The 49,062-nt window shown below is 27.5% G+C and carries 49 protein-coding genes and 2 pseudogenes; 40 read left to right on the top strand and 11 right to left on the bottom strand.

Annotated elements, in window-relative coordinates; all coding sequences use genetic code 11:
• The first annotated feature begins 209 nt into the window (after positions 1–209).
• From GBG18_RS07425 to GBG18_RS07490, 14 genes are all read left to right on the top strand, one after another.
• A complete protein-coding gene (locus GBG18_RS07425; protein WP_152189823.1) occupies positions 210–671 on the top strand; it encodes a Spy/CpxP family protein refolding chaperone in 462 nt (153 codons plus the stop codon).
• Positions 672–684: 13 nt separating this feature from the next.
• Positions 685–1,365: a response regulator transcription factor gene (locus GBG18_RS07430; RefSeq protein WP_152189825.1), complete on the top strand. Its 681-nt coding sequence runs from the start codon at positions 685–687 to the stop codon at positions 1,363–1,365.
• The gene (locus tag GBG18_RS07435) at positions 1,358–2,611 is read left to right on the top strand and encodes an ArsS family sensor histidine kinase (RefSeq protein WP_193311093.1); all 1,254 of its coding nucleotides are present in this window, start codon (positions 1,358–1,360) and stop codon (positions 2,609–2,611) included. The genes GBG18_RS07430 and GBG18_RS07435 overlap by 8 nt, the downstream gene beginning before the upstream one ends.
• A gap of 29 nt (positions 2,612–2,640) precedes the next feature.
• Positions 2,641–3,738, top strand: a complete 1,098-nt coding sequence (locus tag GBG18_RS07440; RefSeq protein WP_152189827.1) for an aminoacetone oxidase family FAD-binding enzyme — start codon at positions 2,641–2,643, stop codon at positions 3,736–3,738.
• Positions 3,739–3,750: 12 nt separating this feature from the next.
• A complete protein-coding gene (locus GBG18_RS07445) occupies positions 3,751–5,205 on the top strand; it encodes a YdgA family protein (RefSeq protein ID WP_152189829.1) in 1,455 nt (484 codons plus the stop codon).
• A 101-nt stretch (positions 5,206–5,306) separates the two neighbouring features.
• On the top strand, positions 5,307–6,134 hold the full coding sequence (locus GBG18_RS07450) for a TIGR00282 family metallophosphoesterase (protein ID WP_152189831.1): 828 nt from the start codon (positions 5,307–5,309) through the stop codon (positions 6,132–6,134).
• Positions 6,127–6,768, top strand: coding sequence for a 3-methyladenine DNA glycosylase (locus tag GBG18_RS07455; protein WP_152189832.1), 642 nt, complete (start codon positions 6,127–6,129; stop codon positions 6,766–6,768). Before GBG18_RS07450 ends, GBG18_RS07455 begins: the two co-directional genes overlap by 8 nt.
• Before the next feature lie 5 nt (positions 6,769–6,773).
• Positions 6,774–7,565: a P-loop NTPase family protein gene (locus tag GBG18_RS07460; RefSeq protein WP_152189834.1), complete on the top strand. Its 792-nt coding sequence runs from the start codon at positions 6,774–6,776 to the stop codon at positions 7,563–7,565.
• A gap of 5 nt (positions 7,566–7,570) precedes the next feature.
• The gene (locus GBG18_RS07465; RefSeq protein WP_226898694.1) at positions 7,571–7,831 is read left to right on the top strand and encodes a hypothetical protein; all 261 of its coding nucleotides are present in this window, start codon (positions 7,571–7,573) and stop codon (positions 7,829–7,831) included.
• A gap of 24 nt (positions 7,832–7,855) precedes the next feature.
• Positions 7,856–8,566 (top strand): bifunctional demethylmenaquinone methyltransferase/2-methoxy-6-polyprenyl-1,4-benzoquinol methylase UbiE, encoded by a 711-nt coding sequence (gene ubiE, locus GBG18_RS07470; RefSeq protein WP_152189837.1) that lies wholly within the window; start codon positions 7,856–7,858, stop codon positions 8,564–8,566.
• Between the two features lie 16 nt (positions 8,567–8,582).
• A complete protein-coding gene (xseA, locus tag GBG18_RS07475; protein WP_152189839.1) occupies positions 8,583–9,836 on the top strand; it encodes an exodeoxyribonuclease VII large subunit in 1,254 nt (417 codons plus the stop codon).
• Between the two features lie 70 nt (positions 9,837–9,906).
• Positions 9,907–10,383: a chemotaxis protein CheW gene (locus GBG18_RS07480; protein WP_152189841.1), complete on the top strand. Its 477-nt coding sequence runs from the start codon at positions 9,907–9,909 to the stop codon at positions 10,381–10,383.
• Positions 10,384–10,399: 16 nt separating this feature from the next.
• Positions 10,400–10,789 (top strand): response regulator, encoded by a 390-nt coding sequence (locus tag GBG18_RS07485; RefSeq protein WP_152189842.1) that lies wholly within the window; start codon positions 10,400–10,402, stop codon positions 10,787–10,789.
• 3 nt (positions 10,790–10,792) lie between these two features.
• Positions 10,793–12,148 (top strand): response regulator, encoded by a 1,356-nt coding sequence (locus GBG18_RS07490; protein WP_152189844.1) that lies wholly within the window; start codon positions 10,793–10,795, stop codon positions 12,146–12,148.
• A 21-nt stretch (positions 12,149–12,169) separates the two neighbouring features.
• Here the strand turns inward: GBG18_RS07490 and GBG18_RS07495 are convergent, their stop codons facing one another.
• Entirely contained in the window at positions 12,170–12,700 is a 531-nt protein-coding gene (locus GBG18_RS07495) for a peptidylprolyl isomerase (RefSeq protein WP_152189846.1), read from the bottom strand.
• 148 nt (positions 12,701–12,848) lie between these two features.
• On the opposite strand from GBG18_RS07495, the gene GBG18_RS07500 reads away from it, so the two are divergent.
• The 6 genes from GBG18_RS07500 to groL all read left to right on the top strand — a co-directional run bounded on the left by GBG18_RS07500 (position 12,849) and on the right by groL (position 16,841).
• Positions 12,849–13,211, top strand: coding sequence for a (2Fe-2S) ferredoxin domain-containing protein (locus GBG18_RS07500; RefSeq protein ID WP_152189848.1), 363 nt, complete (start codon positions 12,849–12,851; stop codon positions 13,209–13,211).
• Positions 13,212–13,226: 15 nt separating this feature from the next.
• Positions 13,227–13,610 carry an aspartate 1-decarboxylase gene (gene panD, locus GBG18_RS07505; RefSeq protein ID WP_152189850.1) on the top strand — a complete coding sequence of 128 codons (384 nt, stop codon included), beginning with the start codon at positions 13,227–13,229 and terminating at the stop codon, positions 13,608–13,610.
• Positions 13,603–13,923: a YbaB/EbfC family nucleoid-associated protein gene (locus GBG18_RS07510; RefSeq protein ID WP_152189852.1), complete on the top strand. Its 321-nt coding sequence runs from the start codon at positions 13,603–13,605 to the stop codon at positions 13,921–13,923. Before panD ends, GBG18_RS07510 begins: the two co-directional genes overlap by 8 nt.
• 4 nt (positions 13,924–13,927) lie before the next feature.
• Positions 13,928–14,788 carry a polyprenyl synthetase family protein gene (locus GBG18_RS07515; RefSeq protein ID WP_152189854.1) on the top strand — a complete coding sequence of 287 codons (861 nt, stop codon included), beginning with the start codon at positions 13,928–13,930 and terminating at the stop codon, positions 14,786–14,788.
• Between the two features lie 153 nt (positions 14,789–14,941).
• A complete protein-coding gene (groES, locus tag GBG18_RS07520; RefSeq protein ID WP_152189856.1) occupies positions 14,942–15,199 on the top strand; it encodes a co-chaperone GroES in 258 nt (85 codons plus the stop codon).
• A gap of 1 nt (position 15,200) precedes the next feature.
• Entirely contained in the window at positions 15,201–16,841 is a 1,641-nt protein-coding gene (groL, locus tag GBG18_RS07525) for a chaperonin GroEL (protein ID WP_152189858.1), read from the top strand.
• Between the two features lie 60 nt (positions 16,842–16,901).
• Here groL and GBG18_RS07530 read toward each other — a convergent pair whose 3' ends face one another.
• The 3 genes and pseudogenes from GBG18_RS07530 to GBG18_RS15860 form a co-directional block, all read right to left on the bottom strand.
• A complete protein-coding gene (locus GBG18_RS07530; RefSeq protein WP_152189860.1) occupies positions 16,902–17,474 on the bottom strand; it encodes a hypothetical protein in 573 nt (190 codons plus the stop codon).
• A gap of 46 nt (positions 17,475–17,520) precedes the next feature.
• Positions 17,521–18,165 (bottom strand): annotated as a pseudogene (locus tag GBG18_RS15825) (HD-GYP domain-containing protein); the annotation flags it as partial.
• A gap of 249 nt (positions 18,166–18,414) precedes the next feature.
• Positions 18,415–18,750: pseudogene (locus tag GBG18_RS15860) on the bottom strand (hypothetical protein); the annotation flags it as partial.
• A 214-nt stretch (positions 18,751–18,964) separates the two neighbouring features.
• Here GBG18_RS15860 and GBG18_RS07540 point away from each other — a divergent pair.
• From GBG18_RS07540 to GBG18_RS07635, 20 genes are all read left to right on the top strand, one after another.
• Positions 18,965–19,738: an inositol monophosphatase family protein gene (locus GBG18_RS07540; RefSeq protein ID WP_152189861.1), complete on the top strand. Its 774-nt coding sequence runs from the start codon at positions 18,965–18,967 to the stop codon at positions 19,736–19,738.
• A 93-nt stretch (positions 19,739–19,831) separates the two neighbouring features.
• A complete protein-coding gene (glmS, locus tag GBG18_RS07545; RefSeq protein ID WP_152189863.1) occupies positions 19,832–21,634 on the top strand; it encodes a glutamine--fructose-6-phosphate transaminase (isomerizing) in 1,803 nt (600 codons plus the stop codon).
• 96 nt (positions 21,635–21,730) lie between these two features.
• Positions 21,731–22,939 (top strand): methionine adenosyltransferase, encoded by a 1,209-nt coding sequence (gene metK, locus GBG18_RS07550; RefSeq protein ID WP_226896425.1) that lies wholly within the window; start codon positions 21,731–21,733, stop codon positions 22,937–22,939.
• A 21-nt stretch (positions 22,940–22,960) separates the two neighbouring features.
• Positions 22,961–23,830, top strand: a complete 870-nt coding sequence (accD, locus tag GBG18_RS07555) for an acetyl-CoA carboxylase, carboxyltransferase subunit beta (RefSeq protein WP_152189866.1) — start codon at positions 22,961–22,963, stop codon at positions 23,828–23,830.
• Positions 23,831–24,463 carry a thiamine phosphate synthase gene (locus GBG18_RS07560; protein WP_152189868.1) on the top strand — a complete coding sequence of 211 codons (633 nt, stop codon included), beginning with the start codon at positions 23,831–23,833 and terminating at the stop codon, positions 24,461–24,463. It begins immediately after the preceding gene.
• Positions 24,450–24,908 (top strand): 23S rRNA (pseudouridine(1915)-N(3))-methyltransferase RlmH, encoded by a 459-nt coding sequence (locus GBG18_RS07565; RefSeq protein WP_152189870.1) that lies wholly within the window; start codon positions 24,450–24,452, stop codon positions 24,906–24,908. The genes GBG18_RS07560 and GBG18_RS07565 overlap by 14 nt, the downstream gene beginning before the upstream one ends.
• Positions 24,909–24,958: 50 nt before the next feature.
• Positions 24,959–25,312, top strand: a complete 354-nt coding sequence (gene dksA, locus GBG18_RS07570; protein ID WP_152189872.1) for an RNA polymerase-binding protein DksA — start codon at positions 24,959–24,961, stop codon at positions 25,310–25,312.
• A gap of 17 nt (positions 25,313–25,329) precedes the next feature.
• Complete coding sequence (locus tag GBG18_RS07575) at positions 25,330–26,343, top strand: hypothetical protein (RefSeq protein ID WP_152189874.1); 1,014 nt, start codon at positions 25,330–25,332, stop codon at positions 26,341–26,343.
• Positions 26,343–27,281: a tRNA dihydrouridine synthase gene (locus GBG18_RS07580; protein WP_152189876.1), complete on the top strand. Its 939-nt coding sequence runs from the start codon at positions 26,343–26,345 to the stop codon at positions 27,279–27,281. The genes GBG18_RS07575 and GBG18_RS07580 overlap by 1 nt, the downstream gene beginning before the upstream one ends.
• A 94-nt stretch (positions 27,282–27,375) precedes the next feature.
• Positions 27,376–28,197, top strand: coding sequence for a 50S ribosomal protein L11 methyltransferase (locus GBG18_RS07585; protein ID WP_152189878.1), 822 nt, complete (start codon positions 27,376–27,378; stop codon positions 28,195–28,197).
• 3 nt (positions 28,198–28,200) lie between these two features.
• Entirely contained in the window at positions 28,201–30,249 is a 2,049-nt protein-coding gene (ftsH, locus tag GBG18_RS07590; RefSeq protein ID WP_152189880.1) for an ATP-dependent zinc metalloprotease FtsH, read from the top strand.
• Between the two features lie 118 nt (positions 30,250–30,367).
• Positions 30,368–31,258, top strand: a complete 891-nt coding sequence (locus tag GBG18_RS07595; protein WP_152189882.1) for a PhnD/SsuA/transferrin family substrate-binding protein — start codon at positions 30,368–30,370, stop codon at positions 31,256–31,258.
• Complete coding sequence (locus GBG18_RS07600) at positions 31,258–32,865, top strand: ATP-binding protein (protein WP_152189884.1); 1,608 nt, start codon at positions 31,258–31,260, stop codon at positions 32,863–32,865. The genes GBG18_RS07595 and GBG18_RS07600 overlap by 1 nt, the downstream gene beginning before the upstream one ends.
• Positions 32,866–32,963: 98 nt before the next feature.
• Positions 32,964–34,250 carry a diguanylate cyclase gene (locus GBG18_RS07605; protein ID WP_152189886.1) on the top strand — a complete coding sequence of 429 codons (1,287 nt, stop codon included), beginning with the start codon at positions 32,964–32,966 and terminating at the stop codon, positions 34,248–34,250.
• 238 nt (positions 34,251–34,488) lie between these two features.
• Complete coding sequence (locus GBG18_RS07610; protein ID WP_152189887.1) at positions 34,489–36,042, top strand: 2-isopropylmalate synthase; 1,554 nt, start codon at positions 34,489–34,491, stop codon at positions 36,040–36,042.
• Between the two features lie 137 nt (positions 36,043–36,179).
• A complete protein-coding gene (locus GBG18_RS07615; RefSeq protein ID WP_152189889.1) occupies positions 36,180–38,204 on the top strand; it encodes a DUF1538 domain-containing protein in 2,025 nt (674 codons plus the stop codon).
• Positions 38,167–38,496 carry a thioredoxin family protein gene (locus tag GBG18_RS07620; RefSeq protein WP_152189891.1) on the top strand — a complete coding sequence of 110 codons (330 nt, stop codon included), beginning with the start codon at positions 38,167–38,169 and terminating at the stop codon, positions 38,494–38,496. Before GBG18_RS07615 ends, GBG18_RS07620 begins: the two co-directional genes overlap by 38 nt.
• An 8-nt stretch (positions 38,497–38,504) precedes the next feature.
• A complete protein-coding gene (locus GBG18_RS07625; RefSeq protein ID WP_152189893.1) occupies positions 38,505–38,924 on the top strand; it encodes a heme-binding domain-containing protein in 420 nt (139 codons plus the stop codon).
• A gap of 1 nt (position 38,925) precedes the next feature.
• On the top strand, positions 38,926–41,886 hold the full coding sequence (locus tag GBG18_RS07630; RefSeq protein ID WP_152189895.1) for a MutS-related protein: 2,961 nt from the start codon (positions 38,926–38,928) through the stop codon (positions 41,884–41,886).
• Positions 41,873–42,526, top strand: a complete 654-nt coding sequence (locus tag GBG18_RS07635; RefSeq protein ID WP_193311094.1) for a DUF429 domain-containing protein — start codon at positions 41,873–41,875, stop codon at positions 42,524–42,526. Before GBG18_RS07630 ends, GBG18_RS07635 begins: the two co-directional genes overlap by 14 nt.
• Positions 42,527–42,539: 13 nt before the next feature.
• Here the strand turns inward: GBG18_RS07635 and GBG18_RS07640 are convergent, their stop codons facing one another.
• The 7 genes from GBG18_RS07640 to GBG18_RS07665 all read right to left on the bottom strand — a co-directional run.
• Entirely contained in the window at positions 42,540–43,856 is a 1,317-nt protein-coding gene (locus GBG18_RS07640; protein WP_152189898.1) for an MFS transporter, read from the bottom strand.
• A gap of 1 nt (position 43,857) precedes the next feature.
• A complete protein-coding gene (locus tag GBG18_RS15315) occupies positions 43,858–44,007 on the bottom strand; it encodes a hypothetical protein (protein WP_193311095.1) in 150 nt (49 codons plus the stop codon).
• A 9-nt stretch (positions 44,008–44,016) separates the two neighbouring features.
• Positions 44,017–44,730, bottom strand: a complete 714-nt coding sequence (gene hisA, locus GBG18_RS07645) for a 1-(5-phosphoribosyl)-5-[(5-phosphoribosylamino)methylideneamino]imidazole-4-carboxamide isomerase (RefSeq protein WP_152189900.1) — start codon at positions 44,728–44,730, stop codon at positions 44,017–44,019.
• A gap of 14 nt (positions 44,731–44,744) precedes the next feature.
• Positions 44,745–45,359 carry an imidazole glycerol phosphate synthase subunit HisH gene (gene hisH, locus GBG18_RS07650; protein WP_152189902.1) on the bottom strand — a complete coding sequence of 205 codons (615 nt, stop codon included), beginning with the start codon at positions 45,357–45,359 and terminating at the stop codon, positions 44,745–44,747.
• Between the two features lie 30 nt (positions 45,360–45,389).
• The gene (locus GBG18_RS07655) at positions 45,390–45,962 is read right to left on the bottom strand and encodes a phosphoribosyltransferase family protein (RefSeq protein ID WP_152189904.1); all 573 of its coding nucleotides are present in this window, start codon (positions 45,960–45,962) and stop codon (positions 45,390–45,392) included.
• Between the two features lie 47 nt (positions 45,963–46,009).
• On the bottom strand, positions 46,010–47,797 hold the full coding sequence (gene lepA / locus GBG18_RS07660; RefSeq protein WP_152189906.1) for a translation elongation factor 4: 1,788 nt from the start codon (positions 47,795–47,797) through the stop codon (positions 46,010–46,012).
• A gap of 138 nt (positions 47,798–47,935) precedes the next feature.
• The coding region (locus tag GBG18_RS07665) for an OmpA family protein (RefSeq protein ID WP_152189907.1) at positions 47,936–49,062 on the bottom strand (1,127 nt) is incomplete at its 5' end.

Consider the following 49,062-nt stretch of genomic DNA (forward strand, 5'->3'; position numbering starts at 1 on the left):
TTTCAACTCTCAGTTGTTCAAGCTAAGCTTTTTTTTTAGCCTTTTTTTTACTCTTTACTTTTATTCATACTTACTCTACTTCTCTTTTTATTCTATTTCTTTTTATTTCACAATTATTATACGTATTGTTATATTTCGTTAATATTAAATTTACATATCATTAAACTACTAATGTCATAATTCTTTATCAACAAATTAAAGGATTTAAAATGAAAAGAGCAAATAAAATATTAACAGGTTTAGTTTTAACAGGATTATTAAGTACCTCAGTATATGCAAGTTGTGGAATGAATAAACATAAAAATAGTGAAATGAATTCTAAAAACAATTGCAAACAGCATATGATGAAGTCTTCAAAGAAAATGAAAAAAGGTATGCCAATTTTCAAAGTATTAAAAGATTTAAATTTATCAGATGATCAAAGAGCACAAGTTAAAGAAATTATGATGAATAGTAAAAAAAATCGTAAATCTATGAACACATTATTTACAAAAGATAGTTTTAATAAAGATGAATTTATTAAAAGAATGAGTGAAAAAAGAGAGAATATGATAAAATCTAAAGCAGAAATGATTGCGAAAGTTTATTCAGTTTTAGATACAAAGCAAAAAGAACAGTTTAAAGTTTTAATAGATATAGAAGCTGAAAAAATGGGAAAAAGATTTAAATAAAAAAAGGATTAATTTGATTAAGATTGCAATGATAGAAGATGATGTTGAATTAGCAATTGTCTTAACAGAATATTTAAAGCAATTTAATATTGAAGTAACTAATTATGAAGAGCCATTTCTGGCTCTTTCCTCTTTAAAACTAACTAATTATGATTTAATTATACTTGATTTAACACTTCCTGGAATGGATGGATTAGATGTTTGTAAAGCTATTGTAAAAGATTTTGATATTCCTATAATAATTTCAAGTGCTAGAAGTGATATAACTGATAAAGTTACTGCTTTGCAATTAGGAGCAGATGATTATTTACCAAAACCATATGACCCTAGAGAATTAGAAATTAGAATAAAAACAATTTTACGAAGATTTAATCACTCAAATGTTCAAGATGAAATAAAAAATAAAGCTTTTCTTTTAGATTGTGAGAAAAAAGAGATTACAAAAAATAGTAAATATGTTAAACTTACAGCAGCAGAATTTGAAGTTTTATCACTGCTTATTAAAAGAGATGGTTTTGTAATATCACGTGAAGATATTTTTGATAATTCAGATTTATTAAATCAAGATTATGAAGGTTCTGGTTCTTTAGCTGTGATTATAAACAGAATTAGACAAAAGATTGAAGATAATCCAAAAGAACCTAAATATCTTCATACAATCAGAGGAATGGGGTATAAGTTTCATAATGAATAGACAATCAATATTTTTTACTATTACTGTAAGTTTTATAATATCAATTATTTTAGTAATTGCTAGTTTTGGTATTCTAATGACTGAAAATTATAAGGTAAAAGAAGCAGAATTATTTCAAAAATATATACCTATTATAAAATTAGTTCTACGTAAACACCATAAAGGTGGTTTAAATATTGAATTTGCTAAAAGTTTAGAAAACTCAAACTATAGTTTATTTATGGATATGAAAAAAATAAATGCAATTACTTATAATCCTCAAACAAAAGTTCTAATTGAAAGAAAAGATCCTCGAGCAAAAATTCTATTTAGAGTTTTAGAATTAGCTGATAATAACTACTTATATATGAAGAAAAAAGGTAAAACTATACTTGTTAAAGATAATTCAAGTACTCAAAATAATACTAATATTTATATAATACTAGTTTTTGCAATAGTAATTATTACTATAATATTAATGTATTATATTACTATTAGAAAGCTAATGCCTTTAAAAATATTAAAAGATAAAGTAAAAACTTTAGGTGATGAAAATTTTGATTTTGAATGTTGTAATAGTGATTCAAAAGATGAAGTTTCATTATTAGGAATGGAGTTTAAAAAAGCTGCTTTAAAACTAAAAAGTTTAAAAGAAGCTAGAAATGTATTTATTAGAAATATAATGCATGAACTTAAAACTCCAATTGCAAAAGGGAATTTTTTAACTCAATTAGAACAAAATAAAGAAAATAATGAAAAATTAAAATCAGTTTTTTCTAGACTTGAACTTTTAATTAATGAATTTGCATCAATTGAAGAGTTAATCTCTTCAAGTAAAAATATAGAAAAAAAGTTTTATTTTTTAGATGATGTAATTGATAATGCAAAAGATATATTAATGCTTGAAGATGAAATTGTACTAGGCTCTTATGATAATAAAAAGATAAATGTTAATTTTAAATTATTTTCAATTGCAACAAAAAATTTAATTGATAATGCTATTAAATACTCAAACGACAAAAGAGTTACAGTAAAAACTGATAATGAAGATATTATATTTGAGAATAATGGAAAAAAATTAGAATATGATTTAGAAAAGTATTTTGAACCATTTTTTGCAAATGAAGATAAAGCTAAAGACTCTTTTGGTTTAGGTTTATATATTGTGTACAATATATTAAAAGCAAACAACTATTCATTAGAGTATGAATATGAAGATGGAATTAATAGATTTATATGTAAAAAGGATGATACATCTACGATATAGCAATAGTAGGAGCGGGTGCTAGTGCTTTAATGTTAGCCTCAAAGTTAGATAAAAGAAAATATAAGAATATTTGTTTAATTGATTCAAATGGAAAAGTTGGTTCTAAAATAAAAGTTTCAGGTGGAGCTAAATGTAATATTACAAATGAACTAGTTACATCAAAAAACTATCTTGGTGATAGAGATTTTGTAAAAGAAATATTGTGTAAATATTCAAAAGATGATTTATTAAAATTTCTAAATTCAAATGGAGTAAATCCAAAAATAAATCCTAAAATAGTTAAGGGAACTTATTTTTGTAATTCATCTCAAGATGTGATTGATATGTTTTTAAAACTAACCACACATATAAAAAAATATCTTGATACAAAAGTATTAGATATTGAGTTTGATAAAACTTATAAAATAAAAACTTCTAGAAATGTTATTGAATCAAAAAAAGTTGTAATTGCAAGTGGTGGTTTATCATATCCAGTATTAGGAGCTACTTCAATTGCTTTTGATACTGCTTTAAAGTTTGGACATACAATTGAAAAACTTGAACCTGCACTTGTAGGTTTTACTGTTCAAAAAGATCAGTTTTGGTTTAAGAACTTATCTGGAGTTTCAACATATGTAAATACTTTTGTTGATGGAAAGAAGTTTGAGGGCTCATTTTTATTTGCACATAAAGGATGTTCAGGTCCTGTGATTCTTACTTCTTCTTTATATTGGAAGAAAGGAAAAATGGCAATTGATTTTCTACCTAAGAATAAAATGGAAGATTTTTTTAAAAGTAATAAAAAAATATCTTCAGCCTTACCTTTTGCAAAAAGATTTACAGAAGAGTTTTTAAAATCAATAGATTTAGAAGATAAGGCAATTTCTTCTTTAAAAAAAGATGAAAAAGAGAAATTATCTATTTTAAAATATTATGAATTTTCACCTGCTGGTAATTTTGGATATACAAAGGCAGAAGTTACACGTGGTGGAATAAATACAGATGAAATTAATCATGAAACCTTTGAGAGTCTAAAACAAAAAGGTTTATACTTTATTGGAGAGTGCTTAAATATTACAGGTGAATTAGGTGGCTTTAATTTTCAAATAGCATTTGCTCAAGCAAATATTTGTGCAAAGAATATTTAACAAAGGAATAAAATGAGTAAAAAAGCTATTTTAGGAATAATTGTTTTAATTGCATTTATCCTAGCTCCACTTGGAATTAGAAATATAGTTGATACAACAATCAAATCACAGAAGTTAGAATTAAATGATAAAGGAATACTTTTATCTATAGATAATACTCAAGGGTATTTAAATAGTGTAAGAGACTTTACCCTTACTATTACAAATGAAGTAAAATTTAAAGAATATTTAACAGATATTTTACTTGAAAAATATCCTGTATATGAAGTGTTTATTAACAATTTTAGAAAAAGTGACAGTAAAAAATTTGATGAATTTTTAAAAGGTATTGTTTTTAAAGGAAATATTAAAAGTTCAAATATTAATCCCTCTTCTGATATTGAAGTTTACACTTATTTAGATAAGTTTTCTGATGAGATTATGTCTAAAATTAAAGAGGATAAAGAGTCTTCAAAATTTATTCTGTCATTTTTAGAGGAAGAATCCTTAGCTCTTACTATCTTATTTGATAATGAAGTTAAGGTAAAAACTTTATCATTAAAAGATATTGATGAAAATATAAAAACTACATCAAAATCTGGTAAAGAAGTTAAGGGTAAATTTGAAATTTTAGGACATAAACTTATTAATAATTCAAATGATAAAGCAATTATTGCTGATTTAAAACTTGATAAGATTAATATTTCTATTAATGCTAAAAACAATGTAGTTTTTTTAATTAAGGATATAGAATATAATATGAATTATGAAAATCAATTTATTAATAATGGTGAATTGGGAATAAAAAATATTAATATAAAAATTAATGATAATAGAAGTTTACAATTAAAAGAAACAAAATTACTCTCCTCAGGATTAGTTTCTAATGAGGTTTATTCTGTAAACTCTAGAATTTCTACTTCAGATTTCAAATTATCTGACTTTAAATTGAAAAATAAAAGTATAGAGACATCCTTAGATAATCTAGATATTGATGTATATTTAAATAATTTAGACTATGAAAATATTGAAAGACTTAATAATGCTTATCAGGTTTTTTATGCTACTAGTATTAATACAAGAACTTCTAAAGATGCAAGAACACAAATGGATGCTACAAATAAACAGATAGTAAGTGAATTAACTACATTAGTTAATAATGGTTTATCTCTAAGAATTGATACAAGTTTACGTGGTTTAAAGAATAAAAAAATAGATCTAAATTCTTTAGATTTAAAAGTTGATGCAAAGCTAGATAAAAATGATTTAAGTATTAATACATTTAATAAATTTTCAATTTTAAATTTGTTAAATCTAAAAGCTAAATTGGAAATATTAGAAGATGATTACAAAAACTTTTCTTCTATTATTCATCCTAATATGGCACAAATAGTTTCTTTATATGCTCTTGAAAAAAATGATAAAGTAGTATTTGAACTTGATATAAAAAAAGGGAAAATTGAAGTTAATGGGAAAAAAGTAAATTAATCTTTGAGAAAAAAAATTAAAGGTATGACTTAAACTGAAGTTATACCTAAACTTACACTTGCTACAATCACAAAAATATATTTACAACTTGAAGGATACATTTGAGAATTGCATTTATTGGTGATATTGTAGGTCGTCCAGGACGAAAGATAATAAAAGAAAACTTATTAAAAATAAGAGAAGAACATAATATTGATTTTGTAATTGCAAATGGTGAAAATGCAAGTCATGGTTTTGGATTAACTACAAAAAATTGTGATGAACTGCTTAAAATGGGTATTGATTTAATTACAGGAGGAAATCACTCTTTTGATAAAAAAAGAGATATGATGGTTTTACTTGAAACTAAACCAGTTTTAAGACCTGATAATTATCCCCCTGGTTTAATAGGAAGTGGATTAAAAGTTTGTGATATTCAAACAGCTGATGGTATTGAAAAGCTAGCAGTTATTAATTTAATGGGACAATATACAATGCCAACAGTTGAAAATCCTTTTAACTGGGCAAGAAAACTTGTAAATCAACTTCTTGAAGATGGAATAAAAAGTATTTTTATTGATTTTCACGCTGAAGTTACGAGTGAAAAAAGAATTATGCTTATGATGCTTCAAAATGAAGTAAGTATGATATGTGGAACTCATACTCACGTTGGAACTGATGATTTACAAATTTTTAATAATACTGCTTATTTAACTGATATTGGATTAACTGGATGTAGAGATAATGTAATTGGAATGGATAAGAAAGTTCCAATTCAAAAAGTTACTACTGGTCTTGGAGGACATTTTGAAGTTCCTAGTTCTTGTAAAACAATTCTTCAAATAATGGTTACTGATATAAATAAAGAGGGAAAAGCAACGAATAGTTTTAAAATTAAAAAACTATGTAATAATCCTGAACATATTATAACAAAGGCTATGATTGACTAGTATTGATTCTTCTTATGATTTATTATGTTTTTTAAAAGAACAAAATTTAATTGATGAGAAAAATGAGTTTTGGTGGCCAAATGATAATAGCTTTGAAATATTATTAGGTTCTATATTAACTCAAAATACTAAATGGACAAATGTAGAAAAATCTTTAGAAAACTTAAAAAAATTGAATATTAACTCACTTGAAAAGTTATCAAAAATTAATTTAGAAGAGCTTATTATTGCAATTACTCCAAGTGGTTTTAAAAATCAAAAATCAGTAAGATTAATTGCTTTAGCTAAAAATATAATAGAAGAGTTTGATAGCTTTGAAAACTTTTGTTTAAAAGTAGATAGAACTTGGCTTTTAAAACAAAAAGGAATTGGCCCTGAAACTGCAGATGCAATTCTTTGTTATTCTTGCAAGCAAGACTATATGGTTGTTGATTCTTATACTAATAGATTATTAAAAAGATTTGGATATGAGTTTGAAACTTATGAAGAATTACAAGCATGGTGTGAATATGGAATTAATGAAAATTACGATAAAATTGCCAAATTATATAATTATGAAATCTCACTAAATAAAATTTATGCTAGATTTCATGGAAAAATTATCGAGTTTATGAAACGTAATCCAAAAGGTTAATTGATATGATTATTATTCCACAAACAAAAGGTGGCGTAGGGAAGTCTACGGTTGCTATGCAAGTTATAGCTCCTTATCTTTATAAAAAACATGGCAAAAAAATCACTTATATTGAAATTGATGATGAAAATAATGACTCTAAGTCATTTACTAGAACAGAAATTGTAAATAAAAGAATGTTAGGTACTAATAAGTTAACTGAGTTAGATGAGTTAATTTTAATGGATGATAATCATGAGGTTATTATAGATGTTGGTGGAAATAAAACATCATCACTTGTTTTAGATGAGATAAAAAAAGTTGGAACTTTTAATAATATTAAATGGATTATACCTTTAGGTGATGGTGAGCTTGATGGTAAAAATGCAATTGCAACTATGAAGAAAATAAAAAAGATTGAAGATAATCCATCTGAAAATATAATGTTTGCATTAAATAGAGCAATTTCAATGCAACCTGATTATATTGAAGAGCAATTTATCAACTTTTTTGGTCATAAGTATATTGATTCAAATTCAGTAATTTGTGATTTTGTAAAAGATCCAAGATATTTTCCTGTTAAGAATGATAAAGTAATTACAATGAGTAGATATTTAGGTTCAACAGTATGGGAAATGGCTTATAACAATACAGATTTTGCACAAAAAGCAATTAAAGCAAAAGAGTTAGGTGATATTGAAAGCGCAAGAAAATATCTATTTTTTAGAAGAATTCAAACAGATGCAAAAGATTATGTAATTACAGTTTTAAATAAAATCTTCTGTGATCTAGATACTTGGATTGATATTAAAAAATGAGTGAGATGAGTTTTAAACAAGCAAAAGAGCTTGTTGAAAGAATGGAATTTTCAGAAATTGCACTTAAAAATGCAACAAAAGTTTTAGATGACTCATATAAAACTTTTGGAAAAGCTAGTGAAAATTTTGATAAAACTTTGAATAAACAAGAAGAAATTCTAGAAAAACTACCCCAATTAGATAAAAAAATGTCATATATGTTTTTAGCAGTTGCTATTAACATTGGTTTTATTTTAGGTCTTTTAATTGGGAAATATATATTATAAAATTTTAAAATAGGATTATTAATAATGGGTAAACAAGAAAAAATTGTATCAATGTTTAATGATATTGCAGGAACTTATGATGTTGCAAATAGAGTTCTTTCAATGGGAATTGATAAGTCATGGAGAAATAAAGCTTGTAATTTAACTTTTGATTTTTATGGAAAAGAAAAAATCGAAAAAATAGTTGATGTTGCTTGTGGAACTGGGGATATGATTCAACATTGGAAAAAAATAGCAGCAGAAAATAGTATTGAGATTGAAAATATAATTGGTATTGATCCTAGTGTTGGGATGATGGCTGAAGGGAAAAAGAAACTTCCTGAAGTTGAATTTATTGAAGCTGGAGCTGCTTGTATGCCTCTTGAAAATGATAGTACTGATATTATTTCTATTTCTTATGGAATTAGAAACGTAGTTCAAAGACAAGAAGCTTTTCATGAGTTTGCAAGAGTTTTAAAAAAAGATGGATTAGTTGCAATTTCAGAATTTACAAAAAATGAGAAAACAAATCCTTTAGACTATTTAACTGATTTTTATATGAATAAAATTTTACCTGTATTAGGTGGATTAATATCAAAAAATAAAGAAGCTTATACATATTTACCTGATTCAATAGATGAGTTTTTAACAACAGATAATTTATGTAAAGAGTTAAAACTTGCTGGATTAGAACCAATTCATGTAAAAGCATTTTCTATGAATATTTCTACACTAATTATTGCAAGAAAAATATAAATAATAAAGAGATTTTATGAATACACCAATTAGCGTATCAACTTTAAACTCACAAATAAAATCTCTTTTAGAAACTACATTTATACAAGTTTATGTTGAGGGTGAAGTTTCAAATTTAACTTATCATAACTCTGGACATATATATTTTTCAGTAAAAGATCAAAACTCTACAATATCCTGTGTAATGTTTAGAGGAAATACTAAATATTTAAAGTTTCAACTAGAAGTTGGTCAAAAGATTGTAATTACTGGAAATATAACAGTATATGCTCCAAGAGGTAATTATCAACTTTTATGTAATAAAATACAACCCGCAGGTCAAGGTGCTTTAGCCCTTGCATATGAGCAATTAAAAGCTAAATTAGAACAAAAGGGATACTTTAATCCTGATATAAAAAAAACACTTCCTAAATATCCAAAGAAAATCGCATTAGTTACATCTGCAACAGGTGCTGCTATTGAAGATATGAAAAAAGTTGCATTACATCGTTGGCCTTTAGTAGAGTTTATTTTAATCCCTACTTTAGTTCAAGGAGAGGGTGCTGCTTACGATATTTCAAATTCTATAAAATATGCAGATAGTTTATCTTGTGATATTATTATTGCTGGACGTGGTGGTGGAAGTATAGAGGATTTGTGGGCTTTTAATGAAGAGATTGTAGCAAATGCAATATATGAAGCAAGAACTCCTATTATTTCTGCAGTTGGACATGAAGTTGATTATTTAATTTCTGATTTTGTAGCTGATATTAGAGCTGCAACTCCATCAAATGCTATAGAAATTGCACTACCTGATATCAATGAACATAGAATGTATTTAGATTCTTTATCAAATGAGTTTAATAACTTATTAAAACAAATTTTATTTAATAAAGAACAAAATATATTAAATTTAAAGAAGCTATTTAAACAAAACTCAATTGAAACAAAGTTTGAATTTATTGAGTCAGAAATAAAACTTTTAAAATCATCTTTTAAATCAACTTTAGCTCAAAAAGCATCAAATTCTCAAAATGAATTAGAGATGTTAAAAAGAACTTTTGAAAATAATTATTCTCAGTATTTAAATAAACTACAAAATAATATTGATTTATTAAAAAGTAATTATGAGCTTAACCATCCTGATAAAAAAGATAAAAATGGATTTGTTCAAATATCAAAAGAAAATAAAATAACTTCTTTAAATAATTTAGAAGTGGGAGATATAGTATCTTTACAAAGTCCGAAGTATATTGCTATGTGTACAATAAATAATTTAAAAAAACAATAAGCTTTAAGTTTAGAATTGATAAAATAAAACAAGTTTCTATTTAAAAAGAAGTTAAGGAAAAGGAATATTTATGGATAATGAAGAAAAAGTAATTGATTATGTTAATACTAGCGAGTTTATGACGTTTGAGCTAGGGGCTATGAAGTATGCAATTGAGTTACCAAAAATTAGAGAAATATTAACCTATCCAGATAATATTACACCTTTGCCAAACACATCTGATTGGGTAAAGGGTCTTATTAACTTAAGAGGTGAAGTTGTTCCAATTTTAGATATTAGATTAAAGTTTAATACAAGTGAGGGCACTTACGATGAGAATACATCTGTAATTGCTGTTATTACTGAAGATAAAAGAATGGTTGGGATTATTGTTGATTTAGTTGATGATGTTCAAAGATTAGATACTAGTACACTAGCTCCTGTTTCTGAAATGGGTTCTGCAATACCATCTAAATATTTAAAAGGTTATGTAAGATTAGATAATAATGAAATGTTAGTTATTATGGATATTGAAAGAGTTGTAGATAAAGAAGAGTTAAAAGACTAAATTTATTGGAAAAATTATGCATGAAAAAATAGAAAAATTAAGAGGTTTAAAACTTCTTTTTGTTGAAGATGAAAAAGACCTACTTTCTATAATTAGTGATGCCTTAACAAAATTACAGGCTAATTTTTTCACTGCAAATAATGGATTAGAAGCCTTAGATATACTAAAAAACAATCCTGATATCGATGCTATTATTACAGATATAAATATGCCATTAATGAATGGCTTAGATATGATAGAAAATATAAGAGAACAAAACATCCAAATTCCTATCATAATAATGTCTGCACATACTGAAAGTGAATATATTACTAGAGCTAGTAATCATGGCGTTAGTGAATATTTATTAAAACCTTTTGATTTTATAAAATTTATTGATCTTATTACAAGTATGGAAATAAAATAGAAAATGCCAATAGATAAAAAACTACTAAAACGATTACGTATATTATATGTTGAAGATGATGCTGTTATTAGAACAGAACTATCGCAACTTTTATCAAACTTTTTTGAAAAAGTTTATACTGCTGAAGATGGAAAAGAAGGTTTAGAAATTTATCTTCATAATCAAGATAATATAGATATTATTCTTTCTGATATTAATATGCCTAAATTAAGTGGAATTGATATGGTAAAAGCCATAAGAGGTGTTGATCCAAAGGTTCTAATAATATTTGCAACTGCACATTCTGATAATGAATTTTTAGCTGAAGCTATTAAATTAAAAATTCACGAATATATTATCAAACCTATTGATATAAGACAACTTTTATCTTTGATGAATGATATTGCTGCCGTTTTATATCAAGACTTCTTAATAGAACAAAAAAATAAAGAGTTATCAAAATATAAAGAAGTTACTGATTTAAATAATATTGTTATTGAAACAAATATTCATATGAAAATCACAAAAGTAAATGACTTATGTTGTAAAATCTCCGGATATACAAAAGAAGAATTAATAGGACAAGATTTCAAGTTTTTAAAACATCCTGAATCTTCAAATGACTTATATATAAAAATGTATGCTGATGTTTTAAATAACAAATCTTGGCATGGAACTTTAAAAAATAGTACAAAAGAAAAAGGTACTTTTACTACTGATTGTTCAATGATTACAATTTTAAATGATGCTGGTGAAATTGAAGATGCTATATCTATTCAAAAAGATATTACAGAAGAGTTAGCTAAAAAAAGAGAAATGCAACGAGCTTTAATGAAAGATAAAAGTGAGATTTTTATCAGAAGTAAAGAAGGGAATGCAGAACAGCATACCATAATAAATGATCTAAAAATGAAACTAGAAGATGCTAATGAAGAATATTTTAAAGCTCAAAGAGATACGGACAAATATATTTATATAGCTGAGAAATACTCTTTAGAAAATAGAAATCTAAAAAGTGAATTAGCTTCTTATAGAAGAAATGCAGATAAACATAGTACCTCATTAAAATTAATAAAAGAAAATAGTGATTTACGCTTAGATATTAAACGTTTAAAAATTAAAATAGAAGATATGAAAACTAAATTTGAGAAAGAGAAAAAACAGATTGAAGTAAACTCTCAAATAGAACTTGATGAACTTAATGAAAAGTTCGTAAAATTAACTCAAAAATATGAATCTATTGAAACAGATGATGTTTTAGTACAAAAACTAGAGTATTGGAAAGAGAAAGCTAATAATGAATCAAATAGAGTGGAAACTTTAGAAAAACAAATTATGACTTATGCAACAAAAGAGACAATGAATAAAATTTTTGGATAAATAAATCAAGTTTAACTTGATTTATTTAATTGTGATACTTAATATTTTTTGCTCACTTAATGGCTTATCTCCACCACTTCTTCCAGATGTTGGTACATTTTCGATTTTTTTAACTACATCCATACCATTAGTAACATAACCAAAGATTGAGTGCTTACCATTTAACCAATATGTTGGAACAGTAGTAATGAAAAACTGACTACCATTTGTATTTCTACCTCTATTAGCCATTGCTAAAATACCTGGTTTATCAAATAACGCTTTTGATGAAAATTCATCTTCAAAGTCTTTCTTCCAGATTGATTCTCCAGCTCTTCCAGTACCTGTTGGATCTCCACTTTGTAACATGAATCCTCTAATAACTCTATGGAAAATTAATCCATTATAATAACCATTTTTTGAATGAGTTACAAAGTTTTCAACAGCTTTAGGAGCTAAATCTGGTCTTAGCTCAATTACGATTTCTCCTTGCGTTGTTTTAAAAACAGCAATTGGATTTGATGCTTCTAAAAGTAACATGAATGAACAAAGAATGAAAAGTATTTTTTTCATATATAGCCTTTAATTTTGAGATTTTAAGAAAATAGTATATTATTTTAGATTTAAAAAAAAATAAAATAGCAATTTTTATGAGGTTTTAATAAAAAAGTGTTAAAATTCACTAAAATTATACAAATTTTATTTATAAAAGGACTAGACAATGGCAATGCCTTCAATCCCGCAACCAACGTTTTATGTATTTAAGTGTGAACAAGCATCCCCTCCAGGTATGCCAAAGCCATCATGTGTAACGCCAGATACAAGAGATTTATTTAATCATGCTGCACAATCTTTAATGAAAAAGGGATTAATGGGACCTGTACAAGTTATTAGAACTTCTTGTTTAGGTAGATGTCAAATGGGACCAGTTATGTTAATTGAGCCTGGACATCATATGTATTGTCAGTTATCTAAGGAAAAAATAGATAAAATTATTGAAGAACATATATTAGGTGGAAACCCTGTTGCTGAGTATTTAATGCCTGAGCAGTACTGGGGTGACGCTGTAAAATTACAAAGTTAAAGAGGACTAAATTATATGACATTTGATATGCTATATAGTAAAATTCATAGAGCTACTGTTACAGATGCTAATTTAAACTACATTGGATCAATCACAATTGATGAAGACTTGATGAAAGCTTCAAGTTTAAGAGTTGGTCAAAAAGTTGAAATTGTTAATGTAAATAATGGTGAAAGATTTGCTACTTATGTTATTAAAGGTAAAGCTGGAAGTAAAGACATGTGTCTTAATGGAGCAGCTGCACGAAAAGTAGAAATTGGTGATAAAATTATTGTAATTTCTTATGCCTCATATTCAGAAGCTGAGTTAGAAAATTATAAGCCAATTGTTGTAATTGTTGATGATGAGAATAATATTGATATGGTTACAAATGAATTAGTAGGAAGTGATCATGTTTGAAGGAATTGATTTAAAAAATCTAAACTTAAATGATATGATGGGTCAATTTCAAGATATGGCTGCTAATGCTAAAGAAGAGAATGCTTCAAAAATATTCACATCAAAAGCTGGTGGTGGTATGGTTGAAATTTCTGTAAATGGGAACTCAGAAGTAATTGATTTGAAACTTGATGATTCTTTACTTGAAGATAAAGACTCTTTACAAATTTTATTAATTTCATGTATGAATGATATTATTAAACAAACTGAAGCAAATCAAAAAGCAATGGCTATGAATATGATGGGTGGACTAGGTTCTTTTGGACAAAAATAGTCAAATGAAAAACTTACTAAATGAATTTGAGGATTATTTATTAAATAATCTTCCAAGTTTAAAAACTTTTCATCCCTTTTTTGAAGATGCTTTAGGGGATATGTTAAAAGCTGGAGGAAAAAGATTTCGTCCAATGCTTTTACTTTCAGTAATTAAATCAAATAAAAGCTTACTTATAAAAAATTCAATGCCAGTTGCTCTAGGCCTTGAAATGCTTCATACTTATTCACTAATACATGATGATTTACCCTCAATGGATAATGCAGATTTAAGACGTGGATTTGAAACTTTACATAAGAAATATGATGAAGTTACAGCTATTTTAGTTGGTGATGCTTTAAATACAGAAGCTTTTAATCAAATATCAAATGCATCTTTATCAAATGATGTAAAAATTGAGTTAATTAAGTGTTTATCTTCTAATGGTGGAATTAATGGAATGATAATTGGTCAAGCAATTGATTGTTATTTTGAAAATCAAAAACTTGAACTTTCTCAATTAGAGTATTTGCATATACATAAAACTGCAAAATTAATAGCAGCATCACTTAAAATGGGTGCAATTATTTCTGAATATGATTTAGAAACTCAAGAAAAACTATTTAACTTTGGTATTGACTTAGGTCTGTTATTTCAAATTCAAGATGATATTATTGATGAAACTCAAAGTGAAGAAGAAGCAGGTAAAACTACACAAAATGATGAAGCTAAAAATTCATTTGTAAATTTATTAGGGTTAAATGGAGCTATTAAAGCTGCTGATGAATTATCATTAAAATGTGAAGAGACTTTAAATACACTTGATAAAAAACTAAAACTATCACTAGAAGAGTTACTTTTAAAGTATATAAATAGACATAAATAGTAAAATCTTTTATATAAAAACAAACTCTTAGTCAAATTAACTCAAACTACTTGACAATTAAACAAAAATTATATAAAATTTAGCACTCAAAAATTTAGAGTGCTAAATTTAAAATTATAAAAAAATATTATAAAACTTAATAAAAGGATTAACATGAATTTCAAACCATTAGGAAAAAGAGTTCTAGTACAAAGAACTGAAGTAGAGAGTAAAACTGCAAGTGGAATTATTTTAGTTGATTCAGCTAAAGAAAAACCAAATACAGCAGAAGTAAAAGCAATCGGTGGAGAAGTTACAGAAATTAATGTAGGTGATACAATTGTTTTTGAACAATTTAGAGGAACAGAGTTTACACTTGATGGTGTAGATTATTTAGTGTTAGAACAAGAAAATATTATAGGAGTTATGTAAGATGGCAAAAGAAGTTAGATTTAGTGATGATGCAAGAAATAGATTATTTACAGGTGTAGAAAAATTAGCAGATGCTGTAAAAGTTACAATGGGTCCTAGAGGACGAAATGTATTATTACAAAAAGCTTTTGGAGCTCCTACAATTACAAAAGATGGTGTTTCTGTAGCACGTGAGATTGAATTAGAAGATACATTAGAAAATATGGGAGCACAACTTGTAAAAGAAGTTGCTTCTAAAACTGCTGATGAAGCTGGTGATGGAACTACAACTGCAACAGTTTTAGCTCATTCAGTATTCAAAGAAGGTTTAAGAAACGTAACTGCAGGAGCAAATCCAATTATCTTAAAAAGAGGTATGGATAAAGCAACTGAAGCTATTTTAGTTGAACTTAAAGCCTCTTCAAAAGTTGTTGCTGATAAAAAAGAGATTGAACAAGTTGCAACAATTTCAGCTAACTCTGATACTGCAATTGGAGCGATGATTGCAGAAGCTATGGATAAAGTTGGAAAAGATGGTGTTATCACTGTTGAAGAAGCTAAAGGTATTTCAGATGAGTTAGATGTAGTTGAGGGTATGCAATTTGATAGAGGATATTTATCTCCATATTTTGTAACAAATACTGAAAAAATGACTACTGAAATGGAAAATCCATTTATTCTTTTATGTGAGAAAAAGATTTCAAACTTAAAAGAAATGTTACCAATTTTAGAAGCAGTTAATCAAACAGGAAGACCTTTATTAATTATCTCTGAAGATGTTGAAGGTGAAGCACTTTCTACATTAGTTGTAAATAGATTAAGAGGTTCTTTAAATATTGCAGCTGTTAAAGCTCCAGGTTTTGGTGATAGAAGAAAAGCTATGTTAGAAGATATTGCTGTTTTAACTTCTGGAACAGTTGTTTCTGAAGAAATGGGAATGAAGCTAGAATCAACTGGTATGGAAGTTCTAGGAACTGCAGCTAGAGTTGTAATTGATAAAGATAATACTACTATTGTAAATGGTGCTGGTGAAGCTGATGCTGTTCAAGGTAGAGTTAATCAAATCAAAGCTGAAATGGAAAGTACTACTTCAGAATATGATAAAGAAAAATTACAAGAAAGATTAGCAAAACTTTCAGGTGGTGTTGCAGTTATTAAAGTTGGAGCTGCTTCAGAAACTGAAATGAAAGAGAAAAAAGATAGAGTTGATGATGCATTATCAGCTACTCGTGCTGCTGTTGAAGAAGGTATTGTAATTGGTGGTGGTGCTGCATTAATTAGAGCTGCTGCAAAAGTTACATTAGAACTTGAAGGTGATGAAGCTATTGGAGCTGCTATCGTTTTAAGAGCTATTAAAGCACCTTTAAAACAAATTGCAATTAATGCTGGTTATGATGCTGGTGTTGTAGCAAACGAAGTTGAAAAATCTGAAAATGAAAACTTAGGATTTAATGCTGCAACTGGAAAATATGTTGATATGTTCGAAGCTGGAATTGTTGATCCTGCAAAAGTTGAAAGAGTTGCTATGCAAAATGCTGTTTCAGTTGCTTCACTTTTATTAACAACGGAAGCTACGGTAACAGATGTAAAAGCTGATTCTGCTTCTGCTCCTGCTATGCCTGATATGGGTGGAATGGGCGGTATGCCTGGTATGGGAATGTAATTTACATTCTCTTTTGAACACCTCTTTTTTTAAGGGGTGTTTATCTTTTATTTAAAAATATTAATTTATAAGTATATCATCATTTTCAATAACATATTTAATCTTATTAATATTTAGTAAATCAATAATTGATATTAACTCTTTTGTATTACTAGCATCAGTGATTAATTGTATTTTTGATTCTTCTTTATTATATGAATAATGAATAAATTGTTTAAGTACATCTTCTAATATATCAAATATATTGCTTATAGCAAGTGAATAATGGCAAGAAAGTTTGTCATAATTTTGGATATAGTTAACTAAATCCTTTGCATTCAGTGGTTTTAATAAAAGTTTTCTATTGTGATTTAAAGAACAGTTTTGACATGATAATCCACTATTATAAGTAAGTTTATCGCTAATTACTAAAATATTGTATTTTTTATTTATTTTTGTAGCTTCCTCAAAAATATAATCCCCCACAGGTGTATTTACATCAATAATTAATAAGTTATATTTATTTTCCTTAAGTTCTTTTAAAAACATATTCTTATCATTTGTTTTATAAATATAAATATTATTAAGATAATTTGAAACTATATCAAATATGTCATTTTCATGAGTTTTTAAATCAAATATTAATACTTTCATAAGTTATTATCTCCAAAAAAATTAAAAAGAATAATTAAAAGGTTTTTTACACGTCTTTAAATATATCTCTAATTTTATTTATTTCTGAAATATTTTCAAAAAATAGTTCAATTATTACTGGATCAAAGTGCTTCCCTTTTTCTTCTTTGAATAGTTTAAAAATCTTTTCATCATTCCAAGCTTTTTTATAAACTCTATGACTTCCTAATGCATCAAATACATCTGCAACAGCTGTAATTCTTGCAAAGATATGAATATCCTTATCTTTAAGTCCTCTAGGATATCCTGTTCCATCATATTTTTCATGATGTTCTCTAGATACAATTGCTGCAGCTTGTAAAATTGGTTTCTTTGAGTGTCTTAACATTTCAAATCCAAGTTTGGCATGAGTTTTCATTATTTCAAACTCTTCGTAAGTTAATTTCCTAGGTTTATTTAAAATATTATCAGGGATTCCAACTTTTCCAATATCATGCATAGGAGAAGCTAGTTTTAAAATACTTGCTTCTTCTTCAGATAGTCCAAATTTAATTGCAAGTAAATAGGAATATTCTGCAACTCTTTTTACATGGTTTCCTGTCTCTTTACTTCTAGTTTCAGCAATTTCACCCATTGTATAAATGATTTCTTTTTGAGTATTAGTTATTTCACCATGCAACTGTTCAATCTGCTCTATTCCCTCTTTTATAGATTTAGACATATCTTTAATAGCAAAAGATATTTCACCTAGTTCATCTGGTCTATTGATTGTTTGAGTATTATATTTACCAGATTTTACTATATTGATATTCTCAATTATTTTTTTTGTATCATTTTTTAGAATATTTCCAAAAGTTACTGCTAAAACAATAGCTATAAAAATCATTAAAGCACCAATATACATCATATCAATCGTAACTTGAGTCCCAATAATACCCTCAGTGTTATATCTTAAGATTATAAGTAATAAAGTAGTAATTGGTGCAATTGTAAAGATTAAAAAAGTTTCAATTATTCTTCTTGATATTTTTTTATTAAAAAAAGTATAGTTTGTATTATTAGAGATTTTTTTATATCTTATTTCAAATAAAATATATTCAAGCTGAGCTAAAACTGCAGCTCCAAGTATTAGGTAACTTAAAAATATTCGTAAATGACTAGCAACTGGAAAGTCAGGATATAAAAAAAAGTGTAATAAAAAAGCACAAACTCCTGCAAATATCCAAGATATAATACTTAAAAAATAATATTGTAAATAAAGATGATATATAAAGTAAAGTTCTTGTTTTTGAATCAATTAAATCTTTTATTGTGAGTTCTTTTTTCATTATTATTCTTTTAAAAAGTTAAAAAGTAACTTTTTAATATCCTTTATAAGTTTTAACATGGCTTATTATATCTTTAATATACTTATGTTTGATAATAAAAATCTAAACAAATAATTTTTATTTTTGCTTAGTTAAAGCTAATATAAATATCCTTTGCTAAAATAAAACAAAAATGGATTTTAGATGAAAGAAAAATTAATAGAGATTATAAAAGAAGCAGGGGAGATATTAAAAGATGGATATTTTTCTAAAAAAGATGTAACTTTTAAAGCAAAAAAAGATTTAGTAACAAAATATGATGTCGCAGTTGAAAACTTTTTAAAAGAGAGTTTTGCCAAAGAGTTTAGTGATTTTAATGTAATTGCAGAAGAATCAGATAATACAAATAAAACATTTTCAAACTCAATAATAGTAGATCCAATAGATGGAACAACTAACTTTGTAAATAAATTACCTCACACAGCAATTTCAGTTGGGGTATATGTAAATAAAAAACCTTATATTGGAATTGTTTATAATCCAATTTTAGATGAACTTTACACAGCAGTTGTAGGAGAGGGTGCATATTGTAATGGAGAAAAAATAGAAACTTCAGATGAAAAAGATTTTCAAAAAGCACTACTTTCAACTGGTTTCCCTTATAGCTCTGGGACTTGCGAAGATGACTTGAATGATGTGATTAAAAAAATAAAATACATTTTACCAAGATGCCAAGATATTAGACGTTTAGGAGCAGCTTCTCTTGATTTATGTTTAGTAGCACGTGGTGTTTATGAGGGATACTATGAAATGAATTTAAAAGCATGGGATGTTAGTGCTGGGTTAATCATTTTACAAGAAGCTGGAGGAAAAGTATCTAATCTTGATGGAAATGAATATGTACTATTTGAAAATAAATATATTGTAGCAAGTAATGGATTTATTCATGAAGAGTTAATCAAAAATTTAAATATCTAAAATAAAGAAAATAATATTTTTATAAACAAAGCAATTATTTAGTAAGACTTAAGTATAATCCTTGATTAAAATTTTACTAAAAGGTGTTACTATATGTGTGGAATAGTTGGTTATATAGGTAAAAACGATACTACAAAGATTTTATTAGATGGTTTAAAAGAGCTTGAATACAGAGGCTATGACTCTGCTGGAATTGCTGTTTTAGGTGATGATAAAATTGATGTATTTAAAGCCTTAGGTAAATTACATAATTTAGAAGAGAAAGTTAATGATAGTTCTTCAAAAAAATATGAATTAGGAATTGGTCATACAAGATGGGCAACTCATGGTCAACCAACTGAACTAAACGCACATCCACACTTAGGTGAATATTCATATGTAGTTCACAATGGAATTATTGAAAATTATAAAGAATTAAAAGAAGAATTAAGTAATCTTGGACATAAATTTGTATCTCAAACTGATACAGAAGTTATTGTTCATTTATTTGAAAATTATAATAATAAATTTAATGATACAACAAAAGCCTTTCATAGTACAATTGAAAGATTAGAGGGAGCTTTTTCTATTCTTCTAATTACAAAAGCAGATCCTACAAAAGTATTTTTCTTTAAACATGGAAGCCCTTTAATAGTAGCGAAGGGTAATGAAGATGATGAAGTTTTATTTGCTTCTTCTGATGCTCCTTTAATTGGTTTAGCTAATGATGTAGTTTATTTAGAAGATGGAGTTGGTGGAATTGCAACTGCACAAGGAATAGAGTTTTTTAATGATAATTACTCATGGTCAACACTTCCAACATCAAAACAATTTGCACAAAAAGATGGTTTTAGATTCTTTATGGAAAAAGAAATTTATGAGCAATCTGATGTTGTTGTTGATTGTATGCTTGGTCGTTTAAGTGATGATGAGATTTTATTTGATGAAATTGATAAGTCTTTAATTAAAGGAATTAACGAAATCAAAATTTGTGCTTGTGGAACTTCTTATCACTCAGGACTTACTGCTTCATACCTTTTTGAAAGATTATCAAAAGTTAAATGTAATGTTGAAATAGCAAGTGAATTTAGATATAAAGAGCCTTTATTAACAAAAGATACTCTTTTTATTGTAATTTCTCAAAGTGGTGAAACAGCAGATACTTTAGAAGCCTTAAAAATGGCAAAGGCTGCAGGACTTAAATCTCTTGTGATTTGTAATGTTGATAACTCTTCAATGACAAGAACAGCAGATGCTACTATTTTAACACGTGCTGGAATTGAAAAAGGAGTTGCATCTACAAAAGCATTTACAACTCAAACAGTTGTTTTATGGATGTTAGCACTTTACTTTGGAAAAGCAAAAAATGTTTTAGGAAGTGATAAATTACAAAGTGAACTTCATGCATTAAGAGAAGTTCCGAAGTCATTGATTATTGATGATTCAATGCATGAAAAAACAAAAAGATTATCCAAAAGGTACCTTCATGGTCATGGCTTCTTCTTTATAGGTAGGGATGTATTTTTCCCACTTGCTTTAGAAGGAGCTTTAAAGCTTAAAGAAATTTCATATTTGCATGCAGAGGGTTATCCTGCAGGTGAAATGAAGCATGGTCCTATTGCATTAGCTGATCCAGAATTGTTCACTATTGCTTTAATGCCACAAAATTTACTTTATGATAAAATAAAATCTAATGTTGAAGAATTAAGTGCTAGAGATAGTACAATTTGTTCTATATCACCACTTGACTTTGATTTAAGTGATGACTTTATTAAAATTAACGAAACTGATCATTATATGTTAGAATTTTTTGAAATGTTAATAGCTTTACAGTTATTATCAATGGAAATATCAGTTAGGTTAGGAAACGATGTTGATATGCCAAGAAACTTGGCTAAGTCAGTTACCGTAGAATAAATTCAACTTGCTGTTGTATTTGTTATTTTTTTAGCAGCAAAATTGTAATTAAAAATAATGGAAAACAAAAATGGAAAACCTCAAAGGAAAACAAACATGGAAAACAAAAAACAGTATTTATTTACTTCAGAAGTAGTAAGCCCAGGTCACCCTGATAAATGTGCAGATATTATTGCGGATACTATTGTTGATAAGTTAATTATTGAAGATAAAAACAGCAGAGTTGCATCTGAAGTTTTTGTAGCAGGAAAAAATGTAATAATTGGTGGAGAAGTTAAATCAACTTGCCAATTATCTGATAAAGAGTATGAAGATTTAGTTAAATCAGCCTTAGCAAAAATTGGTTATGATGGAAAATCAAGCTTTACAAAAGAGCAGTGTTTACATCCAGATGATGTAAATGTTCAAGTATTATTAAACCAACAAAGCCCAGATATTTCTCAAGGTGTTGATCAAACAACTGGTGATATAGGTGCTGGAGATCAAGGTATTATGTTTGGTTTTGCATCAACAGAAACAGCTGATTATATGCCAGCAGCTATTTCTTATGCCCGAATGTTAAGTGATAAAGTTTATAATTATGCATTAAAGCATAATCATAAATTAGGTGTTGATATTAAAACACAAGTTACAATTGATTATGGAACAAAAGAAAACTTTGAAAATTGTAAACCACAAAAAATTCACACTATTGTAGTATCTGCACCTTCAGTTGAAGATATGGATATTAAAGATGTTAGAGAATTAATTCAAGGTTTAATTGATGATTCTGGACTTCCAACAAATATGTATGATAAAGATAGTACAATTATTCATATTAACCCAACAGGAAGATATGTAAGTCATTCATCTTTACATGATAGTGGATTAACAGGAAGAAAGCTTATTGTTGACTCTTTTGGAGGATACTCACCAATTGGTGGTGGAGCTCAAAGTTCAAAAGATTATACAAAAGTTGATAGATCAGGACTTTATGCAGCACGTTGGATTGCAAAACACATCGTTGCTTCTGGACTTGCTTTAAAAGCAGTTGTTCAAATATCATATGCAATTGGAGTGGCACGTCCAACTTCTGTTTCAGTTGATACTATGGGTACATTCACAAAATTAAATGATGATGAATTATCTGCTTTTGTTATGGATAGTTTTTCCTTAACTCCAAAGTGGATTACTGATAAATTTGCATTAGATAAACCAAGTGAAGAGACTTTCCTTTATGCAGATGTAGCTTCACGAGGACAAGTTGGTCAAAGTGATTACCCTTGGGAAAAACTTGATGAATTAGAAAAATTCGCAAATTTATAAGATTAAAAAAAAGGATTTAGTATGGATTTAAAAAATTTATTTAGCAAAATATCATTTGATAGCGATTCTAAAGAACAAGCTACAAAAAAAGATGCTCCAAGTCATTGGGTAAAGTGTCCTGAATGTAGTTCTTTAATGTTCTTTAAAGAAGTAGAAAATCAAGATAATATATGTCCTAAATGTAATTTTCATATGAGAATTGGGGCAAAAAGAAGAATTGAAATTTTAGCAGATGAAGGTGCTTTTGTTGAATATGATGAAGATTTAAGACCAAACGATCCTTTAAAATTTGTAGATAAAACTTCTTATAAAAAAAGAGTAGAAGTAGCTCTTAAAAAGACAGGAAGAACATCTTCTGTTGTAAGTGGAGAATGTGAAATCAATGGAACAGCTGTTCAAATTGTTGTATTTGACTTCTCTTTTATGGGTGGTTCTCTAGGTTCTGTTGAGGGTGAAAAAATTGTTAGAGCTGTTAATAGAGCTATTGAAAAACATCAAGGTCTTATTATTGTTTCTGCTTCAGGTGGTGCAAGAATGCAAGAGTCAACTTTTGCTTTAATGCAAATGGCTAAAACTTCTGCAGCTCTAAAAAGATTAGATCATGCAAAATTACCTTATATCTCTATTTTAACAGATCCAACAATGGGTGGTGTTTCTGCATCATTCGCATTCTTAGGTGATATTATTATGGCAGAACCAGGAGCTTTAATTGGCTTTGCAGGTCAAAGAGTTATTAAACAAACTATTGGTGCCGATTTACCTGAAGGATTCCAACGAGCTGAATTCTTACTTGAAAAAGGTTCAATAGATATGGTTGTAAATAGAGCTGATATGAAACAAACACTATCTGATTTATTAACAATGTTTAAAAAAGAGAAAATAGCAAACTAAATGTTATCAAATTTTGAAGAAGCTTTAGGTTTTAAACTTGAAGCTTCTAACTACTTATATGTTTTATGTGATTATGAAACTCTTCTAAAAAAAAATATCTCACTTGAATCTTTTATAAATTTATGTAAAAGTAAAAATGTAAAATTAGTTCAATATAGAGATAAAGTATCTTCTATTGAAATACAAAAAGAAAATTTACTTTTTTTAAAAGAATCATTAAAAGTTCCAATTTTAATAAATGATAAAATTGAACTAATAGAGTATTGTAACGGCTTGCATTTGGGACAAGAAGACTTTGCTTTAATTCATAAAGACAAAAAAATTGCAATAAAATTAATAAGAAAAAAAATAGGAAAAAAGCTTTTAGGTCTTTCAACTCACAATGAAGTAGAGATATTAGAAGCAAATGAACTAGAGTTAGACATGATAGGTCTAGGCGCTTATAAAAATACTAATACTAAAGATGTAAGTACTGTATTAGGAGAAAAGATTTCTTATCTTGCAAAGATATCAACTCATCCTGTTTGTGCTATTGGTGGTGTTAAAATTGAGGACAAGATTAAAAATATAACTTTTAATGTTGTGGGAAGTGGATTTTACGTGACTAATGGGGATATTTATGGTAAAAATTAATATTTATTCAATTGTTAAACCATCAAAAGATGAGTTTGATATTTTAATAAAAGAGTTTATTAAAATGTCACTAAAATATGCAAAAGTTGAAGTTCATTATATATTTAATAAATCTATTGCAAAAGCTCAAACAATAGGTGAAAGTGAAGCACAAAAAGCTTATAGTGATACTTATGAACCTTTATTAAAAGGTTATAATATTGCCTTAGATGTTTTAGGAAAAAAATTGGATTCTTATTCTTTTTCTAAAGTATTAGAGGGTAAAAATGAAATAAATTTTTTTATTGGTGGAGCATATGGCTTTGAAAGAGAATTTTTAAAGAAATGTGATAGTATAATATCTCTAAGTGATTTGACAATGGCACACAAAATAGCAAATGTTGTTTTGACTGAACAGATCTTTAGAGGGCTTTGTATTATAAATAACCACCCATATCATAAATAATTTATTATATTTTTTGTATAATGGCAAAATTTTAAATTTAAGGGTATAATGTGGCTAACACAAAACAAGTTGTAGAATTAAAACAAATCTTATTAGATAAAAAAGAATTAATCATAAAAAATATACAAGGAAGTAGAGATAGCATTGATTGCTTGAAAAATTCTGAGTGTAAAGATGAATATGATTATGCTGAAATATCAAGTGATAGTTTTAAAGAGGGTATTATTGCAAATCAACAAGTTAAAGAATTAGAAGAGATTGAAGACGCGTTAAAAAGAGTTGACAATGGAACTTATGGTACTTGTGAAATGTGTGATGAATCAATTGCAATAGGAAGATTAAGAGCAAAACCATTTGCAAAGTTTTGTACACCGTGTAGAGAGATTTACGAAGTAGAAAAATAGTAAAAAAGGATTTAGTTATGGGTTTTAAAAAATATATTGTTTTTTCAGTATTGTTTATTGGTGCAATTTATGGATATACATTTAGTTTAGAGTTAGGAGATTTTAAAGTTACAATTCTTGATATCTCATTACTTTTACCAATTGCAGTTTGGATTATAGTTCCTTTAGTAATATTATTTATTGCTACAATTGGACATATCTTATTTTATGGTTTAATTAATGTATTTAAACAAAGAGCAATAAATAAAGATAAAGAAACAATGATTACTCTAATTAAATCAAATTTATTAGAAAAAAATCCTCCAAAAAGATTTAAAACAAAAGCTTTTAAAGAGCTATCAGCTGTTGTTTCTCAATTGAAATTAAATGTTAAAAGTGATACATTTACTTCTTCAGATTCAGATTTAAACTCTTTAATTGCAAATATTCAAGATATAAAAGCTGGAAAACATGTAGTAGCTAAGTCTTTAAAATTAAATGAAATGTCAGAATTAGCAAATCAAAATTTAATCAACAAAGTAAATGAACAACCTGATTTTTCAGTAGATGTTCTTAAAAAAGTTGAAAACTATGCTCCAAATGTAGTTAGACAATCGTTTATTAATGTTATTAATGAAAAATCTATGACTACAATTAAAAAACTTTATAAAAATGTTAAGTTAGATAAAGATTTAGCTAGAAGATTATTTGAAAAAGATGCAGCTAATAATGAGTTTGGATTTTCTTCAGAAGAAATATCTAAAATTGTAAAAGATTTACAATATACAACAGAAGATTATTTAGCGCTTGCAAGAAATTATGAATCAATTTTACAACCAGATCAAATTATTGCATTATTTGAAAAGTTAAGTGAAGAAATTGATGCTTCAACTCCTGCTTATTTACATGTATTATTTGAATATGAAATGATTGATAAAGTAAGAGAAATTGTTGATACAACACCAGAAGGTGAATATACATCATTTAAAGCACTTTTAGATTTAAAAGATGCTGGTAAACATTACGATTTAGAATCGATTTCATATAAATAATGACAAAGAAAATTGATTTTAGCCAACCCTTAATGGTGTTGGCACCTCTTGCTGGTTATACTGACTTACCTTTTAGATCTGTAGTTAAAAAATTTGGTGCAGATATTACAATTTCAGAAATGATTTCTTCAAATGCTTTAGTTTATAAATCAGAAAAAACATTTAAAATGATAGAAAAATCTCCAAGTGAAGATCCTTATATTGTTCAAATAGCAGGAAATAGTCCTGAATTAGTTCGAGATGCTGTTTTAATGTTAAATGATATTGATGGAATTGATGGAATTGATTTAAACTGTGGATGTCCTGCTCCTAAAGTATTCTCACACGGTTCAGGTTCAAATCTTTTAGGAGATTTAAAAAAGCTTGAAAGTATTTTATCAACTGTTAAAAAGTACTCTACAAAACAATATACAAGTGCAAAAGTAAGAATTGGAGTAAATGAAAAGATTCCCGTTGAAATTGCAAAAGCAGTTGAAGCTTGTGGTGTTGATTTTGTATCTGTTCATGGAAGAACAAGAGCAGGTAAATATAAAGCTCCTGTTGATTATGATGCAATTAAAGCGATGAAAGAAGCTGTTAATATTCCTGTTATTGCAAATGGTGATATAAAAGATTATGATAAAGCTAGAGAAGTTTTAGAGTATACAAAAGCTGATGGTGTAATGATTGGTCGTGGAGCAATTGGAAGACCATGGATTTTTCATCAATTAAAACAAAATATTGAAGATAAAGATATCTCTGAGAACTTAAAAAAAGAGATTATTCTAGAACACTTTGATGCAACACTAAATTTTCATGGTGAACACGGTACTGTGATGTTTAGAAAACTACTACATTCATACTCAAAAGGTTATACTGGAGCTCATGAATTTAGAGATTTAATTAATAAAATATCTGATCAAAAAGTTATGAGAGATATGATTGAATCTTTCTTTTAAACCTTTTTAATATTATTCATAATGTTATTTAGATAAAATATCTCACTTTTTACAAAAGAATTTAATTTTATATAGTTAAATAAAAAGGAAATATTTGTCTGAATACTATTTTGAATTAACAATTAATCCAAATAAAAATTATGAACTTTTTTTAGATCTACTTACATCTCTAACTAATAATAATGCCATTGAAGAAATTGATGGTACTTTAATAGCTAGAAGTGAAGATGATTTATCTAATGTTGAAGAAGGTATTTTACAGTTTGCAAAAGCTTTAGATATCGAATGCCTTACAACTCATACAAAAAAAGAGAATATCGATTGGATAAAACAATATCAAGAATCAGTTAAATCTGTTGAGATTGGAAACTTTTACATTCGTCCTTCTTGGGAAGAAAAAAAAGAAAATAAAATTGATATTATAATTGACCCTGCATTATCTTTTGGTTCTGGACATCATGAAACAACTTCATCTTGTATACATGCAATTGATAAGTATGTTGATGAAAAATCAAGAGTTTTAGATGTAGGAACAGGAAGTGGAATTTTAGCAATTGCAGCTTCAAAGAAAAACTGTATTGTTGATATTTGTGATACTGATGATGTTTGTATAAAAGATACTACAAGTAATTTTGAATTAAATTCTGTAGAATTTAATACTTCATGGATTGGATCTGCTAATAAAGCAAAAAATAAATATGATGTAGTAATAGCAAATATTGTTGCAGATGTATTAGCAATGATTGCAAAAGATTTAAAGAACTGTTTAAATGATGATGGTATATTAATAATTTCAGGTATTTTAGATAAACACATTGATAGAGTGTTAAATAAATTTAAAGACTTAGAGCAATTAGAACTTATTCACAAAAATGAATGGGTAACAGTTGTATTTAAAAATAATAAGGAGTTTTAGTTTATGAATGATAAACAAAATAATGACAATAATGGTGGAAACAATAACAACTTTTTTAATAATAATCCATTATTAGTTTTTGTAATTTTTTCAATAGTTACAATTTTTGCTTTTAAAGCATTATTCCCTGAAAATCAAATGGGAAATGGTTCAAATAATGGAGTTACTCCCTTTAATACACAGTCTAAAAATAAGACTGTTCCATATTCAGAGTTAAAGAAGTTAATAACTTCTGGAAAAATTGAATATGTTGGAATTGGAAATACTCAAATTAGAGCAGTTTCTAAAGGTCCTTCTGGAGAAATTACAACTTATACTGCAAGAAGAGTAATTCCTGATGAAACATTAGTTGCAAGTTTAGAAAAAAATGGAATTAATTATGGTGGGATTAATGAAGAGAATGTTTTAGCCGATATTTTATTTGGATGGGTTTTACCAATTTTTATTTTCTTAGCAATTTGGATGTTTATTACAAAAAGAATGTCTAAATCAATGGGTGGAGGAGGCGGAGGCCTTCTTGGAATTGGTTCATCTAAAAAGATGATTAATTCTGAAAAACCAAATGTTAAATTTGAAGATATGGCAGGAAACAAAGAAGCAAAAGAAGAAGTTCAAGAAGTAGTTGAATTTTTAAGAAACCCAGATAGATATGTAAAATTAGGAGCTCAAATTCCTAAAGGTGTTCTTTTAGTTGGACCTCCTGGAACGGGTAAAACATTACTTGCTAAAGCAGTTGCTGGTGAAGCTGATGTTGAGTTCTTAAGTGTTTCTGGTTCTGCATTTATCGAAATGTTTGTAGGTGTTGGAGCTTCTAGAGTTAGAGATTTATTTGAGCAAGCTAAAAAAGTTGCTCCTGCAATTATCTTTATTGATGAAATTGATGCAATTGGTAAAAGTAGAGCCTCTGGTGGTCCAATGGGTGGTAATGATGAAAGAGAACAAACTTTAAATCAATTACTAGCAGAAATGGATGGATTTGCTACTGAAGAAGCTCCTGTTATTGTATTAGCAGCTACAAATAGACCTGAAGTACTTGATCCTGCTTTATTAAGACCAGGAAGATTTGATAGACAAGTTTTAGTTGATAAACCTGATTTTGAAGGTAGAAAAGAGATTTTAAATGTACATATTAAAAACGTTGCAGTTGGAAAAGATGTAGATTTAGTTGAAGTTGCAAAAATGACTGCTGGATTAGCTGGTGCAGATTTAGCAAATATTATTAATGAAGCTGCATTACTTGCAGGTCGTGCTAATAAAGAAGAAGTAACATATGAAGATTTTAAAGAATCAGTTGAGCGGCAAATTGCTGGACTTGAAAAGAAATCTAGAAGAATATCTCCAAAAGAGAGAAAGATTGTCGCTTATCATGAATCAGGACATGCTGTAATTGCAGAAATTACTAAAGGTGCTAAAAAAGTAAATAAAGTATCTATTGTTCCTAGAGGAATGGCTGCTTTAGGGTATACACTTAATACTCCTGAAGAGAATAAGTATTTAATGCAAAAACATGAGCTAATTGCTGAAGTAGATACATTACTTGGTGGTCGTGCTGCTGAAGAAGTATTTATTGGTGAAATCTCAACTGGTGCAGGTAATGATCTTGAACGTGCTACTGATATTATTAAATCAATGGCTACTATTTATGGAATGAGTGATGTTGCTGGACTTATGGTTTTAGAAAAAAGACAAAACCAATTCTTAGGTGGACAAACACAAAAAGATTTCTCTGATGATATGGCTAAAAATCTTGATGAACACGTAAAAACTTTACTTAATGAAAGATATGCCGCTGTTTTAGAATCTTTAAGAGAAAACTCTGAAGCTATTGAGGAGATGACAGCTGAATTACTTGAAATTGAAGTTATAACAGGCCAAAGAGTACGAGATATCATTAAGTCAAATGGTGGAACAGTTTTCGAAGATGAAGATTTACATACTGAAGCACTTTCTAAAGATGAAAGTGAAGATGAAAAAGAAGAAGAATCTGAAGTTTCTGAATCTAATGATGATACAGATTTAAATACGGAAGAAAACGAATCTAAAAAAGACTAATAATGATAAGAAAAAGGTAGAATAAAATTTTATCTTTTTCTTTCTACAATAAAAGCTAACAAAAGACTGAAAATTATTATTTATTAAAAATTTGATAAAATAAAATTATAGGTTACATATGAAAAAAATTCTCTTAATAATATTTTTATTTATTTTTACTATAAACTCATTTTCAAATGAAAAAAAAATTAAAAATGAGATTAATTATGGCTTTATTCATAGTTATGATATTTTAGCTGATTTTAAAGACGCAAGAGAAAGTCTAAGTAAATGGCTTGGTAGGGTTGGTGAAAAAAAAGAGATAAATTTAAATGTTACTTTTTATGATGATAGAAAAAAAGTTTTTAAAAACTATATGAATCATAGTTTAAATATGGTATCTATGGAATATGGAGATTATTATAAACATAAAAATCAAATGGATCCTATAAGTTCAAGATATTGGAGTGTATCTTTTAATGAAAAAAGGGAGTATAAATTTTGTTTAGTTGCTAGGAATGATATTAAATTTGATTCATATAAAGATCTGAAAAATAAAACAATTATTATGAAAAAGTACCAATCTATTGGAAGTATTTGGCTTGATTATAAAAGTTTAGAAAATACTAAAAAAGATTTTAGTAAACTTGTAAAATCAGTAAAATATGAATCAAAAGAATCAACAAGTTTATTAAATGTTTTTTTTAAAAAGCAAGATTTAGCATTAGTTAGAAAAACGACTTGGACTACAATGCTTGAATTAAACCCATCACTAAAACAACGAGTAAAATTATTTGAATGTTCTAATATTGATTTTATTCCTTTTATTAGTGTCTTTTCAAAATCTACAGATAATCACACTGTAAATATTTTCTTTGAAGCATTGCAAAATTTAAAAGATGATAGTGATATTAATGAATTATACTCATTATTTAAATTTTATGATGTATATGAAGTAAAAAAAGAAGATTTGTTAGATATGAATAATTTTTATAATGAATATTATAAATTAAAAAAGAAGCATAATTAATGTTAAACTTATTTAGAAATAAATTATTTGGAAAATTATTTATATTAATTTTTCTTGCAATTTTATTAATATTATTAACATTTACTTCACAAGTTATTACTTTCCAGAAAAAATCTATTTTAGAATCTTTATATTCAGAAGCAAAAAGTATTGGTGATTCTATATCCTTTGTAAAAAAAGATGACATGATTATTGATAATGAAATAGGCTTATTAGAGTTTACTTTAAAGTTTGTAAATCAAAATGAACGAATAGAGACTTTTTTAATATCTAGAAAAGATGGAAATCTCTTATCTATTAAAAAAGAGAAATGGGAGTTATTAGACAAAAGTAAAAATTTTTATAAAAAAAATGAATATGGAACTAGTAATTTTAAAATTGTGGAATCACTTTATTCAAATAAAAGAGTATTAATATATACATATCCTGTTAAAATTTCAGGTTTGCTTTGGGGTTGGTATCATTTAGAATTATCTCTTCAAGAGTATGACAAAAAAATTGATGAAATGTACAATAACATAATTTTTTTGGCTTTAGTATTACTACTTACTTCAATTTTTTTATCTTATTTAATTGCAATAATGATTACAAATCCAGTTATAAAATTAAGTAAGGTATCTTATGAAATTTCTAAAGGTGACTTAACACAAAGAGCTAATATTAAAACTAATGACGAAATTGGAGAGTTGTCTGTAACTTTTAATAAAATGCTAGATTCATTAGAATATTCACAAAAAGAGTTAAAAAAATCGCAAATGGAACTTGAAAAAAGAGTTGAATTAAGAACAAGGGAATTAAAGAAAGTTAATGAATCTTTAGAAGAAAAATCTATTGAACTTAAAGAGCTAAATGAAAATCTTGAGCATAGAGTTATAAATGAAATTTCAAAAAGACAAAGACAAGAAGATCTTTTAATTCAGCAATCAAAACTAGCCTCAATGGGAGAAATGATTGGAAATATTGCACATCAATGGAGACAACCTTTGAATGCACTTGGATTAGTAATCCAAAATATTCAATTAACATATATGATGGGTGATTTAGATGATAAATTTGTAGAGAAATCTGTAGAAAAAGCGAATTTATTAACTTCAACAATGTCAAAAACAATTGATGATTTTAGAAACTTTTTTAAACCTAATAAAGAGATTACAGAGTTTAGTTTAGATGCATCAATAAAAAACTCTTTATCTTTAATTAGTTCAACTTTTGAATATAATGGAATTACTATTGATTATAAAATTTCAAAAGATATTAAAGTTATGGGTTTTCCTAATGAGTTTTCACAAGTTATTTTAAATATATTAACAAACTCAAAAGATGCCCTTGTTGATAAAAAAATTACTAATGCAAAAGTTTTAATAGAAATAAAAAAATCTAATAAATATGCTTGTGTTAGTATAAAAGATAATGCAGGTGGAATTCCTCTTTCTATAATTGAGAAAATATTTGAACCTTATTTTACAACAAAAGAAGAAGGAAAAGGTACTGGTATTGGATTATATATGTCAAAAATCATTATTGAAAAAAATATGAATGGAAAACTATTTGTAAATAATACAAAAGAGGGTGCAGAATTTACTGTATCAGTACCTTTATCTAGCTAAAAAAACAAGAAAATAAGCAAATACGCTTATTATAATAAAGGTTTTTATAGTATACTTTATTATAATAAATACAAGTAAATAATAAAAAAGAAGTAGAGTTGAAAAAAATCAATAAGACATTGTTGAGCAATGTAACTATTTTATACGTAGAAGATGAAAAGATGATTAGTGAAGAAGTATCTTTTTTCTTTAAAAAATATGTTAAAAAGTTTTATATTGCAAATAACGGTGAAGAGGGGCTTGAGCTTTTTAAAGAAGTAAAGCCTGATATATTAATTACTGATATTCAAATGCCTAAAATGAATGGCCTTGAGATGATTAAAGAAATAGGTCATACTTCAGTCCCAATTATAATTACAACAGCATATTCAGATATTGATTATTTTTTAAAAGCAATAGAACTTAAAATATCAAAATTTGTAATAAAACCAATAAACTTAGTTAATCTTATTTCAAATGTTCAAGATTGTATAGTTGAGAGCTATTTACAAGATAAACTTTATGAAAAAGATAATTTATTAAAAATAGTTGATGAAAATGTACTTCTTTCAATAACTGATAAAAATGGAATAATTATTGATGTAAGTAGTGCTTTTTGTGAATTTACACAGTTTAGCAAAGACGAACTAATTGGTGAAAGTCATAGAATAATAAAGCATGAAGATAATTCTAATTCTTTTTATGAAAATATGTGGAAAGAGATAAGTTCAGGAAAAAGATTTAAAACAGAGATTAAAAACAGAAAAAAAGATGGAACAATTTATTATGCCAATCTTACAATTACTCCTGTTTTTAAAGATGATGAAATTATAAATTATACGGCTATTAGAAATGATATTACAAATAAGAAAAGATTAGAGCAGTTAATAATTGAAGATGATTTAACAAGACTTTATAATAGAAGGCATTTTAATACTATTTTAAATAAAGAGATTAGAAGAGCAAAAAGAGATAAATCAATAATAACTTTAGTTAGTTTGGATATTGACCACTTTAAAAAGTATAATGATACATATGGTCATCCAAAAGGGGATAATGTATTAATAAAAATAGGCAAAGTATTACTTGAGCATACATCAAGATCTAGTGATTATGCTTTTAGAATAGGTGGCGAAGAGTTTTGTTTAATATTCTCAGGTTCACAAGTTCAAGAATCTTTATTTCATGTACAAGAGATTGTTAATGCTGTTGAGAATTTAAAAATTGAACATAAAAATAGTAGAAATAGTAAGTTTGTTACTATTTCCGCTGGACTTATTGTACAAAAAGCAGATGAAATAGTTGATGAAGATACTCTTTATAAATATTCTGATATTGCATTATATCAAGCAAAAGTAAAAGGACGTAATCAAGTTATTCTTTCTGAATCTTCTACAAAGTCTTGACAAAAGTATTTAAATTAATTATACTTATGCACATTCAAAAATTTAGGAGAGTTCTATGAAAATATTTAATTTCTACAATAACCATTTCATCAAAAGTGTTAACTCTTCATTGCTTCTTACAAAAACTCTCTAATTTTTTACAATTAGACTTTAAACAATCAACAAATTACATTACATAGTTTTTCTTTTTTTATAATAAAAAAGATATAATATTACATATTTTAAAAGGTAAATCACAATGGATAAAAATAGGATTATAGTATTTGATACTACATTAAGAGATGGTGAACAAAGTCCAGGTTGTTCAATGAATACAGAAGAAAAAATCAAAATAGCATTACAATTAGAAAAATTAGGTGTTGATGTTATTGAAGCAGGTTTCGCAGCTGCTAGTCCAGGTGATTTTGATGCAATTTCAAGAATTGCAGAACAAGTTAAGAACTCTTCTATTTGTTCACTTAGTCGTGCAATTGATAATGATATTAAACAATCAGGATTAGCAGTTAGTAAGGCTCCATTACATAGAATTCATACATTTATTGCTACTTCACCAATTCATATGAAGTATAAATTAAAAATGAATGAAGCTGAGGTAATAAAAAGAGCTGTTCATGCAGTTGAATATGCAAGAACTTTTGTTAATGATGTTGAGTTTTCATTAGAAGATGCTGGACGTTCTGAAATTCCATTTATGAAAGAAGTTATGGATGCTGTAATAAATGCAGGTGCTACAACTATTAACTTACCAGATACAGTAGGATATAGATTACCTCATGAATTAGGTGCAATGGTTAAAGAATTATCAGATTTTGCAGGAGATCGTGCGATTATTTCAGTACATAATCATAATGATTTAGGTTTATCAACTGCAAATACATTAGCAGCTGTTATGAATGGTGCTAGACAAATAGAAGTTACTATGAATGGTTTAGGTGAGAGAGCTGGGAATTCAGCTTTAGAAGAAGCTGTTATGGCTATTAAAACTAGAAAAGATGCTTTTGGAGATTTATATACAAATATTAACACTCCAGAGATATATCCAACTTCAAGATTAGTAGCAAATATCACAGGTGTTGAACCACAACAAAATAAAGCAATTGTTGGTAAAAATGCCTTTGCTCATGAAAGTGGAATTCACCAAGATGGTATGTTAAAAAATAATGAAACATATGAAATTATGAGACCTGAAGATGTTGGTGTATTTAAAGAATCTACATTAATTTTAGGTAAGCATTCTGGTCGTGCTGCATTTAGAGATAAGATTGAACATTTAGGGTTTGATAAAGTAAGTGATGAAGAATTAAATGCTGCTTTTGAAAGATTTAAAATTTTAGCTGATAAGAAAAAAGATGTTAGTGATGATGATATTAGAATGTTAATTACTGATGAAGCTTTAAATCAAGATAAAACTTATGAATTAGAAGCATTACAAATTTCTGATTGTTCAAATGGAGTTCCAACAGCAGCAGTTGCTATTAAATTCCAAAATCAAATCATGAGAGATGCTGCTATTGGTGATGGTACAATGGATGCAATCTTTAAAACAATAGATAGATTAACAGGTTATAATGGAGAGCTTAAAGATTATAAAGTAACTTCTGTAACTGAGGGTAAAGATGCTTTAGCAAAAGTTACTACTAGAGTTTCTTTTGATGAATCTTCTCCTGCCTTTGTTGGACATGGTTTAAGTATTGATACTATGTTAGCAACTGCAAAAGCATATTTAAGTGCCTTAAACTCTTACCTTTCTCAAAAAGAAAGACTTTCAAAACAAACTTCTCATCAAGTATAAATAAGTAAAGCAGTAAATCTGCTTTGCTTAATTAAATAACTTGACCAAAATCAAGTATTTATAAAAAAGAGTGTATAATATAGTCACTTTACTAAATAAATAATTATTTAGAGTAATAGCAGGAGATATAATATTACATGATGCAGTTTAACTTCTTTTTAAAACTTTTAAAAGAATCTTTTAGAGATTTAATTCCAATTATAGTTGTAATTCTATTTTTTCAATTAGCAATTATCCAAGCAGTTCCAGATGGATGGGTTAATACGGCAATTGGTCTTGGTATTGTTGGAGTTGGTCTTGCAATTTTCTTACAAGGTCTTGAAATTGGTGTTTTCCCAGTAGGTGAGGGTTTAGCAAGGGATTTTGCTAAATCTGGTTGGATTACATGGATTTTAATCTTTGGTTTTTTAATTGGTTTTGGTACCACAATAGCAGAACCTGCACTTGCAGTTATTGCAGATAAAGCAGCTTCTATTTCAAGTGGAAGAATTGATGCTACTGTTCTTAGATTTGTAGTTGCTGGATCTGTTGGTTTTGCAATTTTATTAGGTGTTTTTAGAATTATAAAAGGGCATCCTATTCACTATTATATCATTGCTGGATATATAATAGTAGTAACTGTTACTTTCTTTGCACCACCTGAAATTATTGGATTATCTTATGATTTAGGTGGAGTAACAACTTCTACGGTTACTGTTCCTTTAGTAGCAGCCCTTGGAATTGGTTTAGCTTCAAATATTAAAGGAAGAAACCCTGTTATTGATGGTTTTGGTCTTATTGCTTTTGCTTCATTAACACCTATGATTTTTGTTCAAATTTATGGTATTGCTGTATATAACTTAGTTGATGCTCAAAATGTTGCTGATGTAGTAATTAAAGCTGCAATATCATCTCCTACTGATATTACATTTGAATCTGTTATTTATGGAATATTATCAGTTGTTAAAGATGTTATTCCTATTTTAGCAATTATTCTTTTCTTTCAATATGGAGTATTAAAAAAACCAATTCAGAATTTAAAAACTGTATTTTTAGGTTTTGCACTTGTTATTTTCGGTTTATATGCATTTATTCTTGGACTTGAAATGGGTCTTTTCTCACTTGGTGAGACTATGGCATATCAATTAACAAAAAGAGATTCTGTATTTGTTATTTATGCCTTTGCTTTTGCTATTGGATTTTCAACTACTATGGCAGAACCTGCTCTTATGGCAATTGCAAAAAAAGCAAAAGATATCTCTGATGGTAAGATTAATGATTTTGCATTAAGACTATTTGTAGCTTCTGGTGTAGCCATTGGTATTGCTTTAGGTGCTTTTAGAATTGTAGATGGTGGACATATTCACTATTATATTATTGTTGGATATCTAATTGTAATTATTTTAACATTTATTGCTCCAAAATATATCATTCCAATTGCGTATGATTCAGGTGGAGTTACAACTTCAACTGTTACAGTTCCTCTTGTAGCTGCTCTTGGTATTGGATTAGCTACAAATATTCCAGGAAGAAGTCCTTTAATTGATGGATTTGGTCTTATTGCTTTTGCCTCACTGTTTCCTATGATAACTGTTATGGCTTATGGTATTTTAATAGAGAAGTTTGAAGTTAAATCAGATACACAAATTGAGCAAGAAGACTTATTACATGATAATTTAGTTGATGCTGAAAATATGGATTTAGCAACAGTTAATATCGATGGTTCAACTACTAGACACTCTTTATCTTTAGAGTTCTCTGCTGTAGTTATAATTGTACCAGTTGATAAAAAACTTGATGCAATTCAAGCAGCCCATAAAGCAGGAGCTTCAGGTGTTACTGTTTTACGTGCGGATGGTATTGGTTTAGATGAAATGGCTAATTTCTATAGAACATCTTTTGAAGCAAATGATACTTTATTATTATTTTTACTTCCTAAATATTTAGTAAATGAGGTTGTTAAGTCTATTATTCATTCACTACATATTACAACAACAGGAAAAGGTGTTGCATTTGCTTTTCCTTTAACTCATATGAAAGGAATTTCTTTATCAAAAGAAGATATTTTTAAAGAACAAGCTTATCAAGTTAATTTAAAAAAAGATGAACCTATAACATGCCTTGATGAAGAAGCAGAAGAAAACTATGATTCAAATACAAAATCTAGAACAACTACTAAATAGTATTAATACAGGAAAACCTGTATTAATATATTTCTCAGGTGAGAACTGTTCTGTTTGTAAAGTATTAAAACCTAAGATTGAAGAAGAGGTTAGTAAAAACTTTCCTTTATTTGAAATGTTTGAAGTTAAGACCGATTTACATAAAGAAATTACAAGTCATTTTACGGTATTTTCTATACCTACAACATTGGTTTATTTTGATAAAAATGAATTTTTTAGAAAAGGGCGTAATATGTCAGTTTCTTTATTTATTGAAGAGTTAAAAAGACCATATAATCTATTGACAAAGTAAAGAAGTAAATGAAAAGAGCACTTTTAATTATATTTATAATTTTTATAGTAATGCAAGTTATACGTCCTGATCAAAATAATATCGCAAGTGAAAAAGAGTTAGAAATTAAAGCTCCTTTAGAAGTTATGAATATATTAAAACAAGCTTGTTATGATTGTCATTCAAACCAAGCAGTTTGGCCTTGGTATTCTCAAATTGCACCTGCTTCTTGGATTATTACATCACATGTCCAAAATGGAAGAAAATCTTTAAATTTTTCTACATGGCAAAATTTATCAGAAGAAGAAAAAACTAAGAAGTTAAAGAAAATATATAGAACGGTTTATGCAGCAATGCCTTTAAAAAGTTATATATGGCTTCATGAAGAAGCTGATTTAACAAAAGAGCAAAGAAGCTTTATAAGAAAATGGACTGGAGTACGAAAATAAAGTGAGAGAAGAAGTAGCTGAAATATTAAGTGACAAAAAAACACTTTTAACAATCACTTATTTTAAATTACAAAGACTATTTGAAAAAAAATATGGAAAAAATACAGTAGTTCTTATGGAGATAGGAACATTTTTTGAAGTATATGAAGTAAACAATGATGAAGAGCAAGTTGGAAAAGCAAAAGAGATTGCTGAGCTTTTAAATATCCAATTAACTAGAAAAAATAAAACTATTTTAGAAAATTCACCTGAAAATCCTATTATGGCAGGAGTTCCTGCAATTTCATTAGAGAAGCATTTAGCAAGAATAATTTCTGAACAGAAATATACTATTGTCCTTATAAAACAAAAAGGCGTTCCCCCTAATGTCTCAAGATACTTAGATACAGTAGTAAGTCCTGGAACAAATTTTGATTTTGTATTAAACCAAGATGAAAATAATATTACTTCAATTTTAGTTGATCAAATTAGAGGAATTTATCTAATTGGATATTCTGCTATTGATGTTACTACTGGAAAATGTTATTACAATGAAGTCCATGGAACTAGTGAAGATAAGTTTTTTGCCTTAGATGAGGTATTTAACTATATGAATATGCATAAAACAAATGAAATAATTATTACTTTTGCAGATAAAAATATTAATGAAAAAGAGGTTATTGATTATTTAGAATTAAAACTAAAAACATTTCATATAGGTACTTTTAGACCTAAAATCTCATATCAAAATGAGCTGTTTAAAAATGTATTTAATATTCAATCTTTATTAACTGCAATCGAGCATTTAGATATGGAAAGAGTTCCTTTAAGTACAGAATCTTTATCTGTTTTAATTGATTTTGTAATAGGGCATGATTCAAATATTATACAAAAACTATCACTACCTTCAAAACTTGATATTAGTAAGTATATTTATTTAGGAAATAATGCAATAGAACAATTGAATATTATTGAAACATCACATAATCCAAGTTTAATAAAACTAATAAATAATACTTCAACAGCTATGGGAAAAAGACTTTTAAAAGAGAGATTGACTCATCCTGTAAAAGATTCAAAAGAGTTATTAAGAAGATTTGCTTTATCAAAAGAGTTGTTTGATTATCATGCTCCAATTGAAAATGAATTAGCAAATATTTATGATATTGAAAGATTAACTAGACGTATAAAATTAAATAGATTACATCCTTTTGAACTTAACTATTTATATGATTCTTTGCTTAGTATAAAAGAAGTAGTTTCCTTTATGGAAAATTATAAGTTTATCACTCCTCCTTGTACTAGTAGTGAACTAGAACAATTTATACAATCAATTGACTCAACATTTGATTTATCTATTAGTGGTAAATATATGCTAAAAGATGTTGAGGGAAATATGGTAAATAGTGGTATTAATACTCAAATTGATGAGTTAAATATTCAGAATGATATTTTATACTCAAAATTAGAACTATTAAAAACACATATACTATCCTTTGTAAAAACTCAAGACTCTAACTATGTTGGAATAAATAGACTTGATAAAGAGGGATTCTTTTTAAGCTTGACAAAAAATAGATTCAATTTAGTAAAAGATGAACTATTAAACTCTCATATTATTATTGATGATGATTTATTATTATTTAAAGATTTCACTATAAAAGTTCAAACAAACTCTGTAAAGATTTTTTGTAAATTAACAGAAGAAATTTCAGATAAGTATGTGCATAACTTAAGAAAAATTATTGAACTAAATAAGTTAGTATTTAAAGAAAAAATATCAGAATTTGAGAAAAAATTTGCACAACTATTAAGTGAATTAGTTCAGTTTATTTCTGAAGTTGATTTAACAGTTTCAAATATAAAAACAGCAAAAAAATATAATTATGTATGTCCTAAAATTGTAAAAACAAAAGATGATGAAAACTTTTTAGAATGTATTGATTTAAGACATCCAATAATTGAAGCAAATGAAGAACAGGGGATTTATGTCCCAAACGATATTATTTTAGGTGAATTAAGTTTAGCTTCAAAAGAGTATAAAAATAATGTAATTATAAAGAACTCAAATCCTGTTAATATGAATAACAATAAAATGCATGGTGTCTTATTATATGGGATTAATTCATCAGGAAAATCTTCACTAATGAAAGCAATTGGAATTGCAGTAATCTTAGCACAAGCTGGTTTTTACGTACCTGCAAAATCTATGAGATTCTCTATTTTTGATGCTGTATATACTAGGATTTCAGGAGCTGATAATATTGCAAAGGGCCTATCATCTTTTGCAGTTGAGATGCTAGAACTTAAAAATATTTTTAATAGAGCTACAAAAAAATCCCTAGTTTTAGGAGATGAAATATCTCATAGTACTGAAACAATGAGTGGATTATCAATAGTTGCAAGTTCTATTTTGAAACTTTCAAAACTTGAAGCTATTTTTGTATTTGCTACACATTTACACCAATTACCAGAAATCGAAGATGTTGAGAAATTGAAAAATATTATTGCATTACATCTATCTGTAATGTATAATAATGAAGAAGATAAATTAATCTTTGATAGAAAATTAGCATATGGTAGTGGTTCTTCAATGTATGGATTAGAGTATGCAAAATCTTTACATATGGATAAAGAGTTTTTATCTGTTGCTAATAATATTAGAAAAAAACTAACAGATGATTATGACTCAATTGAGAGATTATCTCAGCGTAAAACTTCAAAGTACAATAAAAATGTTTATAGCTCAACTTGTGTAATTTGTGGAAGAGCCTGTGACGATGTTCATCATATAAAAGAACAAGCACGTGCTAATAAAGAAGGCTTTATAGAGCATATAAATGCAAATCACAAATATAACCTAATACCTTTATGTAAAGAACATCATAAAATGGTACATGATGGAAGAATAAATGTAAATGGATTTGTAGCAACTTCTAAAGGATTAGAGTTACATTATACAGATGCAGGTGAAAAACAGTAAATTTATGCTTTATATTGGTATTGATTTAGCTTGGAGTGAAAATAATTACTCAGGTGTGACTTTATTAGATGATAATAAAATTATTTATACTGGAGTTGTATCTAATTTAAATGAAGTAATAACTTTCATAAAAAAGTATCCAGATGCAATTTTGGGTGTTGATGCTCCTTTAGTAGTAAATAATAAAACTGGAAATAGAAGTATTGAAATAGAATTCCTAAAAGATTACTCTTCAAAAAAACTTGGAGTTTATCCTGTCAATAGAAATCTGATGTTAAAATATAGTAAGGTTATTGTTGGTGAAGAACTAGTTAAAAATGTTCCTCAAAAGCTAGGAAAAGAGTTATTTGAAGTATATCCTCATGCTACTATTATGAATTGTTTTCATGGAACAGTTTTACCTTATAAAAGAAAAAAAGGTAGAAATACTGAATATATAAGAGAACAATTAAAAATATTACAAAGTTATCTTCAAGAAGTAGTTGAAGGTGATTTTTATAAAGATATTGATGAACTTAAGGGTATAAAATTAAAACACTATGAAGATATGTTAGACTCTATTGTTTGTGCATATACACTTTTTTACTGTCAAAAGAATAATTATAAAACATATGAAAATATTTTTAAAGTTCCTTTATAAAAAACATTACTTATCAATCTTCTTGTACTTCTGGTAGTTTTAAAGCTAAGATAATACCAATAACACCTATTATTGATAATAAAAGTATAATTCCATTTAAACCAATAGTTGAACTAAGTGATCCTACAAAACCTGCGAATAATAAAACTATACCAATAATTGTATTACTAACTGCTACATAATCAGTTCTTTTATTTCCATCTGCTAAGTCAATCAAATAAGTCTTTCTTCCTATTCTAATACCTTGATAACCAACTGTCAATATAAAATATATTAAAGGCATTAACCAAAGAGTAGAAAAAATATTTTCATATATAGTACTTAAAACAAAAACTAGAAAACCTAATATAGTAGAGATTGTAGCACCAATAATCATAGACTTTTTACTTGAAATATCTGATAGTTTCCCCCAAATAACTGAAGAAGAAAAATCTGCAAGCCCACCTGCTAAAATAAATAAACCCAATAGATAATTACTTGAATTAGAATGTTGTTGTGCAAGTATTACAAAAAATGGTGCTGATAGTACAGCACATAAAAATAAAGCTCTTGTTATTACAAAAAGCCTAAAAGCTTTATCTGTTTTAAGAAGTGATAGTTTTTTTAAAGCAACTGTAATTGCATTTCCTCCACCATCCGTTTCACCTTCAAACTCTTCAATTTTTAAGTAAGTCAAAGAAGCAATTATCCAAAAAAATCCAGCTAAAAAAAGTAGAATTCCAAAATTTTGAGGTGAAAATGGTTTTTCTCCAACAAATAAGAAATATACTCCAAGATCAATTACAATAAGTCCTGCTAAGCTTCCAGAATAGCCATTTAAAGCGCCTCTTCTTTTTTTGGGAATAGTTTTACCTATTACATCTTTTGCTGCAACAGAGCTTAATCCTCTTGCTAAACTCATAATTATTATAAGAACAATGATTACAATACCAGCATTTAAACCTTGCATGTTCCATGCAACAATTCCTATTGCAATTATACAAAGAGCTTGAATAAATGAGCCAATACTCCATATATATTTTCTTATTGGAAGTTTTCTTATATATGCTGCAATTAAAAGTTGAGGTAAAAGTGAACCAGATTCTTTTATGGGTACAAGAAAACTAATTAAAAATAAAGGAACACTAAGACTTTCCATAAGCCAAGGAATAATAACTTTCATATTAGCAACTGAGTCTGCAAGTTTAGTAAAAAAGTAAGAAATTATTGTAATAAAGAAATTTCCAGGGACTACTTTACAAGCTCTTTCATCAATTGCTTTGCAAACTCTAGCATCCTCTTCATTCATCATCTTTTCGTAGATGGATTCATGTTTTGATTTTACTGACATTTTATTTCTTTTTAGTTGTAAGTATATTTCTTGTAAGAAGCCCTATAAAAAATAAAGCAATAGCAGTATTTATATAAAAACCTTGCATATTGTTCTCTTCAAAAAACATATATGCAAGGGCTACAAATACTACAGAGATTATTAAACACATATTAACTATTTAGTCTTTTAATACTTTAAAACCTTCTTCTAAATCTAAAGTACCTTCATAAAACGCTTTTCCAACAATTACACCAGCAATATTTCCATTTGCTTTACAGTTTGTGATATCATTGATATCTTTTACTCCACCAGAAGCAATAGTATCAACTCCAGATGCTAATGCAATTGATTCTGTAAACTCAACATTAACTCCACAAAGCATTCCATCTTTTGAAATGTCAGTACAAATAATAGCTTCAACACCAGCATTTGCAAACTCTTTAGCTAAAGTAGTAGCTTCCATAGTAGAAACTTCAGCCCAACCTTCAACTGCAACCATTCCATTCATTGCATCAATTCCTACAGCAATTGGGTATTTAGCCGCCATATCTTTTACAAACTGTGGATCTTTTACTGCAATTGAACCAAGTATTAATCTATCAACTCCAAGTTCGATATACATCTTGATAGTTTCTTCATCTCTAATTCCACCACCAAGTTCGATTTTTAAATTACAGTTTTCTCTAATTTTTTTAATTTGTTCTAAATTTGCAGGTTCTCCTGCAAAAGCACCATTTAAATCAACTATATGTAACCATTTTGAACCTAGTTCTTCAAATCTCTTTGCTACTTGCCAAGGCTCATCAGAATAAATTTTTGCACTATCCATTAGCCCTTTACTTAGTCTTACAGCTTTCCCGTCTTTTAAATCAATTGCTGGTAATATATCCATATTATCTATTTCCTTTAGTGTGATAAATTCATAAAATTTTTAAGTATTTTTAATCCATTGTCATGAGATTTTTCAGGGTGTGGTTGAAAGCCATATATATTTTCTTTATGCACAGCACTTGCAAAATCATAACCATATTCAGTTTTCCCTATAATATTTTTTTCATCAGTAACTGCATGATATGAATGAACAAAATATAAATAAGGATCTTTTAACCCTTCAAATAAAGTGTGATCATCTTGTGTTTTAATGACATTCCATCCCATGTGTGGGATTTTTGTATCTTCATGCATTTTTGATTTATCAAATTTTACAATATGTCCATCAATAAGTCCAAGACCTTTTGTATCTCCAAACTCTTGTGAACTTTCAAATAAAAGTTGCATTCCAAGACAAATACCAATCATTGGTTTTCCAGATTTTGCATATTCGTGAACTGCTTGAAACATTCCTGTTTCATGTAGGTTTTTCATCGCATCACCGTATGCACCAACTCCAGGAAGAATAATTCTATCAAAGTTTTTTAAATCTTCTGGGTTTTTAACAAATGAAGCCTTAGCATCTAGTAAGTGACAAGCATTGTAAACACTTGCTAAATTACCCATATTATAATCAATAATTCCTATCACATTAATCCCTTTATTAAAAAAAGAATTATACTAAAGTTTTGCATCAGCTAGGGTTAAAGAAAATAAGATTTTATTATTTTGTTTTTCGAGTGCTTTTTTTGCTTCTAATATTGTAGAACCAGTTGTGATTAAATCATCACAAAGTATAAGAGTCTTGTTTTTGATATTTGAAACTTTGAATTTTCTTGGATTATTTTTTCTATACTCCAAATCTTTTCCTGCATATTTAACAATATTACTTGCTTTTAAACAATTGTATTTAGCAGTTATAATTTTTGAGTTTAAATGCTTTGCTAAAATTGCTGTATGTGAAAAATCGTGTCTTGTATGGTCATCAATAGCAATTGCAATTATTTCTTCTTCTAACTTAAAGTTTTGAGAAAATTTTGCAAAAGATAGTTTTGCTAGGATATTAAAAACTCTATCTCCATGAAAATAGTATTTTGATGTTATTAAATCTTCAATATCTGATAGTGCATAAAATGAGTAGTTAAAGAAATTCTTTTCTACTTCTCTTTTATGAAAAGAAGGCTCAAGTAAGTTTGTTTGACAAGTTTTACAAATTATTTGAAAAGATAAAGATTCACATGTTAAGCATTTCATTTTAAATAATACTATTTATTATTTAAAATGTAAAGGGTATTAAAGAATTAAATCTTTAATACTGCCATGAATGCTTCTTGAGGAACATTAACCTTTCCAATAGACTTCATTCTTTTTTTACCAGCTTTTTGTTTCTCTAATAGTTTTCTTTTTCTTGTAATATCTCCACCATAACATTTTGCAGTTACGTTTTTACCTGTTGATTTTACAGTTTCTCTTGCAATAATATTTGCACCAATACTAGCTTGAATAGCAACTTCAAATAATTGTCTTGGAATTAACTCTTTTAAAGCTTTAATAAACTCTCTACCTTTTGATAAAGCTTTATTTTCAGGAACAATAATAGATAGTGCATCAACAACATCACCTGCAACTTTTATATCAAGTTTTTGTAATATTCCTGGTCTAAAACCTATTGGTTCGTAATCAAAAGATGCATAACCTTTTGTAGTAGATTTTAATCTATCATAAAAGTCCATTACAATTTCATTCATAGGAATATCATAGTCAAGTAAAACTCTTGTACCTATATAATCCATTTTATTTTGAATACCTCTTTTGTCATTTAGAAGTTTTATTACATTTCCTAAAAATTCATCTGGTACTAAAATGGTTGCTTTTACATATGGTTCAAAAATTGTATCAATATGATTTGGCATAGGAAGTTCACTTGGGTTTTGAATAGAAATCTTTTCTCCATCATTTTTTAATACTTCGTAAATAACAGTTGGAGCCGTTGCAATTAAATCAAGGTTAAATTCTCTCTCTAGTCTTTCTTTAATTACTTCCATATGAAGCATTCCCAGGAAACCAGCTCTAAAACCACTTCCAAGTGCTGCTGAGCTTTCAGGTTCATAAGAGATTGAAGAATCATTTAGTCTTAATTTATCTAATGCATCTCTTAAATCTTCGAACTTATCTGTATCAATTGGATAAATCCCTGCAAATACAAAAGGTTTCGCAGGTTCAAAACCATCAATAGCTTTAGGTGTTCTATCTTTTGCATCAGTAATAGTATCACCAACAGCAATAATATCAACAGTTTTGATTCCTAATACAACAATCCCAATTTCACCTGTTTTTATTTCATCTGTAACTTGTTTTTTTAATGGATGAGGATACATTAATGATAATACTTGTTGTTCATGTTCTGTATTCATCATACGAACAACTTGACCTTTTTTAATACTTCCTTCATAAACTCGTACAAGTGCTAAAGCACCTAAATAGTTATCAAACCATGAATCGTAAATAAGTGCTTTTGTAGGAGCATTTGTATCTCCTTTAGGAGCTGGAACTCTATCTACAATTGAATCAATTAAGTCACGTACTCCAAGACCTGTTTTAGCAGAAATTAGATTATGTTCAGTACAATCAATTCCAATAGCATCTTCTACTTCTTCTAATACTCTAATTGGATCAGCAGATGGTAAATCGATTTTATTTACAACTGGTAATAACTCTAAATCATTTTCCATTGCAATATATACATTTGCAATAGTTTGTGCTTCAACACCTTGAGTTGAGTCTACAATTAAAAGTGCACCATCTGATGATGCTAAAGAACGAGATACTTCATAAGAAAAATCAACATGACCTGGAGTATCAATTAGATTTAATACGTAATTTTGTCCATCTTTTACATAATCAAGTCTAACACTTTGTGCTTTAATTGTAATACCACGTTCTTTTTCAATATCCATTGTATCCATAACTTGAGCAGACATATCTCTATCTGCTACAGAACCACACTCTTGTATAATTCTATCTGCTAGTGTAGATTTACCATGATCAATATGTGCAATGATCGAGAAATTTCTAATATTTTCTTGCAAGGTTATTATCCTTATTATCTATTATTTATCGCGATTATATCTAAAGTTTTGTAAGTTTATAGTTAAATTGAAGAAGTAAGAAGTTTTGTGTTAGGAATAAAGACTTAGATAAGCTATCTAAGTCTTTAAAATATAAAATTATTGGTTAATTAAACCAGTAACTCTTCTATTCTCTGCTCTTCCTTGTGCAGTATCATTTGTAGAAATTGGTTGAGTTTCACCATAACCAATTGATTGTAATCTATTAGGTGCAATATTTAAACTTTCTAAAGCTTTTACAGCTGAAGCAGCTCTTTTTTCAGATAATTTTTGGTTATATTGTGATGAACCTTTTGAATCTGTATGTGCTTCAATAGTTGCATTTAACTTTGGATTTTCATTTAACATAGCTGCAAATTCTTCTAATTTATTGATGTAAGCAGATTTGATTTTATCTGAGTTTGTATCAAAATTAATGTTTAAATTGATTGTTGCAACACAACCCTCAGCATTAACAGCTACACCCTCTGAAGTGTTAGGACACTTATCAAGTCTATTTACTACACCATCTTTATCGTCATCAGCTTCACAACCATTTTCATTTACAACAGCACCTGGTAATGAATTAGGACATAAGTCTTTAGAGTTTAAAACACCATCATTATCATCATCACCGTCAACAACAGGTACAATTGGAGCAATTGGTTCTGCGATTACAGGAACTTTTGCTGCAATGTTTTCAGAATATTTTTTTCCTAAAGGCATTGCTAAACCTAATGTATACATTATGTCATTTTCTTTATCATTAATTGAGAAAAGATGTCTTACATCACCTTTTACTGCAATTCCATAATATGGAAGATCATATCTTAATCCAAGACCATAATTTAATAATGCAGAATCATCGTTATCTTTCATCTCTTGAGTTACATCTTGGTATCCAGCACCTAGTAAACCATAAGCTGCTAATTTTTCAGTTAAAGGTAGCTTTTTAACTGCATTTAAAAATACTCTATTGATATTAGTATTTCCATTAGAACCTTCATATTTAAGGCTATCACTTCTCATGATTGCTAATTCTACTTGATCAAGAAAAGAGTTTTGTAAGTTTTTAGCTAATGAAATACCAGCATTTGCATAGTGATCATCATCTAAATTTGCTTTACTATCAGATAATATTCCAGCTGCAAATGGAGTTAATTCATAGCTATATTCACTACTTGGTGCACTAGCTGCAAACATAAAAGACGCACATAAGGCAGATGTTATTAATATTTTTTTCATTT

The sequence above is a fragment of the Poseidonibacter ostreae genome (assembly GCF_009208075.1).
In the GTDB taxonomy this organism is placed as follows: Bacteria; Campylobacterota; Campylobacteria; order Campylobacterales; family Arcobacteraceae; genus Poseidonibacter; species Poseidonibacter ostreae.

What these genes read in the sequence shown, in the direction of transcription:
- GBG18_RS07425 (WP_152189823.1), top strand. Translation starts at nt 210, where the DNA reads ATGAAAAGAGCAAATAAAATATTAACAGGTTTAGTTTTAACAGGATTA.
- GBG18_RS07435 (WP_193311093.1), top strand. Translation starts at nt 1,358, where the DNA reads ATGAATAGACAATCAATATTTTTTACTATTACTGTAAGTTTTATAATA.
- GBG18_RS07440 (WP_152189827.1), top strand. Translation starts at nt 2,641, where the DNA reads ATGTTAGCCTCAAAGTTAGATAAAAGAAAATATAAGAATATTTGTTTA.
- GBG18_RS07445 (WP_152189829.1), top strand. Translation starts at nt 3,751, where the DNA reads ATGAGTAAAAAAGCTATTTTAGGAATAATTGTTTTAATTGCATTTATC.
- GBG18_RS07460 (WP_152189834.1), top strand. Translation starts at nt 6,774, where the DNA reads ATGATTATTATTCCACAAACAAAAGGTGGCGTAGGGAAGTCTACGGTT.
- GBG18_RS07465 (WP_226898694.1), top strand. Translation starts at nt 7,571, where the DNA reads ATGAGTTTTAAACAAGCAAAAGAGCTTGTTGAAAGAATGGAATTTTCA.
- ubiE (WP_152189837.1), top strand. Translation starts at nt 7,856, where the DNA reads ATGGGTAAACAAGAAAAAATTGTATCAATGTTTAATGATATTGCAGGA.
- xseA (WP_152189839.1), top strand. Translation starts at nt 8,583, where the DNA reads ATGAATACACCAATTAGCGTATCAACTTTAAACTCACAAATAAAATCT.
- GBG18_RS07480 (WP_152189841.1), top strand. Translation starts at nt 9,907, where the DNA reads ATGGATAATGAAGAAAAAGTAATTGATTATGTTAATACTAGCGAGTTT.
- GBG18_RS07485 (WP_152189842.1), top strand. Translation starts at nt 10,400, where the DNA reads ATGCATGAAAAAATAGAAAAATTAAGAGGTTTAAAACTTCTTTTTGTT.
- GBG18_RS07490 (WP_152189844.1), top strand. Translation starts at nt 10,793, where the DNA reads ATGCCAATAGATAAAAAACTACTAAAACGATTACGTATATTATATGTT.
- GBG18_RS07495 (WP_152189846.1), bottom strand. Translation starts at nt 12,700, where the DNA reads ATGAAAAAAATACTTTTCATTCTTTGTTCATTCATGTTACTTTTAGAA.
- GBG18_RS07500 (WP_152189848.1), top strand. Translation starts at nt 12,849, where the DNA reads ATGGCAATGCCTTCAATCCCGCAACCAACGTTTTATGTATTTAAGTGT.
- panD (WP_152189850.1), top strand. Translation starts at nt 13,227, where the DNA reads ATGACATTTGATATGCTATATAGTAAAATTCATAGAGCTACTGTTACA.
- GBG18_RS07510 (WP_152189852.1), top strand. Translation starts at nt 13,603, where the DNA reads ATGTTTGAAGGAATTGATTTAAAAAATCTAAACTTAAATGATATGATG.
- GBG18_RS07515 (WP_152189854.1), top strand. Translation starts at nt 13,928, where the DNA reads ATGAAAAACTTACTAAATGAATTTGAGGATTATTTATTAAATAATCTT.
- groES (WP_152189856.1), top strand. Translation starts at nt 14,942, where the DNA reads ATGAATTTCAAACCATTAGGAAAAAGAGTTCTAGTACAAAGAACTGAA.
- groL (WP_152189858.1), top strand. Translation starts at nt 15,201, where the DNA reads ATGGCAAAAGAAGTTAGATTTAGTGATGATGCAAGAAATAGATTATTT.
- GBG18_RS07530 (WP_152189860.1), bottom strand. Translation starts at nt 17,474, where the DNA reads ATGAAAGTATTAATATTTGATTTAAAAACTCATGAAAATGACATATTT.
- GBG18_RS07540 (WP_152189861.1), top strand. Translation starts at nt 18,965, where the DNA reads ATGAAAGAAAAATTAATAGAGATTATAAAAGAAGCAGGGGAGATATTA.
- glmS (WP_152189863.1), top strand. Translation starts at nt 19,832, where the DNA reads ATGTGTGGAATAGTTGGTTATATAGGTAAAAACGATACTACAAAGATT.
- metK (WP_226896425.1), top strand. Translation starts at nt 21,731, where the DNA reads ATGGAAAACAAAAAACAGTATTTATTTACTTCAGAAGTAGTAAGCCCA.
- accD (WP_152189866.1), top strand. Translation starts at nt 22,961, where the DNA reads ATGGATTTAAAAAATTTATTTAGCAAAATATCATTTGATAGCGATTCT.
- GBG18_RS07560 (WP_152189868.1), top strand. Translation starts at nt 23,831, where the DNA reads ATGTTATCAAATTTTGAAGAAGCTTTAGGTTTTAAACTTGAAGCTTCT.
- GBG18_RS07565 (WP_152189870.1), top strand. Translation starts at nt 24,450, where the DNA reads ATGGTAAAAATTAATATTTATTCAATTGTTAAACCATCAAAAGATGAG.
- GBG18_RS07575 (WP_152189874.1), top strand. Translation starts at nt 25,330, where the DNA reads ATGGGTTTTAAAAAATATATTGTTTTTTCAGTATTGTTTATTGGTGCA.
- GBG18_RS07580 (WP_152189876.1), top strand. Translation starts at nt 26,343, where the DNA reads ATGACAAAGAAAATTGATTTTAGCCAACCCTTAATGGTGTTGGCACCT.
- ftsH (WP_152189880.1), top strand. Translation starts at nt 28,201, where the DNA reads ATGAATGATAAACAAAATAATGACAATAATGGTGGAAACAATAACAAC.
- GBG18_RS07595 (WP_152189882.1), top strand. Translation starts at nt 30,368, where the DNA reads ATGAAAAAAATTCTCTTAATAATATTTTTATTTATTTTTACTATAAAC.
- GBG18_RS07600 (WP_152189884.1), top strand. Translation starts at nt 31,258, where the DNA reads ATGTTAAACTTATTTAGAAATAAATTATTTGGAAAATTATTTATATTA.
- GBG18_RS07610 (WP_152189887.1), top strand. Translation starts at nt 34,489, where the DNA reads ATGGATAAAAATAGGATTATAGTATTTGATACTACATTAAGAGATGGT.
- GBG18_RS07615 (WP_152189889.1), top strand. Translation starts at nt 36,180, where the DNA reads ATGATGCAGTTTAACTTCTTTTTAAAACTTTTAAAAGAATCTTTTAGA.
- GBG18_RS07620 (WP_152189891.1), top strand. Translation starts at nt 38,167, where the DNA reads ATGATTCAAATACAAAATCTAGAACAACTACTAAATAGTATTAATACA.
- GBG18_RS07625 (WP_152189893.1), top strand. Translation starts at nt 38,505, where the DNA reads ATGAAAAGAGCACTTTTAATTATATTTATAATTTTTATAGTAATGCAA.
- GBG18_RS07640 (WP_152189898.1), bottom strand. Translation starts at nt 43,856, where the DNA reads ATGTCAGTAAAATCAAAACATGAATCCATCTACGAAAAGATGATGAAT.
- GBG18_RS15315 (WP_193311095.1), bottom strand. Translation starts at nt 44,007, where the DNA reads ATGTGTTTAATAATCTCTGTAGTATTTGTAGCCCTTGCATATATGTTT.
- hisA (WP_152189900.1), bottom strand. Translation starts at nt 44,730, where the DNA reads ATGGATATATTACCAGCAATTGATTTAAAAGACGGGAAAGCTGTAAGA.
- GBG18_RS07655 (WP_152189904.1), bottom strand. Translation starts at nt 45,962, where the DNA reads ATGAAATGCTTAACATGTGAATCTTTATCTTTTCAAATAATTTGTAAA.